Below are 56,393 nucleotides of genomic sequence, written 5' to 3' on the forward strand. Positions count from 1 at the left end.
TGTCCTCGTCCGAACGAGCTACCGCAGGAACAAGGGGGTTTCTGAGGTATGAATCTGATCCGAGTACGCCGTACTCGGACCCGCATTCTGGCAGGGGTCGCCCTCTCGGGGGCGGCCCTTTCCGTCTGGCTGGTCCGCCACATCCACTCCGGCATCACCACCTGGCAGGGCCAGGGGCAGCACTTCGCCACCGTTTACGCACTCGCCTTCCTCATGCTGATGTGGCAGTGCGTCCTGTACTTCTCCGAACGGCCGAAGAAGGTCACCCCGCGGCAGCAGAAGCAGCTCGAACAGCTGCGGGTCACCGTCCCCATCCCGGTCCGCAACGAGGGCCCCAACGCCTTCAGGGAATGCCTCGCTTCCATCCTGCGCCAGTCCCGCCTGCCGCAGTGCATCATCGTCATCGAGAACGACAACTCGGTGGACTACTCCGCTGTCGAAGCCTGGTTCGAGAAGCAGTGCTCAGCACTGGGGATCCCCCTCATCTGGGAGTCCACCCCCACACCGGGCAAGCGCCACGCCCAGGGTCTTGCTGTCACCGGCGCCCAGCAGGCCGGCGTCACCACGGACGTCTACGTGACGGTGGACTCGGACGCGAACCTGGACGAGCACGCCTTCGCGGAGATCCTCAAGCCGTTCGCGGACAAGGACATCCAGTCGGTAGCCGGGATCGTCCTCGCCTCGAACCTGCGCGGCAATGTCAACGGCCAAGGGAGGCAGCGCAGGTGGAGGGACATGCTCGTGCGCATGACGGATCTGTGGTTCGTCGTGGGCCAGTTGGTGGACCGATCCGCGCAGAGCGCCCTGGGTGGTGTCCTGGTGAACTCCGGCGTTCTTGCGGCCTACCGTGCGGGCATCCTGGACGACAATCTGGACGGCTACCTCAACGAGACCTTCCTGGGCCGCAAGGTCGAGTTCTCCGACGACTCCATGCTGACCATCTACGCCCTTCAGCGGGGCAAGGCGGTGCAGCAGCCCACCGCCTTCGCCACCACCTTGATGCCCGACAACTTCAGCCAGCTGTTCCGAATGTACACCCGGTGGATGCGAGGAGCCTTCATCCGCACCTTCTGGCGCTTCCGATACCTGCGCCTGGACAACTACGCGTACTGGGGACACCTGCTCGGCTGGATACAGATGGTGCTGTCCACCGTCATCTTCGTGGTGTTGTTCGTCTATCTGCCCGCTGTGGAGCAGGCGTGGATGTGGGAGCTGCTGCTCATCCCGGTGCTCATCGGGTACGGCCAGGCCCTCCGGTACCTCGGCTTCAAGCGCAGCGACGACCCGTTCTGGTCCCACTTCCTGACCTTCCTGGCCGCCCCCGTCGCCCAGATCTTCGCCTTCACCGTCTTCCGGGTCGTGCGCTGGTACGCCATGGCGACGTGCTACAAGACCGGCTGGGGCACCCGGCAGAAGGTTGAGCTCGACCTCGCCGGATAGGCGAGGGGGCAGGGCGGTGCGTCCCAGCGCAAGGCCCTCTCAGCCCGGTGGGTCCTCGCCCGTGAGGCCGTCGACCGACTCGCGGGTGAGGTCCGCGTGGCCGACGTGGCGGGCGTACTCCTCGATCAGGTCGATCAGGATGCGGCGAAGGCTGGGGCATTCGCCACGGGGCGTGGTGAAGCGGCCCAGTTGCTCGGGGCCCGCTGTGGTCAGCGCCTCCCGGACGAGGGAGCGCGAGCGGGACACGGCCTCCTGCCAGAGCGCGACGAGCTGCTCGGGGGTGTCCTCGGCGGCCGAGCGCCAGGCCCAGTCCGGGTCGGACTCCCAGTCCACCGCGTCCCACGGCGGTCCTGGGTGCTCCTTGCCGAGCAGCAGACGGGAGAAGTGCGCGTCCTCGACGTGGGCCACGTGTTTGAGCAGTCCGCCCAGCGTCATCGAGGACGCGCCGACCGTCGCCCGCATTCCGGCCGCGTCCAGCCCCGAGCACTTCCACAACAGGGTCGCGCGCCGGCGTTCCAGGGAGCCCAGGAGGGTGGCGGTCTCGTCGCCCGCGAGAGGCGGCTCGGCTGCCGGCATGGCCGGGAGTGTACTGGCCCTACCAGCACGTGAGTTGGGCCGCCGCCGCGCCGGCCGGTGCGGCGGCGGGGCGTGTGCGCCGGGGTTACGGCTTGCGGCCCACCCCGCAGTACGCGTCCACCGCCGGCGCATCGTCCTCGGTGTCGGACGGGCGCCACTGCGTGACCTGGACGACGCCCGGGGACGCCAGCTCCAGGCCGTCGAAGAAGCCGGTGATCTCCTCCACGCTGCGCACGTAGTAGGGGATCGCGCCGCTCTGGTTGTACGCGTTCGACGCCGCGATCATGCCGTCGCTCGTCGCGGTGCTGTCGCTGATCACCAGGTGACTGCCGGACGGCAGACCCGCCATGAGCCGCGCGACCAGGTCGCGCGCCTCGGCGTAGTCGGCGACATGGCCCAGTGTGTTGAGGATCATCAGCGCGACGGGCTCGGAGAAGTCGAGCGTGGACTCCGCCGCCTTCAGGATGTCGTCCGGCGCGTACAGGTTGGCGTCCAGGTACGCCGTGCGGCCCTCGGGCGTGCTCGTGAGGAGGGCGCGGGCGTGGGCGAGCACCATCGGGTCGTTGTCGACGTAGACGATGCGCGAGTCCGGCGCCACCCGCTGCGCCACCTCGTGGGTGTTGTCGGCGGTCGGCAGGCCGGTGCCGATGTCCAGGAACTGCCGGATGCCCTGCTCGCCCGCCAGGTGCGTCACCGCCCGCCCGAGGAAGTGCCGGCTCGTGCGCGCCACGTCGACCAGGCCGGGGAAGATCTGCTTGATGTGGTCGCCGGTCTGGCGGTCGACCTCGTAGTTGTCCTTGCCGCCGACGAAGTAGTTCCAGAAGCGGGCGGAGTGCGGCCTGCTCGTGTCGATCCGGGCGCGTATCTCCGCGGCAGCGTCAGACATGGGGTGGTGTTCCGACACGAGAAACCCTCCTGGGAAGCGGTCCGTGGGGCGGTACGGGGGCACTGACCAGCAAGTCCGGGGGTACGCCGGGCCCCGGACTGATGCAACCGGTCGCCAGCGTAAGGGATTTGGGCACCCGAGGGAGGGAAGAGGTGCTTCTCAGACCGTCGCCGGCCCCGCCCCGACACAGAATTCGTCGCCTTCCGGGTCCGCCATCAGGACGTGATGCCCGTCGAAGACCTCCAGGACGCTGCCGCCCGCCGCGACCAGCCGCTTTGACTCCGCCCGGATCCGCTCCCACCTCTGCTCGGGCGTGCCGTGCCCCGGGACGCGGACGTCCATGTGGAGCCGGTTCCTCGCCGTCTTGGGCTCGGGGACCTTGAGGATGGACAGCCGCGGGCCGACGCCGTCCGGGGCGCAGAGCCAGGCGCCGTCGTCCTCCGAGTCGTCGTCCGGCAGGTCGAACTGGGCGAGCCACTCTGGGGGCACCTCCCGGACCGGCCCTACTCGTCCGCCCCGTCCTCCAGGTCGCCCTCCGTCTCGAGGAACACCTGCCGCAGACCCTCCAGCACCGCCGGGTCCGGCTTCTCCCACATGCCACGGGACTCCGCCTCCAGGAGGCGTTCCGCGATGCCGTGCAGGGCCCAGGGGTTGGCCTCCTGGAGGAAGGCGCGGTTCACCGGGTCCAGGACGTACGTCTGGGTCAGCTTGTCGTACATCCAGTCCGCGACCACGCCCGTCGTCGCGTCGTAGCCGAAGAGGTAGTCGACGGTCGCCGCCAGTTCGAAGGCGCCCTTGTAGCCGTGGCGGCGCATCGCCTCGATCCAGCGGGGGTTGACCACGCGGGCGCGGAAGACGCGGGACGTCTCCTCGACCAGGGTGCGGGTGCGGACCGTCTCCGGGCGGGTGGAGTCGCCGATGTACGCCTCGGGGGCCGTGCCGCGCAGGGCGCGGACCGTGGCCACCATGCCGCCGTGGTACTGGAAGTAGTCGTCGGAGTCCGCGATGTCGTGCTCGCGCGTGTCCGTGTTCTTCGCCGCGACCGCGATCCGCTTGTACGCCGTCTCCATCTCGGCGCGCGCCGGGCGGCCCTCCAGACCGCGGCCGTACGCGTAGCCGCCCCACACCGTGTAGACCTCGGCCAGGTCCGCGTCCGTGCGCCAGTCGCGGGAGTCGATCAGCTGGAGGATGCCCGCGCCGTACGTGCCGGGGCGGGAGCCGAAGATACGGGTCGTGGCGCGGCGTTCGTCGCCGTGTTCGGCCAGGTCGGCCTGGGTGTGGGCGCGGACGTGGTTCTCGGTGGCCGGCTCGTCCAGGGACGCCGCCAGGCGCACCGCGTCGTCCAGCAGGCCGATCGTGTGCGGGAACGCGTCCCGGAAGAAGCCCGAGATGCGCAGGGTGACGTCCACGCGCGGACGGCCCAGCTCCGCGAGCGGGACGGGCTCCAGGCCCGTCACGCGGCGCGACGCGTCGTCCCACACCGGGCGGATGCCCAGCAGGGCGAGTGCTTCGGCGATGTCGTCGCCCGCCGTGCGCATCGCGCTCGTTCCCCACAGGGACAGGCCGACGGACGTGGGCCATTCGCCGTTGTCCGCGCGGTAGCGCTCCAGGAGGGAGTCGGCGAGCGCCTGGCCCGTCTCCCAGGCGAGGCGCGAGGGGACGGCCTTCGGGTCGACGCTGTAGAAGTTGCGGCCCGTCGGCAGGACGTTGACCAGGCCGCGCAGCGGCGAGCCGGACGGGCCCGCCGGGACGAAGCCGCCGTTCAGCGCGTGGACCGCGTGGGTGATCTCGTCCGTCGTACGGGACAGGCGCGGGACCACTTCGAGCGCCGCGAAGCGCAGGATCGCCGCGACCTGCTCGCCGTGGGAGGCGGGCACCGCGTCCGGGTCCCAGTCCGCCGCCTCCATCGCCTCGACCAGCGCGCGGGCCGTGGCCTCCGCCTCGTCGGCCGTCGTCCGGGTCGCCGCGGACTCGTCGAGGCCCAGCGCCTCCCGCAGGCCCGGCAGCGACGTCGTACCGCCCCAGATCTGACGGGCGCGCAGGATCGACAGGACCAGGTTGACCCGCTCCGGGCCGGTCGGCGCGCCGCCCAGGACGTGCAGACCGTCGCGGATCTGCGCGTCCTTCACCTCGCACAGCCAGCCGTCGACGTGCAGCAGGAAGTCGTCGAAGCCGTCGTCGTCCGGGCGGTCGTCCAGCCCGAGGTCGTGATCCAGCTTCGCCGCCTGGATCAGCGTCCAGATCTGCGCGCGGATCGCGGGCAGCTTGGACGGGTCCATGGAGGAGATCTGGGCGTACTCGTCCAGCAGTTGTTCGAGGCGTGCGATGTCGCCGTACGACTCCGCCCGTGCCATCGGCGGCACCAGGTGGTCGACCAGCGTGGCGTGCGCCCGGCGCTTGGCCTGGGTGCCCTCGCCCGGGTCGTTGACGAGGAACGGGTAGACGAGCGGGAGGTCGCCGAGCGCCGCGTCCGGGCCGCAGGCCGCGGACAGGCCCGCGTTCTTGCCCGGCAGCCACTCCAGGTTGCCGTGCTTGCCCAGGTGGATCATCGCGTCCGCGCCGAAACCGCCGTCGTCGGCCGACGCGGCGATCCAGCGGTAGGCGGCCAGGTAGTGGTGCGAGGGCGGCAGATCGGGGTCGTGGTAGATCGCGATCGGGTTCTCGCCGAAACCGCGCGGCGGCTGGATGAGGATCAGCAGGTTGCCGCGGCGCAGGGCCGCCAGCACGATGTCGCCCTCGGGGTTGCGGGACCGGTCCAGGAACATCTCGCCGGGCGCCGGGCCCCAGTGCTCCTCCACGGCCTCGCGCAGTTCGGCCGGGAGCTCGGCGTACCAGCGCTTGTAGTCGGCCGCCGGGATGCGGACCGGGTTGCGGGCGAGCTGCTCCTCGGTCAGCCAGTCCTGGTCGTGGCCGCCGGCCTCGATCAGCGCGTGGATCAGCTCGTCGCCGTCGCCGGAGACGAGGCCCGGGATGTCCGCCTCGGGCCCGAAGTCGTAGCCCTCGGCGCGCAGGCGCCTGAGGAGGGCGACGGCGGAGGCCGGGGTGTCCAGGCCGACCGCGTTGCCGATGCGGGAGTGCTTGGTCGGGTACGCGGACAGGACCAGCGCGATGCGCTTGCGCGCGTTCGGGATGTGGCGCAGCCGGGCGTGGCGTACGGCCGTCCCGGCGACGCGGGCGGCGCGCTCGGGGTCGGCGACGTACGCCGGGAGGCCGTCCTCGTCGATCTCCTTGAACGAGAACGGGACCGTGATCAGCCGGCCGTCGAACTCCGGCACCGCCACCTGGCTGGCCGCGTCCAGCGGGGACAGACCCTCGTCGCTGTCCTCCCACGCCGAGCGCGGGCCCGTCAGGCACAGCGCCTGGAGGATCGGCACGTCCAGGGCCGCGAGCGCGCCCGCGTCCCACGACTCGTCGTCGCCGCCCGCCGACGCCTCGGCCGGGCGCGTGCCGCCCGCCGCGAGCACCGTGGTCACCAGGGCGTCGGCGCTGCGCAGTTGCTCCAGCAGCTCCGGCTCGGGGGCGCGCAGAGACGCCACGTACAGGGGCAGGGCCCGGCCGCCGGCGTCCTCGATCGCACCGCACAGGGCGTCCACGAAGGCGGTGTTGCCGCTCATGTGGTGGGCGCGGTAGTAGAGCACGGCGATCAGGGGACCGTCGGCCTCCCGGCGCGGGGTGCGCGCCAGGCGGCCCCAGGTGGGCGCGGCCGCCGGGGGCTCGAAGCCGTGGCCGGTGAGCAGCACGGTGTCGGACAGGAAGCGGGCGAGCTGCTCCAGGTTGGCCGGGCCGCCGTGCGCGAGGTACGCGTGGGCCTCGGCCGCGATGCCGATCGGGACCGTGGAGGTCTCCATCAGCTGGGCGTCGGGGGCCTGTTCGCCGGTGAGGACGACGACCGGGCGGTCCTGGGCGAGGAGCAGGTCGATGCCCTCCTGCCAGGCGCGCAGCCCGCCGAGGAGGCGTACGACGACGAGGTCGGTGCCCTCCAGGAGGCCGGGGAGGTCCTCGACCGGGAGGCGGGAGGGGTTCGCGAAGCGGTACGCGACCGGTCCGGCTGCCGCGCGGGCGCTGAGCAGGTCGGTGTCGGACGTCGACAGAAGCAGGATGCGGGGCTGCGAGGGCAGTCCCTCGGAAGAGAGCGGCATGCGACGTCTGGCCTTCCTCGGGGTTTCCGCGCCCCGGGCGGTGGAAAACGGCGGGAGTTCCTGGCTCACCCGGTCGCGTGCGCGTGCTGCGCTGCTGCCGGGCTCACAGTGGCGGGACCGCGCCGGGATCTCACCGGGCTTCCTCCCCTGACGCCGTCTTCGGCGGTGACGGACCGTGTGGCCCGCCGTTCAGCATAGTAAGGGCCGTCACGTCTCCGGCAGCAGGTGGCCTGTGTGATGGTCGGTATGCTCGCCGCCATGCCCTCGGCCCCCTCGAACCGCCCGGACCGGGACGAAACTCCCGTACGGGACCGCGGTGATGCCTGCCCCGGCGCGCTGCGACTGCACACCGCGGACGACGGTGCGCTGGCGCGCGTCCGCGTGCCCGCGGGGGTGCTGAGCGCCCGGCAGGCGTACGCGCTGGCCGACGCGGCCGAGCGGCTCGGCGACGGCGCGCTCGACATCACATCCCGCGGCAACCTTCAGCTGAGGGGCCTCGACGGGGGCTGCGGAGGGGAGTTGGCGGCACTGCTGGACGCGGCGGGTCTGCTGCCCGCGCCCGCCCACGAGCGCGTGCGCAACGTCGTCGCCTCGCCGCTGTCCGGGCTGGACGGCCGCGGACACCTCGACGTGCAGCCGCTCGTACGCGAACTGGACGGGCTGCTGTGCGCGAGCGAGCGGGCCACGGCGCTGTCGGGCCGGTTCCTGTTCGCGCTGGACGACGGCCGCGGGGACATGGCGGGGCTCGGCGCGGATGTGATGTTGCTCGCAGAGCCGGGCGGGACGCGGGTGCGGGTCCTGCTCGGCGAGCAGACGCTGACGGTCGGCAGGCAGGACGGCGCGCGTGCGCTGCTGTTCGCGGCCGAGGCGTTCCTGGACGCGGCGGACGCCGGCGGCACGAGGGCGTGGCGGGTGCGGGAACTCCCTCCGGAGTACGCGGTGTCCCGCCAGGAACTCGCGCGCCGGCTGGGCGATGCGGGTATCGCGGCGGGTGCGGGTGCGGGTGCGGGTGCTGACGCGTCGCCCGGTGCGTCCGTGTTGTCCCGGTCCGGGCCGGGACCGGACGCCGGCCCGGCCGCGCGCGGCGGGGACGCCGACGCGGCCGCCCGGCCCGGACGGGGCGGCGAGCCCGCCACCCCCGTGCCCGGCGTCGTCCACGGCGCGCAAGGGGCCGCCTCACTCCACGTCGGCGTCGCCCTCGGACGGATGCGTGTCGCGCAGTGGCGGCTGCTCGCCCGGACCGCCGAGACGTACGGCACCGGCGAGTTGCGCGTCACGCCCTGGCGCGGCGTCGTCCTTCCCGGCGTTCCCGGCGCACTCCTGCCCGGCCTCGCCGACGCGGGCCTCGTCACCGGACCCGACTCCCCCTGGACCGGCGTCGGCGCCTGCACCGGACGGCCCGGCTGCGCCAAGTCCCTCGCCGACGTACGGGCCGACGCCACCGCGCGCATCGCCGCCGGCGCGGGCGGGCTGCCTGTGTACTGGTCCGGCTGCGAACGCCGTTGCGGGCACCCTCAGGGCGCCTGGGTGGACGTCGTCGCGACCGGCGACGGCCGCTACGACCTGACCGCACCCGGAGTACCGCGGCACACCGTCCCCCTGACCGAGCTCGCCGACGCCCTCGCGGCGGCGCGCACCAACCCCACCGACCCCACCGAACGACCGACGAAGTGAGCGAGAGCACAGTGTTCGACTACGAGAAGGACGGCGCGGAGATCTACCGCCAGTCCTTTGCCACGATCCGCGCGGAGGCGGACCTCGCCGGGCTGCCGGCCGAGGTCTCCCAGGTCGCGGTCCGCATGATTCACGCCTGCGGGATGGTCGACCTCGTCCGCGACCTCGCCCACTCCCCGGACGTCGTCCTGCACGCCCGCGCCGCCCTGCGCGCCGGCGCGCCGATCCTGTGCGACGCGCAGATGGTGGCGAGCGGCGTCACGCGCAAGCGGCTGCCCGCCGACAACGAGGTGATCTGCACGCTCTCCGACCCGTCCGTGCCCGCGCTCGCCGCCGAGATGGGCACCACGCGCAGCGCCGCCGCCCTCGAACTGTGGCGCGACCGGCTGGAGGGCTCCGTCGTCGCCGTCGGCAACGCCCCCACCGCGCTGTTCCGGCTCCTGGAGATGATCGAGCAGGGGGCGCCCCGCCCCGCCGCCGTCATAGGCGTTCCCGTCGGCTTCATCGGCGCCGCCGAGTCCAAGGACGCCCTGGCCGCCCACCCGCTGGGCCTCGAGCACCTCGTGGTGCGCGGCCGCCGCGGCGGCAGCGCCATGGCCGCCGCCGCCGTCAACGCGATCGCGAGCGAGGCGGAGTAGTGAGCGACGACCAGAAGACGACGGGGCGCCTCTACGGCGTCGGGCTCGGCCCCGGCGACCCGGAGCTGATGACCCTGCGCGCCGCGCGCATCATCGCCGAGGCGGACGTGATCGCGTATCACTGCGCGCGCCACGGCCGTTCCATCGCCCGCTCCATCGCCGCCCCGCATCTGCGCCCCGACCACATCGAGGAGCGCCTGATGTACCCGATCACGGTCGAGACGACCGACCATCCCGGCGGGTACCGCGGCGCGCTCGACGACTTCTACGAGGAGGCGGCGGCCCGGCTCGCCGAGCACCTCGACGCCGGGCGGACGGTGGCCGTCCTCGCCGAGGGCGACCCGTTCTTCTACGGCTCCTACCAGCACATGCACAAGCGGCTCGCGCACCGCTACCCGACCGAGGTCGTCCCCGGCGTCACCTCCATCAGTGCCGCCGCGGCCCGGCTCGGGACCCCGCTGTGCGAGGCGGAGGAGGTCCTCACGGTCATCCCCGGCACGCTGCCGGAAGAGGAGCTGACCGCCCGTCTCGCCGCGACCGACTCGGCCGTCGTGATGAAGCTCGGCCGTACCTTCCCCGCCGTGCGCCGCGCGATGGAGACCTCGGGCCGGCTGGACGAGGCCCGGTACGTGGAGCGGGCCACGATGAACGGCGAACGGACCGGGCGACTGGCCGGCATCGACCCGGCGTCGGTGCCGTACTTCTCCGTCGCCGTCGTGCCGAGCCGTATCGCCAACCCCCGGCCGGAGCCGGAGAGCGGCGAGGTCGTGGTCGTCGGCACGGGGCCCGCCGGCCCGTTGTGGCTGACGCCCGAGACGCGCCGCGCGCTCGCCGACGCCGACGAACTCGTCGGCTACACCACGTACCTGGACCGCGTCCCGCACCGCCCCGGCCAGATCCGGCACGGCTCCGACAACAAGGTGGAGTCCGAACGCGCCGAGTTCGCCCTGGACCTGGCGCGGCGCGGACGGCGGGTCGCCGTCGTCTCGGGCGGCGACCCGGGAGTCTTCGCCATGGCCACGGCGGTGCTGGAGGTCGCCTCCCAGGAGGAGTACCGGGACGTGCCCGTACGGGTGCTGCCGGGCGTGACCGCCGCGAACGCGGCGGCGGCCGCTGCGGGCGCCCCGCTCGGCCACGACTACGCCACGATCTCCCTGTCCGACCGGCTCAAGCCCTGGGAGGTCATCGCGGAGCGCCTGCGCGCGGCGGTCTCGGCGGACCTGGTCCTGGCGATCTACAACCCGGGCTCCCGCTCCCGTACCCATCAGGTCGCGGCCGCCCGTGACCTGCTGCTCGAACTCCGTTCGCCCGAGACCCCGGTGGTCGTGGCGCGGGACGTGGGCGGCCCGGAACAGTCGGTGCGGGTGGTGACCCTGAAGACGCTGGAGCCCTCCGAGGTCGACATGCGCACGCTGCTGCTGATCGGCTCGTCCCGGACCCAGGCGGTCGAGCGTGGCGACGGCCGCACGATCGCCTGGACGCCGCGCCGCTACGGGTGAACGCGCCGAGGCCGTCCGCGTCCGGGTGAGCGACGCGGACGGCCTTCCCGCGACGGCACCGGCTCCCGCGTGCCGGTTCGACGCCCGGACCGGCCGTGCCCTCGTACGGAGCGGAACAGGGCTGTACAGTCCTCCTCCGGCGGAACACCGGCCCCACCCGCACCGCCCCCCTCCCCCCGCGCATCGCTCCTTCATCTCGTGTTGAACAGCCCCGGCTTTGCGCCGCGTGGTCCGGAAAGGGCCCCAAACTCTGTGAACACTCGTACCCGGCTGAGCGCGCTGGCCACGACGGCCACCCTCGCCGCAGCGGGCGGTCTCCTCACCGCCACCCCGGCCTCCGCGGCTGTCACCTGCACCGCTCCGGTCTGGAAGGCGCAGTTCTTCGCCAACACCTCGTTCAGCGGCACGCCCAAGCTCACCAGCTGCGACGCCACCGTCAACGAGAACTACGGCACCGGAGACCCGGCCGGCGTGACCCTGCCGAGGGACAACTTCTCCGTCCGATGGTCCGTCACCCGCGACTTCGGCTCCGGCGGGCCGTTCACGTTCTCCGCCGCGACGCAGGACGGCGTCCGCGTGTACCTCGACGGGGTGCGCAAGATCGACCTGTGGCGGAACGTCTCCACCACGCAGAGCAAGACCGTCAACGTCACCGTCCCTGCCGGACGCCACACGATTCGCGTGGACTACGTGGCCTGGACGGGCGCCGCGAACGTCAAGTTCACCTACGCGCCCCGCACGTCGGCCACCGTCGACACGGTCCGGCCGCTCGCGCCCACCGGTACCTCGGTCGCGTACGACCGGACCGTCAACAAGGCCACGCTCCGCTGGTCGGCGAACAAGGAGATGGACCTCGCCGGTTACCGCGTCTACCGCCGGCTGAGCTCCACGTCCTGGGCGAAGGTCAGCGGCACGGCCCTCGTCACCGGCACCTCCTTCGTCAACTACCCGCCTGCCACCGGCGAATCGTTCCTCTACGAGGTCCGCGCCGTCGACAAGGCGGGCCGCGAGTCCTCGGGCAGCGCGGACGTGACCGTCACCAGTGTCGACCGGACCGCGCCGGCGGCACCGGGCGGGCTGACGGCGACGGACGGGCAGGGCGGGACGGCGCTGGCGTGGCAGCCGGTCACCGGCGCGACGAAGTACACCGTCTTCCGGCAGCAGCAGGGGCAGACCGACACCGGTGGCACCCACCCTGTGCTCCAGCTGGCCACGGTGACCTCGGCCTCCTGGACGGACACCACCGGCACCGAGCGGACGGGCTACACGTACGCCGTCTCCGCCACCGACGCGGCCGGCAACACGTCGGCGACACGGACCGTGGTCTCCGCAACGCGCGGCGACTACGCGCCCGTCGCGCCGACGGACGTGACGGCCCGTTTCGAGCCGCGCAACGGCATCGTCGTCAGCTGGACCCCCTCGTCCGGCGACGACGTCGACCATTACCGCCTGTACCGCTTCGGCTCCCTCTACAGGGAGGTCCGGGGCAGTACCTACACGGACATGACGGTCGACCACGGCACCACGTACACCTACACGGTGACCGCAGTGGACGAGGCGGGCAACGAGTCCCCCGTGTCCGCCTCCGCGTCCGCGACGACCGACGGCGACCTGGTCGCCCCGGCGCCCGTCACGGGCCTGAAGGCGACGGCCCGCGAGGACGGCGTGTTCCTGGAGTGGGCGCCGAGCACGGAGCCCGACCTCATGCGGTACGACGTCTACCGGGCCGACTGGTACCCGGACGGCGACGGTTCCGGCGATGGCGTGTGGCTGTACCGGCACGTCGCGTACGTCGGAGAGGCGGACACGTCGCTCCTGTACGGGGCGATCCCGGACGGCGAGACCGTGCGGTATGCCGTGGCCGCCCGCGACGACTGGGACAACTCGCTCGTCGAGTGGGACTTCGACGCCGTCTCCTGGGTCGAGGTGACGGAGCTCGGCGCTCCCGCCGCGAGCTGAGGCACCCGTGAACGAGGCCGCCGCGCCCCGCGAGGGGGCGGCGGCCTCAGCCGTGCACCCAGGCCGCCGCTTCCTCGACCGTCGCGGCCACCCGCACGCCCTCGGGCACCGGCGGTCTGCGCACGACCACCACCGGGATGCCCGCATCGCGGGCCGCGCGGAGCTTCGGGGCGGTCGCCGCGCCGCCGCTGTCCTTCGTCACCAGGACGTCGAGGCGGTGGGTGCGCAACAACTCTCTCTCGTCGTCGAGGGTGAAGGGGCCCCGGTCGAGAAGGATTTCGGTGCGGGCCGGCATCGGGGCCTCCGGCGCGTCCACCGACCGGACGAGGAACCACTGCGGGCAGTCCGCGAAGGCGGCGAGCCCCATGCGCCCGGTCGTCAGGAACACCCGCTCCCCGAGGCCGTCAAGTGCGCGGGCCGCCTCCGTCAGCGAGCCGACCGGGTGCCAGTCGTCGCCCTCGACCGGGACCCACCCGGGGCGGCGCAGTGCCAGCAGGGGAACATGGGCGGTGGCGGCCGCCCGGGCCGCGTTGAAGCTGATCCGCTCGGCGAAGGGATGGGTGGCGTCGATGACCGCGTCCACGTGGTGTGCGCGCACCCAGTCCACGAGCCCGTCCACACCGCCGAACCCGCCGACCCGTACCTCGCCCACCGGCAGCCGGGGGCTCGCGACGCGCCCGGCGAGTGAGCTGGTGACATGGACCTCGGGATGCAGGGTCGCGGCGAGGGCGCGGGCCTCGGTGGTCCCGCCGAGAATGAGTACGTGCACGGGAGTCCTTTCATGAGTTCAGGCGGCGGGCGGGACGCCCAACTCAAGCACACCGGTCTGCGGCCCGGATGGACGACCGGGGCGTGCGCCACGGCGGCGACCACGGCCGCGTACACGGCGCTGCTCACCGGGGAGTTCCCGGACCCGGTGACGATCACACTGCCGAAGGGCCAGACGCCCTCCTTCGCCCTGGCCGTCGAAGCCCTGACCGGCTCGTCGTCCGCCATGGCCGGGATCGTCAAGGACGCCGGCGACGACCCGGACGTGACGCACGGCGCGCTGGTCAGGGCGACGGTCCGCCTGCTGCCGGCCGGTTCCGGAGTCGTCTTCCGGGCCGGACCCGGCGTCGGCACGGTCACGCTGCCCGGCCTGCCCCTGGAGGTGGGCGAACCGGCGATCAACCCGGTTCCGCGCCAGATGATGCGCGACCACGTCGCGCTCGTGGCTCGCCGTCACGGCGGCACGGGGGACGTCGAGATCACCGTCTCCGTCGACGACGGCGAGGAGATCGCCCGCTCCACGTGGAACCCGCGGATCGGCATCCTCGGCGGCCTGTCCGTCCTCGGGACGACCGGCATCGTCGTCCCGTACTCCTGCTCGGCCTGGATCGACTCCATCCGCCGCGGTGTGGACGTGGCCCGCGCGGCGGGCCTGACGCACGTGGCGGGCTGTACGGGTTCGACCTCCGAGAAGACCGTGGCGACGCTCTACGACCTGCCGGAGATCGCCCTGCTCGACATGGGCGACTTCGCGGGCGCGGTGCTGAAGTACGTGCGGCGGCATCCGGTCGACCGGCTCACCGTCTGCGGCGGCTTCGCCAAGCTCTCCAAGCTGGCGGCCGGTCACCTGGACCTGCACTCGGCCCGCTCCCAGGTCGACAAGGGCTTCCTCGCCGCTCTGGCCCGCGCGGGCGGCGCGTCCGAGTCTCTCGCCGCGGAGATCGCCACGGCCAACACGGGCCTGGCGGCGCTGCGCCTGTGCGAGGCGGCGGGCGTCGCGCTCGGCGACCTCGTCGCGGCGAGGGCCCGCGACGAGGCCCTGTCGGTCCTGCGGGGGGCGCCGGTGGCGGTGGACGTGGTGTGCATCGACCGCGCGGGGACGGTGGTGGGCCGGTCGGCCCCGGCGGGGCCGTGAGCCGGTTTCCCGGCTGCGCCGTAGGCGGGTCTTGGGGCTGTGCCCCGAGGGCGCGGGTTGTGCCGCGTGGGGTGATTCCCCCGCCCCGCCCCTTCCCGAAACTCTGACGAGCCCCGGGGCTGCGCCCCGGCCCCGGCCGTGCGCGGGCTGCGCCGCGCGGGGCCTGTGGGGCTCCGCCCCGAACGCGCGCGGGACCTGTGGGGCTCCGCTCCTGCCCTCGCCCGTGGGCGGGCTTCGCCGCGGGAACCTGTGGGGACTCCGCCCCGAGGGCGCGGGTTGTGCCGCGTGGGGTGATTCCCCCGCCCCGCCCCTTCCCGAAACTCTGACGAGCCCCTGGGTCTCCGCCCCGGCCCCGGGCCGTGCGCGGGCTGCGCCGCGCGGGGCCTGTGGGGCTCCGCCCCGAACGCGCGCGGGACCTGTGGGGCTCCGCCCCTGCCCTCCGCCCGTGGGCGGGCTGCGCCGCGCGGGAACCTGCGGGGCTTCGCCCCGGCCTCGTCCGTGCGGGCTTCGCCGCGCGGGACCCGTGGGCCTCCGCCCCGGCCCCGTTCGGGCGGGCTTCGCCGCGCGGAATCCGGCCACCGTTGTGGGCAACTGTTCCGCTGGGCGATGGGGGCACCCCCGGACGGAGTCTGGGGGGCGCAACGCCACGGGGGCGTCGCACGGTTCGGGGCGCTCTCGGCCCGGGGGCCTGCGCCGCGCCCGTGCCGGGCGCACCCCGGGACGAGGGCCGCACCCGGGGGGCCTGCGCTGCCCCCCGTACCGGGCGCACCCCCGGGACCTGGGGCCGCGCCCCGTACCCGGGCGCATCCCGGGGCGGGTCCGTCAGCAGGTGTGGCGGTCGCGTTCCGGGGAGTACAGATGGCTGTCGCGGAACTGCGTCGCCGCCAGCGTGCGGCCCACCAGGATCACCGCCGTCCGCGTCACCCCCGCCGACGTCACCTGGTCCGCGATGTCCTCCAGCGTGCCCCGCAGGACCAGTTCGTCCGGGCGGCTCGCCATCGCCACGACCGCCGCCGGGCAGTCCTTGCCGTAGTGCGGGACCAGTTCGTCGACGACCCGGTCCACGTAGCGCGCCGCCAGGTGCAGCACCAGCAGCGCCCCGCTCCTGCCCAGCGTCGCCAGGTCCTCGCCCTCCGGCATCGGCGTCGCCTGCTGGGCGATACGCGTCAGGATCACCGTCTGGCCCACGGTCGGGACCGTGAGCTCCCGCTTCAGCGCCGCGGCCGCCGCCGCGAACGCCGGTACGCCCGGGACCACTTCGTACGGCACGCCCGCCGCGTCCAGCCGCCGCATCTGCTCGGCGACCGCGCTGAAGACCGACGGGTCGCCCGAGTGCAGCCGGGCGACGTCGTGGCCCTCCTCGTGGGCGCGGACCAGCTCGGCCGTGATGGCGTCCAGGTCCATCCGGGCCGTGTCCACCAGGCGCGCGTCCGGCGGGCATTCGGCCAGCAGCTCCGTGGGGACCAGGGAGCCGGCGTACAGGCAGACTCCGCACGACGCCAGCGTGCGCGCGCCGCGCACGGTGATCAGGTCGGCGGCTCCGGGGCCCGCACCGATGAAGTACACGGTCATGACAGTTCTCCGCTCTTGGTGACGGACCATTGGGTGACCGGCATCGCCTGGCGCCAGCCGGTGAACCCGCCGACGGGCACGGCGTGTGCGACCGCGAGCCGTACGAGCTCGCCGCCCAGCGCGCGGTACCGCTCGGCGAGCAGCGCCTCGGACTCCAGCGTCACGGTGTTGGCGACCAGCCGGCCGCCGGGCGCCAGCGCGTTCCAGCAGGCGTCCAGCAGGCCGGGGACGGTCAGCCCGCCACCGATGAACACGGCGTCGGGCGCGGGCAGCCCGGCCAGGGCCTCGGGCGCCGCTCCGCGCACGACGCGCAGGGCGGGCACGCCGAGGGTGTCGGCGTTGCGGGCGATGCGCTCGGCGCGCACGGCGTCGCGTTCGACGGTGACCGCGCGGCACGACGGATGCGTACGCATCCACTCGATCGCGATCGACCCCGACCCGCCGCCGATGTCCCACAGGAGTTCGCCGGGCGCGGGCGCGAGCGCCGCGAGGGTGGCGGCGCGGACATGGCGCTTGGTGAGCTGGCCGTCGTGCTCGTACGCCTCGTCCGGCAGACCCGGCGCGGCGGACAGCCGCAGGGCGCCGGGGGCGCGGCGGCAGTCGAGGGCGATGACGTTCAGCGGGTCGACGGCGCCGGCGGCGTCGGTGTCCCAGGTGTCGGCGGTGCCGTCGACGTGCCGCTCGGCGTCGGCGCCGAGCTGTGCGAGCACACGCATCCGCGTCGGGCCGTAGCCGCGGTCCCGCAACAGGGCGGCGACCTCGGCGGGCGTGTCCGCCCCCGTGCTGAGCACCAGCAGGCGGCGCCCGTCGTGCAGGGCGGCGGCGAGGCGGGCCGCCGGGCGGCCGACGAGTGTGACGACGCCGGTGTCCTCGACGGGCCAGCCGAGCCGGGCGCACGCGTACGAGACGGAGGACGGATGCGGCAGCACGCGCAGCGCGTGGGGCCCGAGCTCGTCGGCGAGGGCGCGCCCGATGCCGTGGAAGAAGGGGTCGCCGCTGGCGAGGACGGCGACGCGGCGCCCGGCGTGCGCGGCGAGGAGCCCGGGGACGGCGGGGCGCAGGGGGCTGGGCCACGGCACCCGTTCGCCGTCGCACTCGCCGGGCAGCAGCGCCAGCTGCCGCGTACCGCCGATGATCACCTCGGCTCCGCGCAGGGCGTCCTGGGAGGCGAGGGCGAGCCCCGGCCAGCCGTCCGCGCCGATCCCGACGACGGTCACTGCAGGTGGGCGCGGTGCGGGGGTCACGGAGTCGGGTACCTCGGGAAGCGGGGGAGGGGACGGAGCCGCACTCTACTGTCCGCCCGGGACCGGCCTGACGGGCCCCCGCCGCTTTTCCTCCCCGGGGCCCGACGCTCGCGGGCTGTCAGTGGCGCGCGGCACACTGGACGCATGTGCCGCAGCATCAAGACCCTTCGTCCGCCCGTGCTCCCCGAGGAGGCCACCGAGGAGGACATGCGCGCCGCCGCTCTGCAGTACGTGCGCAAGGTGTCCGGCTTCCGGGCGCCCGCCGCGCACAACCGGGAGGTGTTCGAGCAGGCCGTCGACGAGATCACCGAGGCCACCCGCAGGCTCCTCGAAGGGCTCGAGGTGCGCGGCGGGGCCGTCAGGCGACCGGCGTCGGACGCCGCATGACGTAGGCGGCCACCGACCCGGCCGCGAACAGCGCCAGCACCGACACCGCCGCGCCGACCCAGCTCGCGCCGAGCCACTGGCCGCCGAAGTAGCCGAGGCCGACGCTGTAGCCGGCCCAGGCCAGACCGGCCAGGGCCGACCACGGCAGGAACTCCCTCACCGTGCGTCGTGCGGCGCCCGCGCCCAGCGAGACGACCGACCGTCCGGCGGGCGCGAAGCGGGCGATGACGACGAGCGCTCCGCCGCCGCGGCTGAGCGCGGCGCCGAGACGTTCCTGCGCTCTGGTCAGGCGGCGGGAGCGGGCGATGGCCCGGTCGAAGCGGTCGCCGCCGCGCCAGGCGAGCCGGTAGGCGACCAGGTCGCCCAGCACGGACGCGGTCGCCGCGCAGAGCACGAGGACGAGCAGGGAGGGGACTTCGCGCTGCACCTGCCCCGCCGCGTCTGCGACGGTCGCCGTGGAGCCCGCGGCGGCAGCGGTCGCGGCCGTGATCACCAGCACACCGCTGGGCAGGACGGGCAGGAAGACGTCGAGGAGGACGGACAGGGCCACGACGGCGTAGATCCATGGGCTGCCGGTCAGCGACCCCACACTCTCCAGCACCTTGTTCTCTCCCCGGTTCCGGTGACAAGGCCGCTGTGTCGCGAGGGGCGCCAGGGGGCGGCTTGACAGCTGTACAGCGTACGCCCGGGTGACACGCGGAGATCGGGAGGGGGGCGGGAGGGGAGCCAGATGTCGTACACCGCGTGAACCCCCAGGGGGCGCGTACGACAGACGCGCGGAACGCGAAGCGCCCGGCCCCTCGTGACGAGGGACCGGGCGCCGCCGCACTCCGCGCGCGAGGCGCCAGGCTGGGAAACGGGCGGCCCAACGGCCGTGCGGAAAAGCGGGGTTGGGAGTCAGGCGGTCACGGCCGCCTTCTCCGCGCGGGCGCCCTCGCCCTCCCGCTCCGTGCCGCGTGCGCCGAACAGGCCGTCGAGCGCGAGCGCGCCGGGGCCGGTGAAGACCAGCAGCAGGAACGCCCAGCAGAACAGGGCGGACGCCTCGCCGCCGTTCTGGAGCGGGAACAGCGACTCCGGCTGGTGCACCGAGAAGTAGGCGTACGCCATCGAGCCGGACGCGAGGAACGCGGCGGTGCGCGTGCCGAGGCCGAGCAGCACCAGCGCGCCGGCGACGAGCTGGATGACCGCCGCGTACCAGTCGGGCCAGACGCCGGTCTCCACGGTGGTGCCGTTCATCCCGCCGAGCACGCCGAACAGCGAGGCGGCGCCGTGGCACAGGAACAGCAGGCCGACGACGATGCGGAACAGCCCGAGGGCGTACGGCTGCGCCTGATGCAGCCGACCGGAAAATGTGGGGGTTGCCATGGGACTCCTTCGGTCATGGGGGACGGAACCGATGAGGAGGTCCAGGTTAGGCGGACCTAATTCATACTTGCAAGTTCAACATTCGGCCGCCGTCCGAATTCCGCCCCGCTCTCGATGCCGGCCTCGATGTCCCTGCCCGGGCCGCGGCCCGCGCCCGCGAGCGGCGGGGCGAGCGAGCGCAGGGCCGCGCGCGCGACCGCGTCGGCATCCGACAGCGTCACCGAGTCCACGCCCGGCCGGGCGCCCGCCGCGGTCACCCAGTGCACGCCCTCGGTGGGCACGCCGAACGCGAACCGCCGTGGATGCGCCCGCCCCTGACGGTTGACCAGACGGTACGGGCGTGGTGTGACATCCAGACCTCCGGTTTCGTAACCGTCGATGGCGTGAGGGCGGCACTGGCCTGTCTTCAGCAGCCGGCCGAGCAGCTCGTCGCACGTCCTGCGCAGATCCGGCTCCGGCAGCCGCGCCTCGATGAGCGTGGTGAACGTCACGGCCGATCCCGGTACGTCCGGCGACTGCGCCGTGAACAGCCCGGCCTCGGTGCCCACCGACATCCGCGGCCCCACCACCTCCAGGACGCCCGCCTCGATCAGCGCCGTCATCTCCTCGATCCTGCGCCGGGGCGGGCCGATGGAGAGGAACGCGTTCAACGGCGTGTACCAGCGGTCGAGGTGGTCGCGGCGGGACGTACCGGTCAGACCTCCGTGGTCGACGATCAGGCGCAGCTCGTTGCGGACGTCGCGCAGCACGTCGAGAGCCGCCTTCACCGGGCCCTCGACATTGCCGAGCCCGGCGTGCGCGGCGTCCGCGCGCAGATACGCGAGCAGCCAGGCCCGGTGACCGGCGCGGGAGGTGAAGACCTCGCCCCGGTGCGGGCGTGCGAGGCGGTCCCACGACCAGCGGTCCGCCTCCGCCACGCCGAACGCCTCCAGCGTCTCGGCCTCCTCCGTACTGCCGTGCCCCGCCGCCAGGAACCGCTCACGGAAGGAGCCCGCGCCCGCGCCCCCGCCCGCGGTCTCACGCTCCCGGACCGCTGGCAGGGACGCGTAGTAGACGGTCTCCACCTCCTTGGCGACCAGCGGCCAGATCTCCGAGAGGAAGTCGGCCGGGTGCCCGGCCTCGGCCCGCGCACGGAAGCCGGCGATCACCTCCGGAGTCAGCACCAGCGGTTCGTGCCGTCCCGACGGGCCCTTGGCGTTGTCGCCGCGCGCCTGGTGGGGCACGCCCCGCCGCGAGCCCGCGTACAGCTTCGGCTCGCGCCCGGACGGACGGTAGACGAGTCCCCGCTCCCCGTCGCGGACGAACGAGCCGCCGCGGCCCGTCGTCAACAGGGCCAGATGGTCGAAGAAGCTGAGCCCCAGGCCGCGCAGCAGCACCCGCTCCCCGGCGGCGATGCCCGACAGGTCGAGGTCGGCCGGGTTGGCGGGCGGGAAGTGGCGCAGCCCCGGGCGGCGGGCCGCGTAGTCGGCGAGCTGCGCCGTGGACTGGCGCGAAACCACCGGCAGATGGCCCTGCGCGAGCACGACCGCGCTCAGCCCGGACAGCAGCGTGCCGTCGTCGAGCCGGAGCGACTGCAGGGGGTCCCGTACGTCGGCCGGGGCGTCCCGGTCGTCCTCCAGCCGTACGGCGAGGGCCCGGTGCACCCGTACCCGCACCGCCTCCGGCGCCGAGCCCACCGTGCGGGCGAAGGCCCACTCCAGGTAGCGCCCGTAGCAGGCGCGGGTGGGGTAGTCGTCGGGGGAGAGTCGCTCGCCGGGCCGGCCGGCGGCCCACTCGTACAGGCTCGGCCCCGGGCGTATCGGCCCCTCGCAGGCCACGCTGTCGTCCGTGAACACCGTCACCTGCGAGGCCACCGTGTTCATGAGCAGTTCGGCGTTCTGGTCGGTGCGCCACACGCGGCCGGCGCCGGGCGCGGCGGGGTCGACCACATGGACGGTCAGGGATGTGTCCGGGGCGAGGTCGGGGACGGAGGCGCAGAGCCGTTCGAGGAAACACGTGCCGCGGGGGCCTGCTCCGACGAGGGCTATCGCAAAGGGGCGGGGGGACTGCGCGGAACCTGCGGACAACACTGACTCCCGGGGCATGTGGGGTGCGCGACGGGCGCTGGAAGCGGATCGTCCGCCTCATCATGCCGGTGTCACGCCGCAGGCCGCCGGGCCGGGTCCGCGTCACCCGCCCCGCACGGCCGGAACGCGTCACCCGGTCAGGGCCGTCCGTCAGTCCGTCAGGGTCCGCTCCAGCACGGTCGTCAGCTGCCGCGCCGCTCCGCCCCGCACCTCCTCCCGGCCCTCCGCCCTCTGGAGCCGCAGCGCGGCGGAACGGCCCCGCAGCGTCAGGGTCATCAGCTGGTTGCCGAACCACGGACCGCCCGTACGCCGCCAGTTCACGGACGGCGCGCCCGTGCGGCCGTGCCGGGCCAGCGCGCGGCCCAGCAGCCTCCCGAACCGGCTCCAGCCGAACCGGAACCCGACCCGGATCGCCGCGGGCACCGAATTGTGCAGCGGCGAGCACGTCAGCTGGAGCACCCGTGCCGCGGGCCGCCCGGCCGCCGGCCACACCGGCTCCGCCACATACGCGTGGTGCACGTCGCCGGACAGCACGCACACCGTCGCGGGGGCGCCCTCACGGGCGCCCGCCTCCGCGATCATGCGCGTCAGCTTCTCGAACGACGCCGGGAACGCCGCCCAGTGCTCCAGGTCCGCGCCTCTGCGCACCCGCTCGCTCAGCCGCGCCCAGCGCGCGCCGCGCCCGCCCCGGCACAGCGCCGCGTTCCACTCCTCCACGTCGTGGATCAGGGGCGGCAGCAGCCACGGGAGCGAGCTGCCGACGAGCAGGTGGTCGAGCGAGCCCCGGCCGTCGAGCGCCTGGTCCCGCAGCCACGTGGCCTCCTGCGGGTCGAGCATCGCCCGGGCCTGCTCCTCCAGCACGCGGCCGGCCCGCGTGTCGACCATCAGCACCCGGGTGCGGCCGAAGTCGCGGCGATAGCTCCAGCGGACCGAGGCCGGGTCGGCATCCGCCCGCAGCGCGAACTTCCGCAGCGCGTCGGTCCCGTCCCCGGCGGCCCGCACCTGCCCGTACAGCTCGTCGGCGTCCAGCTCGGCGGGGGAGAGGTTGCCCAGGTGCTGGTACACCCAGTACGACATGAGTCCGCCGGTCACCCGCTCCTGCCACCACGGCTTCGCCCGCATGTCCGCGAGCCAGGACGCGCTGGTGTTCCAGTCGTCGACCAGGTCGTGGTCGTCGAAGATCATGCAGCTGGGGACCGTCGACAGCAGCCAGCGCAGCTCGGGGTCGAGCCAGGACTCGTCGTACAGGCGTGTGTACTCCTCGAAGTCCGCGACCTGCTCCGCCGGCGCCGTGGCGCCGGTGCCCGCCGCGGCCCGCCGCCCGGCGATCCACCGGCGGGTCGTGTCCGACGTCTCGTCCGCGTACACCTGGTCGCCGAGCAGAAGCAGCACGTCGGGCCGCCGGGCGGCGGGATCGGCGGCGAGCGCGGCGGCCAGGGTGTCCAGCGCGTCGGGGCCCACCGGGTCGTGCCCGCCGGCGGGCGGCGCGGCCCAGCGGCAGGAGCCGAAGGAGACGACGACGTCCGCCGAGTGCGCCTCGGGCGTACGGATCGTGCTGGGCGGGAAGCGCGAGTCGGGCAGCGGCCACACCCGCTCGCCGTCGAGCAGCACCTCGTACGCCGAGGTCGTGCCCGGCGTGAGACCGGTCACGACCACGAGCGCGTAGTGGTGGCCCGCGACGGCGAACGTGCGCGAGGAGCCGTGGCCGCCGCCTTCGCAGCGCACCTCGGCCGTGCACGGGCGGTCCGCCTCGACCCAGACGGTCGCGCTCGTGCCCGTGTCCCAGTCCACGTACCGCAGCAGCGGCCCCAGGCGCAGCCCGGCCATGTGTGCCCCTTCCGTCGCTCCGTACGGTACGGAACGACGGAAGGGGCGGCCTGGTTCCATCCGGCGTGCGGGGGCCCGGGGGCTGCGGTCAGCAGCCGTTGAGTATGGACTGGAGCGCGCTCTTCTCGGCGGAGTCGACCTTCAGGTTCCAGTAGTACTTGGTGTGCACCCACATCCGGGCGTACATGCAGCGGTACGAGGTGACCGAGGGCAGCCACTCGGCCGGGTCCTGGTCGCCCTTGGCCTGGTTGACGTTGTCGGTGACCGCGATCAGCTGCGGGCGTGTCAGGTCGTTGGCGAACTGCTGGCGCTTGGAGGTGGTCCAGCTGTTCGCGCCGGAGCGCCACGCCTCGGCGAGCGGGACGATGTGGTCGATGTCGACGTCGGAGGCCGCGTACCAGGTGGCGCCGTCGTACGGGGAGTACCAACTGCCGCTCACGGCCGCGCAGCCGGAGTCCTGGACGACGTTCGAGCCGTCGCGCTCGAGGACGACCTCGCGGGTGTTGCAGGCGCCCGACTGGGTGATCCAGTGCGGGAACAGGTCACGGCTGTAGCCGGTCGAGGAGCCCTCGGGGGCGACGGTCAGCTGGCTGAGGTAGCTGCGGGCGGTGGAGGCGCTGACAGGAGTGGGCGGCGCGGCCTGCGCGGCGGGAGCGGTCGCCAGCAGGCCGGTGGCCGCGACGGCGGAGGCTGCGGCGAGGACGGCCGCCCGGCGGGCGTGACGCGCGTAGACACCAAACATGCGAACTCCTTGGGTAGTGGGGGGATCGTGGCCGCCCCCGCGCCCTTCGGTGCGGGAGGGGCCCAGGCGTGGCCATGCTCGCGGCGCCAGGTTGCTCGGGGATGGGCGCCAGGTAACAGAGTGACGACATGAGCACGTCACATCAAGGGTTCTGACGCTCCGGCACCGTCCGTCCCACGGGCTAGGGTTGCCGCGTGCTGCTGCCGGTCAACCTCACCCTCGGGGCCGTACTGGCCGTCCTGCTCGCCGTCGCGGCGACCGTCGCCGCCCTCGCCCACCTGGGCCGTTCACGCGCGATCGCCGTCGCGGGCGTGCGCGCGGCGGCCCAACTCGCCGTCGTCTCCCTCGCGATCGGCTGGGTCGTCCGAGCCGTACCGCTGCTCCTCGCCTTCCTGCTGCTGATGTACGCCGTCGCCGTGCGCACCGCCGGGCGCCGTATCACCGTCAACTCCACCTGGTGGTGGGCAGCGCTCCCGATCGCCGCCGGCGTCCTCCCCGTGGTCGCGGCCCTCCTGCTGACCGGGCTCGTGCCCGTGAAGGGCATCACCCTCGTCCCCGTGACCGGCATCCTCATCGGCGGTGCGCTCACCGCGACCGTCCTCGGCGGCCGCCGGGCCCTGGACGAACTGGCCCAGCGCCGCGGCGAGGTGGAAGCGGGCCTCGCCCTCGGCCTGCCGGACCGGGACGCCCGCATGGAAGTGGCCCGCGAGCCCGCCTCCGACGCCCTGCTGCCCGGTCTCGACCAGACCAGGACCGTCGGACTCGTCACGCTGCCGGGTGCGTTCGTCGGCATGCTGCTCGGCGGCGCGTCACCGGTGGAGGCGGGCGCGGTGCAACTCTTCGTGCTCGTCGCCCTGATGGCGGTCCAGGCCGTCGCCGTCGCGGTGGTGCTGGAGCTCGTCGCCCGGGGCCGGCTGCACCGAGACGGCACGGACACTCCCTGACCGCGGCGGCGCGGCCCGTCGCCGGCCGGACCATCGGCTCGGTGACGGTCCCCTCCCGCCGACCCCGTGCACCGCGACGCCGCACGTGCCCGGTGTGACGTAGGCCCCGGAGGCCGGGACCAAGGTCCCTGACGGGGCCGGCCGGACGGTCGCGTATGCTGGGGGGACCGTAAGGGGAGTAGCTCTTCGCCGGAACGTCGACATACTGCCGGGCCTCGTGCCCGGCCGGCGCCCGGAGGCGGACTCGTCCGAGACCGCCAGCGAGACCTTCGGCCGCAGTGTCCATGTCATTCATGGCGCTGCCGTGCCGAAGCGACCCCTGAAACGCTCAGGACTCTCGGCAGGGCCGCGCCCGACCGATTGAGGTTTTCCCTCCATGATCAGCTTTACCGTCATGGCGATCACGTTCGGTGTCGTCTTCCTCGCCGAGCTGCCCGACAAGACCGCCCTGGCCGGTCTGATGCTCGGCACCCGGTACCGCGCCTCGTACGTCTTCGCCGGGGTGGCCTCCGCCTTCGCCGTCCATGTCGGGCTCGCCATCGCGGCCGGCAGCGTGCTCACCCTGCTGCCGCACCGGCTGGTGCAGGCCGTCGTCGGCCTGCTGTTCCTCGCCGGTGCGCTGATGCTGCTCCTGAAGAAGGACGACGGCGACGAGGAGAGCATCAAGGCGCCGGCGGACCAGTCCTTCTGGAAGGTCTCGGGGGCCGGGTTCATGCTCATCCTCGTCGCCGAGTTCGGTGACCTGACCCAGATCATGACCGCCAACCTCGCGGCCCGTTACGACAGCCCGCTCTCCGTCGGCCTCGGCGCCGTGCTGGCGCTGTGGGCCGTCGCCGCGATCGGGATCCTCGGCGGCCGGACGCTGATGAAGTACGTGCCGCTGCGGCTGATCACCAGGATCGCCGCCGCGCTGATGCTGGCCCTGGCCGCGTTCAGCCTGTACGAGGCCGTCGCGGCCTGACCGCCTCGGCGGTCGGCCCGGGGCGGGCCGGGCGGTTCGCCGGCCGTGACGCGCCGGACCTCGCCCCTGCGGGCGAGGTCCGGCGCGGGGAGGCGGACGCCGTCAGGCGCTGAGTTCGATCGTGCCGTCGGGGTGGGCGGTCACCGTGAGGTGCGTCAGGTCCGGCACGTACAGGTCGGGGGCGAAGGCGTCGGCCCTCGGGCCGACGCCGACGACGCGCATGCCCGCCGCGCGGGCCGCCGTGATCCCGGCCTCGGAGTCCTCGAACGCCACGCAGTCGGCGGGGCCGTACCCGAGCTCGGCCGCGCCCTTGAGGAAGCCCTCCGGGTCGGGCTTGCTCGCGCCCACGCACTCGGCGGTCACCCGCACCGCGGGCATCGGCAGTCCTGCCGCGTTCATGCGGGCCGTGGCCAGCGCCTCGTCGGCCGAGGTCACCAGGGCGTGCGGGAGGCCGGCGATCGCGGCCAGGAAGGCGGGCGCGCCCTCGACGGGCACGACGCCGTCCGTGTCGGCGGTCTCCTGGGCGAGCAGGACGCGGTTGTCCGCGTGGTTCTGCTCCATGGGCCGGTCGGGGAGGAGGACGGCCATGGTCGCGTAGCCCTGGCGCCCGTGGACGACCTTGAGCGCCTCGTCGGGGTCGAGCCCGTGCTCGACGGCCCAGGCGCGCCAGCAGCGTTCGACCACGGCGTCCGAGTTGACGATGGTGCCGTCCATGTCCAGGAGCAGGGCACGGGCGGTCAGGACGGGCGTGGTGGTGGCCGGCATCGGCGTGGCTCCAGGGCGCGGGGAAGGAGACAGAGCGGTTCCGCCCGCCGGTCAGGGAGTGCGGGCGGAACCACTTTGTTCCTACACGATACAAAAGAGGGGCGGGTGCGCGCCACCCCGCCTCCGCGCCGGCCTCGTCACGGCTCGCTCGTCTCCGCCTCCAGGGACCGGCGCGTCTTCTGCCCGTAGACGCCGAGGGGGTCGCTCTTGATGCCGCGTGCCCACTGGTACCGCGCCACGGCGTCCTCGACGCTCTCGCTGTACTGCCCGTCCGCGGGGCCCTCGTACAGCCCGATCTCCGCCAGCCGCAGCTGGAGCTCGGTCACGGCGGGTCCGCTGTCGCCCTTCTGCAGCGTTTTCGCCGAGGGCCGCCTCGGCTGCTCCTCCGACACGCTGCCGGTCCCCACGGCGGTCGACGGCGCGCTCGGGGCCGGGGCCGCGGGAGCGGACCCGGCGGGTGCCGTGCCGTCCGCCGAGGCCGGTGCGGAGGAGCGCCCCGATGAGGACGCCGACGCGGAAGGGGACGCCGACGCGGAGGAGGAGGCGGAGGGCGAACCGGTCACGGACGGGGGAGCGGACGGCGCGTCCGGGCCGACGTTGAGGCTGGGGCCGCTCGTGTCCCGGTCGGGCATCGACACGTGGTCCGGTTCGCGCTCCCCGGAGAACAGGCCGCCCGCGAACGCGACGGTCCCCGCGACGGCGAGAACGGCCGCGCCGACGACGACGGCGACGGCCGCGCGCCGCCGCGGCGCGCGCCCGGCAGGCGGGGCGGCGTCAGGGGCGTGGCCGTCGAGCGGAGGCAGCTCGTGCGCGTCGTCGTCCCACGCCGCGCCGGGCTCACCGGGGGCTCGTACGACCCCGAAAGCCATGGTGGCGGCGTCCTCGGGCCCGGCCTGCGGTACGGGAACGTGGTGCGCCCCGGGTCCACCCGGCGCAGGCCCCAGCCCGGCGGTCGCCTGCCCGACGGTCTCGGGCCCGACCACGCCGGGGGGCACAGCCCCGGCCGGACCGACCGGCCCGGTCGGCCAGGGCTCGCCGCGTGTCACGACCGCACCCACGCCGCCCGCGGCCCCCGCGTGCCCGGGGCCGACGACCCCGGCCCCCGCTCCGTCCGGCGCGATCGGGCCCGTCGGCCTGACGGCTGCGGACCCCGTCGCCCCCGGCGTCGTCCCGCCCGCAGGGCTGACGGCCCCCGCCGCTCCGGCCAGGGGCGGGAGCGGACCGGCGGGCGGGAGCGGGCCCGCCGACAGGACGGCCTCGGCTCCGGCCCCCGGCACAGTCCCGTCGACAGGGCGGACGGGCTGCGGTCGCGGTGCCTCGTGGGGGAGCGGGGGCGGCGGGGGCGGCGGAGCCGTGTCGGGGAAGTCCGGGTCCGGGAGCGCCACATAGGGGCGTATCCGAAGCGGATCGTAGTCCTCCGCCGCGGCGGCACGTGCCTGACGCTCCGCCCTCATCGCCTCCACCGCTCTCCGCGCGCAGTCGCATCCGGATCCGGCGCCGCCGTCCGCGCTCCGCGGTCTGCCGCACTCGGAACAGCTGTTTCCGGTCATGGCCGGTCCCTCCCCTAGGAATGCCGCCGATTATGCAGACGCCCGGTGCCCCGCCGCACGGCACCACCCCGCCTGTCCCGGCCCCAAAGCCGCTCGGCAGGCCATAACCGGACACACCCACCACGATGGAAGGGAACGCGAAGGAGATCCGCATGGCCCAGGAAGTGAGTACCGCGCACTCGCCCTCGGCCCCGGGAGGGGGCCGGAACCGCCGGACCGTACTCGTCGCCATCGGAGCCCTGCTGCTGGGCATGCTGCTCGCCGCACTCGACCAGACCATCGTCGCCACCGCGTTGCCGACCATCGTCAGCGAACTGGGCGGCATGGAGCACCTCTCGTGGGTGGTCACCGCCTACCTGCTGGCCTCCACCGCCGCCACCCCCCTGTGGGGCAAACTCGGCGACCAGTACGGCCGCAAGAAACTCTTCCAGGCCGCCATCGTCATCTTTCTCTTCGGCTCCGCCCTGTGTGGCATCGCGCAGAACATGCCCCAACTCATCGCCTTCCGCGCCCTCCAGGGCCTCGGCGGCGGCGGGCTCATGGTGCTGTCCATGGCGATCGTCGGCGACATCGTCGCGCCCCGCGAACGCGGCCGCTACCAGGGCCTGTTCGGCGCCGTCTTCGGCGCGACCAGCGTCCTCGGCCCGCTCCTCGGCGGATTCTTCACCGAACACCTCAGCTGGCGCTGGGTGTTCTACATCAACCTGCCCATCGGCGTCGTCGCGCTGCTCGTCATCGCCGCCGCCCTGCACATCCCGGCCCGCGCCACCCGGCACACGATCGACTACCTCGGCACGTTCCTCATCGCCTCCGTCGCCACCTGTTTCGTCCTCGTCGCCTCCCTCGGCGGCACCACCTGGGCGTGGGGCTCGGCACAGATCATTGCGCTCGCCGTGCTCGGGGCCGTCCTGCTCGTGGCGTTCGTCGCCGTCGAGCGGCGCGCCGCCGAACCGGTGCTGCCGCTGAAGCTGTTCCGCATCAGGACGTTCAGCCTCGTCGCCGTCATCAGCTTCGTCATCGGCTTCGCGATGTTCGGGGCGATGACGTACCTGCCGACGTTCCTCCAGGTCGTGCAGGGCGTGTCGCCCACCATGTCGGGTGTGCACATGCTGCCGATGGTCCTCGGCATGCTGATCACCTCCACGGCGTCCGGGCAGATCGTCAGCCACACCGGCCGCTGGAAGGTGTTCCCCGTCGCCGGAACGGCCGTCACCGCGCTCGGACTCGTCCTGCTGCACCAGCTGAAGGAGTCCAGTTCCCCCTGGCAGATGAGCGCGACCTTCTTCGTCTTCGGCGCCGGACTCGGCCTGGTCATGCAGGTGTTGGTGATCGTCGTGCAGAACGCGGTCAGTTACGAGGACCTGGGCGTCGCCACGTCCGGTGCGACGTTCTTCCGGTCCATCGGGGCGTCGTTCGGCGTCGCCGTCTTCGGCACGATCTTCACCAACCGGCTGGAGGACAAGCTCGCCGACGCCCTCGCCGGACGGCAGGTGCCGCCCGGCGCGGGCGCGTCCGAACTCGCCGCCGACCCGCGCGCCATCGCCGAACTCCCGCCGCCGCTGCGCCCGTCCGTACTCCACGCGTACGCCACGTCCATCACGGACGTCTTCCTGTACGCGGTGCCGGTCGTCCTCGTCGCGTTCCTCGTCTCCTGGTTCCTCAGGGAGGACAAGCTGCGCGGCTCGGTCACCGCGCCCGAGCCCAGCCAGACGCTCGCCTCCAACCCGGTCGAACGCTCCTCGCACGACGAGGTGGCCCGCGCGCTGTCCGTCCTGGGCTCCCGCGAGGGACGCCGGCACATCTACGAGAAGATCACCGCGCGCGCCGGGTACGACCTGCTGCCCGCGTCCAGCTGGCTCCTGTTGCGCATCAGGCGGCACGGCATGGTGGAACCGGCCCGCCTCGCCGAGACCACACCGGTGCCGCTGCGCGCCGTCACCGAGGCGGCCCGCGAGATCGAAGGGCGTGGGCTGGCCCGCCGCGAGGGCCTGGACCTCCTGCTCACGGACCGGGGCGCGGAGGTGGCGGCCCGGCTGTCGCAGGCCCGCGAGGAGTCGATGGCGGAGCTGCTGGGCGACTGGTGGGGGCCGGACCGGCCGACCGACCTGATCCAGCTGGTGCGCGAGCTCAACAGCGAGCTGTGCGGATCGGACGCGGAACGGCCCCGCAGCCCTGAGCCGCGCGGCGACCACGAGCGGCCTGCGGTGGAGTACCCCCACCGGCACTGAGCGCTAGAGCTTCTTGCCGTACCAGATCTCCATGTACGGGCCGGTGCAGTACGCCGGGATCTCCTCGTACCCGTGCCGTACGTACAGGGCCCGGGCGGCGAGCAGATCCAGCCGGGTGTTGAGCACCATGCGGCGGGCGCCCAGCGCGCGGGCCTCGTGCTCCAGCAGGTCCATGAGCAGCCCGGCGCCCCCGAGGCCGCGGAAGGCGGGGCGGACGAACACGCGGGTGAGCTCGGCCCGTTCCCCGTCCAGCATCAGCACGCCGCCGCAGGCGGCGGGCTCGCCACCGTACCGCCCGACGACGAACTGGCCCGTGGGCGGGACGAGTCGCTCGGCGCCGTCCCCGGTCAGGCCCTCGTCGATCTCGGCGTCGGTCGCCGGCCGCTTCCAGTAGCTGCCGGCGACGTCGCCGTAGTAGGCGCGGCGCAGGGCACAGGCGTCGTCGGTGTCGACGGCCTCCGGGGTGAGGGTCCACTCGGTCATACGGACCTCTGTATCCCCGGCGGGTCCTTCCGGCCAATGAATTACGTGCGCGGCGCCGCGGGTCAGGCCTTGGGGGCGGCCTGCTGGACGACCTCGAAGGACCACACGGTCGACCCGCTGGCGGCGGGCTTCGGCCGCTCGCCGCCGCCTTGGTGCGCGGCCTTCATGGGGCCCTCCATCCACGCCTGGAACGACTCCTCGTCGCGCCAGCGGGTGTACACGAGGTACTGGTCGGTGCCCTCGACGGGCCGCAGCAGCTCGAACCACTCGAACCCGTCGGACGACTCGACGGCGCCGGCGCGGGAGGCGAAGCGCTTCTCGAGGGTGTCGCGCTGGTCGGCGGGAACGGTGAGGACGTTGATCTTCACGATGCTCATCCCCCCATCCTGCCGCACGCCCCCGCCGGGGACGCGACGCGCTCGCGGGTCTCCGCCCCACGCCCCGCGCCTCAAACTCCCCTACGGCCTGGCGGCCGTGGGTGGGGGTCCCTCCGGCGAAGCCAGGGGGAGTGCCCCCGGCGAGGCTGGATTTCGCGCAGCGAAATCAGCCCGTCCGGCGTTTGAGGACACCGCGCGAAGCGCGGTACGGGGCGAAGCCCCGAATGGCGGCTGGGACGCCATCCTGCGCCCGCAGGGCGCGTGGCGTGGCCGGGGGGCAGGGGCGGAGCCGCGAAGCCGCACGGCCCGGGGCGGAGCCCGAGGCCCGCGCCCCGCAGGACGCGAGGCCCATGGGGCCTGGGGCGGAGCCCGCGGCCGCGCCCCGCATGGGGCAGGGCGCACGGGGCCGGGGCGCAGTCCACGGGCCTGGGCGAGGCGAGCCCGGAACGGCGGCTGGGACGCAGCCCGCGCCCGCGGTAACAGGGCGGAGCCGCGAAGCCGCAACTGGGCCTAGGGCGGAGCCCCGATGCCGCGCCCCGCGCCCCGCATGCGCAGGTGCACGGCCGCCGAGGGCGCGAGGCCATGGAGCCCGGGGCGGAGCCCTCAGGCCGTGGCACGGCCCGGAATCCGGGCCGGCGCGGCGCACGGGGGCTGGGGCGGAGCCCCGGTTCGGGAAGGGGCGGGGTGGGGAAAGGTCAGCTCACCACGCGCGCCACCAGCAGCCCGTCCCACCCCTTCACACCCACCGTCTGCACCACCGTCGCGTCCAGCCGCGGCTCCTCCGACACCAGCCGGTACATCTCCCGCGTGCCGACAATCGCCGGGTCCTCGCTCGACGGGTCCGTCACCCCGCCGCCGCGCACCACGTTGTCCACCACGATCACGCTTCCCGGGTGCGTCAGGCGCAGGGCCCATTCCACGTAGCGGGCGTTGTTCGCCTTGTCCGCGTCGATGAAGACCAAGTCGAACGGGCCGGCCCCCGGCTCCGCCGCCAGGCGGGGGAGCAGGTCCAGCGCCGCGCCCGTCCTGACCTCGGCGACCTTGTCGCAGCCCGCGCGGGCCAGGTTCGCGCGGGCCACGTCCGCGTGCGCCGGGTCGTATTCGAGCGAGATCAGCCGGCCGTCCTCGGGCAGCGCGCGGGCCAGCCAGATCGTGCTGTAGCCGCCCAGCGTGCCGATCTCCAGCGCCGTGCGCGCTCCCTGGATCCGGGCCAGCAGATGCAGCAGTTTGCCCTGGTTCGGGGCGACGTTGATCGCCGGGAGCCCCGCCTCCTCGCTCGCGGCCAGTGCCCCCGTGAGCGTCTCGTCCTCGGGCACGAGAAGCTCGCCGACGTAGCGGTCGACGGCGTTCCACCGGTCCTGCAGTCGGTCCTGCGCAGCGTCCTCAGTCATACGGGTCACGCTATTTCACGGCACGCGAGGCGGCACACGCATTTGGCACGGCGGCTCGACCGGTCGCCCGCGCCGCCGTGCCCGTACGCCCCGCAGCACCGCCGCCGACGCCCCGGCGGCGACCGCGACGAACGTCAGGAGCCACACCGGTACGCCCCCGAGCGTCAGCAGGTCGTCGTCCCACACCACCCGCCGAAAGGGTGTGTCTTCGGCGGCCGCCCGCAGCTCATGGTCCCCGCTGATCCGGGACGGGTCGGGAAACTCCTGGTCCAGGACGGTGAGGAAGCGTTCCTTCCCGCCCGTGAGACGGCCCAGCTCCCCACCCGGGGCCGTCACCCGCCCCGCGTACGTCACCTCCGGCTCGCTGCCGCCGATCGCCGAGCGCGGCTCCATGCGGTGGTCGGCGAGCACGAACAGGCCGAGGGACTGGGCGGTGTCCGCGCGCCGCGACAGCCGCATCGGATAGACGAGTTCGTCGCTCGCGAACCGCAGCCGCAGGGGGTCGAGCGTGCCCGTCAGCACCGCGCCCTCCTCTCGCGGCGCGAGCCGTACGGCGACGTACTCCCAGCCCCGATCGACGTACGGCTCCAGGTCGCCGGTGAGGCCGGCGGGCATCTCGAAGCCGTTCTCGTCCAGCCAGTCGCCCAGCGCGTCCGGGTCGGTCGCCGTCAGCCGGGCGACGTCGAAGTCACCCAGCCGTTCGCGGCCGACCACGCCGACCCCGTCGTCCCGGGCCGCCGCACCCGGCGGCGTGGCCCCCGCGCCGTCCGCGTCGTCGAACGGCCAGTCGCCGCCGCGCGGCCAGAAGTAGTGCCGCTCGCGGTACTCGGGCGCGGCGATGCGCACCAGTTCGTCGAAGAGCGCCCCGTCCGCCAGGTCGACCGTGGCCCGCCCCGGCACCGGCATGATCCATGCCGCCCGCGGCGTGTCGGACGTGACCGTGAAGCGCATGACGATCTGCTCGGTGCGGCCGTCCCAGTCGACCACCGACGTTTCCCGGCCCACCGAGATGCGCGCGTTCCGGTCGGGCACCATCGCGCCGCAGCCGCAGGCATGGGCCGGTGCGACAAGAGCCCCGAGCTGGAAGCCGAGCAGCAGCAACAGGACGACGAGCGCGCGCGGGCGCGGCCCGCGTTCTTGTATGTTCCCCCGCATGCCTCCTGTGACGGTGCCGGACGCCTCGGCGGTTCCGGCTGGTCAGGGCCTCCCGGGTGAGACCGGGTGGAAAAAATCGGACAGTGACGGGGTGACAGTCAGGCAAAGAGGGGGTTGCCTGGGTCTTTCCGACAGGGCAGTGCGACGCTCTGCCGACGCCCTGTGAGGCCGGAACCGGACGGCAGGACGGCAGGACCAGGACGACACGACGTACCAGGACGACACGACGGCGGCAACGGTGGGGAGGCACGGCGCGACGTGGCGAACGCGGAGGGCAGCGTGCGCGGCAGCACGGCGACGGACTCGAGGATCGGGGCGGCCAGGGCGGCGCTGTGGCTCGTCGCCGCCGTCCTCGCCGTACGCCAGACGGCGGCGGTGCTGCGGCAGCCGCCCGGTGAACGGCTCACCGACCTGGAGACCTGGATCGGCCCCAGCGGCGTGCTGCACGTGACGGGCGGCCTCTACGACGCCGGCCGGTTCACCGGCACCCCGTTCGCCGGGCTCGTACTCAAACCGTTCGCCGGCTCCGCCGAGCAGAGCCTCGGCGTCGCCTGGACGCTCGGCACCCTGCTGCTCGTGGTCGCCCTCGGCCTCGTCGTCTCGCGCGCCCTGCCCGTGCCCGTGTCGCGCCGCAGCACCCTGCTGGCCGCGCCGGTCGCCATCAGCCTGTTGATGCTGTCCCTGCCGGTGCGCAACAGCTTCCACCTCGGCCAGACCAGCATCATCCCCGTCCTGCTCGTCCTCCTCGGCTGCTTCGCCGCGCGCGGCGAGAGATCCTCCGGCCTGCTCATCGGTCTCGGCGCGGCCCTCCAGCCCACCGTTCTGCTCTTCGCGCCGCTGCTGTGGTTCACCGGCCGCAGGCAGGCCGCCGCGACCGCCACGGGCGCCTTCGCCGGACTCTCCGCCCTCGCCTGGGCCGCGCTGCCCGGCGACTCGTGGACGTACTGGGTCCACCATGTCGCCGGAGCCGGGCTCGGCGCCCGTCCCGACAGCCTCGCCAACCAGTCCCTGCACGGCGCCCTGCTCCGCCTCGGCCTCCAGGGCCCGCTGGAGGTCGCCCTCTACCTGGCCCTCGCCGCCGCCGTCGCGTTCCTCGGCCTGCGCCGCGCCGTCCACTACGCCCGCGACGGCCAGGTCCTCCTCGCCGTCGCGCTCACCGGCTGCGTCGCCGTCGCCGTCTCCCCGACGGCCTGGCAGCACCAGTTGCTGTGGGTGCTCCTCGCCGTCGCCGGCCGGGTCGGCAAGCGCGCCTGCGACCGCATGCTGTGGCCGGTCCTCGTCGTCCTGGTGACGACACTCCCGGGCAAGATGCTGCTGCCCAACATGGCGGTGCTGCACCCGATCCGCGACAACGCCCTGCTCATCGCCGCGCTCGCCGCGGCCTGCGCGGTGCCGTTCCTGTCGCTCGAATCGCCGTACTTCCGGCGTCCCGTCCCCACGCAGTACGCCCGGCTCCTGCCCGCGCGCTGGAGCCGCGTACCGCTGCTCCCGTTCTGGCGGCGCGTGCTCAGCCGCCCGAACCTGCTCCTCGAACTGCTGGTGATACGCGTCGGCTACTCGGTGTACTCGCACATCCGCGCCGCCGCGACCGGCAGCGTGGACGCGGCGGAGTCCCACGCCCGGCAGATCCTTTCCTTCGAGGGCGCGCTCGGCATCGACATCGAGCACTGGGTCAACCAGGCGGTGGTGCGGACGGACTGGGCGGAGGCATTCTTCGACTTCTACTACACGTCCTTCCACTTCGTGATCCCGCTGAGCATCCTCGGCGTCCTGTACGTCCGCCGCCCCTGCGACTACCGCTGGGCCCGCACCTCGCTGGCCTTCGCGACGCTGCTCGCGCTGCTCGGGTTCTGGCTGTACCCGCTCGCGCCGCCGCGCCTGATGCCGGGCATGGGCTTCGTCGACACGGTGCACGGACCGCAGGATCTGGCCAACCCGGATTACGGCGCGATGACGGCCGTCACCAACCAGTACGCGGCCATGCCGTCGCTGCACTTCGGCTGGTCGCTGTGGTGCGGACTGGTCGTGCTCGTGCTCGCACCCAAGCTGTGGATGAAGCTCGTCGCGCTCCTGCACCCGCTGTTCACGGTGTGTGCGATCGTCGCCACCGCGAACCACTGGGTGCTCGACGCGGTCGGCGGCGCGGCCGTGGTCGGCGCGGGCTTCGGCCTCACGTACGTCCTGGCCGGACGCCGTCAACTCCAGGTCCCGGCTCATGCCGTGCCGGCCGCCAGGGCGGCCGAGGCCAGGGAAGTCGCCGTCACGCGTGCGTGAGCCCCGGGAGGTACGGGACGTGCGTCCCGCACCCTCCGGGGTGGATCGTCGCGTTCAGCCATCCTCCGACAGTTCGGCCGGTTCCGCCACTTGAGCGACGGCCGGGGCGACCTCGAACCAGACGGTCTTGCCGACGCCGCCCCGGCCGCTCTCCACGCCCCATTTGTCGACGACGGCGTCGAGCAGCGCCAGTCCCCGTCCGTTTTCGTCGTCGTCGCCGGCGTGCCGCAGCACCGGCAGCCGTTCGTCGCTGTCCGACACCTCGACGCGTACGCCGTCGGGATGCCGCAGGATGAGCAACCCGCAGTGTCCGCCGGGCACATGGCGCACGACGTTGGCCAGCAGCTCGGTGACCGCGAGTTCGACGGAGTCGATGAGCTCGCGCAGTCTCCACAGCGTCAGGTAGCAGCGGACGATCCGCCGGACGTGTCGCGCGGAGTGGGCGCCTGCGGTGAGGCGCATACCGTACTGGGGAATGTCTTCGTTCACGGTACGAGCCTGGCCTGCGGTGACTACGCTGGGCTACCGAACGTACGCAACATGCTTGGCCGTTGCGGGAGTTGAGCGAGTCGAGCAGGGGGTCCCGCCATGTCCGTCGTCCGCCACATCAACGCCCTCGATCCGAGCGCGTCGCCGCTCGACTACTACGGCTACGAACTGCGCCGTCACCGCGAGACGGCGGGCCTGACGCAGAAGCAGCTCGGCGCGATCGTCAATTACACGGGTTCGCTGGTGGGCCAGGTGGAAACGGCCCGGAAGCTGCCGACGGCGGAGTTCAGCGAACGCGTGGACGCGGCGCTGGGAACGGGCGGGCTGCTGTCGCGGCTGCTGGGGCTGGTGCTGCGCAGCCAGCTCCCGGCGTGGTTCCAGCAGGTGGCGGAGCTGGAGGCGCGCGCGACGGAGATCTGTACGTTCCAGACGCACATGGTGCACGGCCTGCTCCAGACGGAGGGCTACGCCCGCGCGGTGCTCGGCACGATGGACCCGACGAACCTCGACGACCGCACGACGGTCAGGCTCGCGCGCCAGCGCATCCTGGAGAAGGAGGAGCCGCCGGTCCTCTGGGCGATCTTGGGGGAGGCGGCGCTGCGGCAGGAGATCGGCGGCGCGGAGGTGATGCGCGGTCAACTGGAGCGGCTGTTGTCGTACGAGGGCAATCCCCGGGTCAACGTGCAGGTGCTGCCGTACACGGCGGGCGCGCATGCCGGACTGACTGGCTCCTTCAACCTCTACCGCTTCCCCGCCGACCCTACGATCCTCTACACCGAGGGCTACGGGACGGGCCATCCGACGGCCAACCCGACCACGGTCAAGGACTGTTCGCTCCGTTACGATCACCTGCAGGCCGCAGCCCTCTCGATCAAGGACTCGGCGCAGCTGATCCGAGACGTCCGGGAGGAGCGCTATGCAGAGCAGCACGACACAGTGGCGTAAGTCGAGCTACAGCAGCGACCAGGGCGGCGACTGCGTCGAATGCGCGCCCCTCGGCGGCGCCGCCTGGCGCAAGTCGAGCTACAGCGGCGACCAGGGCGGCGAATGCGTCGAGTGCGCGCCGCTCACCCACGCCGTCGCCGTCCGCGACTCCAAGGACACCACTCGCCCGGCCCTTCACCTCTCGCGCGCGGCGTTCGCCGCGTTCGTCGATTCCTTGCGGTGATACGGGAGCAGTAGCGGATCGGTTATTCACCGTCATCGCCAGGACAGCGGCCTCCTTCCCTCGGCGGGAAGGAGGCCGCACTGTTTGTGATCGCACCAATTCGCCTGGTGAAAAAGGAAGTTGACGGGCATTCAAAAATGCGCCGATCCATATTTCGATCAGATTACGACATCCTTAAATGGGACTAGACCACGAGGGGTCGACGCGCGTAACTCCCTTGCGCAGAAGGCGAGTTGACTGATCATCAATTCAAGAGCGTTGATAACAGAACGACTTCGGAAAAGTCGATCCCATTTGTCTGAATTTTCCGATCATTTGGTCTGGCAAGCTTTCGCGCACCCATCCCCTGACCAAGGAAGAGGTGCAGTTTGTCCGGACGCAGAAGACTCAAGAAGCCTCCGCGTCGTAAGTCCCGCGGGCTCATACTCGGCACGGCCGCGGTCGCCGTCATGGCGGTCGTGGCCGGAGTGGCCTACCAGGCGATCCAGCCGGGGTCGGACACAACCCGACCGCTGTCGATCGCCCAGGGGGAGGCGCTCGCGGCGACCCCGGAGCCGGCCAAGGAGCCGGCTCGCGACAAGGACCCCGAGCCGCTCAAGGAAGTGCCCAGGAGCGAGCCCGAGCGGGGCATGATCTACGAAGGGCTGAAGCCCGCGCACGAGGGGGATCCGTGCGCGGGGGTGTACCGCACGGCCGGCGGTCACTGCACTCATGGCCCTGACGCCCCTCCGAAGGGCGTCGACATCAAGAAGGACACCCCGCCCGCGGTGAAGGCCGCCGCACCCGCGGAGGATCCGACCAGGACGGGGAGCGCGAAGCCTTCCGGGGGGGAGCTTCCGCGCAAGGCACCCGCACTCGACGCCGCGGCCGGCAAGGCGAGCAGCCCTCCGGCTGCCGGGGGTTCCGCCTCGCAGGCCCCCGCGGCCAACGGGCCCGCCGGGCAGACCGTGCGCTGCGACGGCGACGGCAACAGCGGCAACCGTGTCCAGGTGGTGTACGTGCACGCCCCCGGCCGGGACCGGTACGCGGAGTACTTCCCGTCGTTCCGCAAGTGGGCCGCCGACGCCGACCTCATCTACTCGGAGAGTGCCAAGGACACCGGCGGTGTGCGGAACATCCGCTATGTGACGGCCGCCGACTGCACGCCGACCGTGCTCAACATCGAGCTCCCGGCCTCCGCGCTGTCCGAGTTCAGCGCCACGAACAGGGCGCTCGCGGCCAAGGGCCTCGACCGCCGTGACCGCAAGTACATGATCTTCGCGGACACGCAGGTCTACTGCGGCATCGGCAGCTTCGCCGGGGACGAGCGTCCCGGTCAGAACAACCTCAGCAACTTCGGCCCGTCCTACGGCCGTACCGACACCGGTTGCTGGGGCGGACACACCGCGGCGCACGAGCTGGGCCACAACCTCGGCGCGGTGAACAACAGCGCGCCCAACACCAGCCGGGGTGCGCACTGCACGGACGAGTACGACGTCATGTGCTACTCGGACACCCCGTACTACCCGAGGATGCGCTACGTCTGCCAGGGCCAGGACTACGAGAACCGTCTGGACTGCAACCACGACGACTACTTCCACACCAACCCCAGGCAGGGCAGCTATCTCGCCACGCACTGGAACATCGCGGACAACCAGTTCCTGATCAAGGGCAACATCGGGACCGACCCGAACCCCAGTCCCACGCCGACGACCCCGACGCCCAAGCCCACACCGACGAACGGCTCCGGCACCGGGCCCGCCGTCACCGTCGGGCAGATCGGCCCGGACTCCGCAGTCGCCGGCTGGAACGCGGTCAGCGGTGCCGCCTGGTACCAGATCTTCCTGAACGACCAGGCCATCGGCTGGGTGCAGGCGACCAGCGCCCGTATCTACAACCTGAAGCCGGGAACGAACTACACCGTTTCCGTCTCGGTGCGTGACTCCTCGGGCCGCGACAGCGGTCGGGGCAAGGCGGCCTCGTTCCGCACCTCCGGCGGTGGTGACGGCGGTGGTACGACGCCCACGCCCGACACGCGCTATCTGCTCACCAACGGCGCGACCGGGAACGCCGCCGAGATCTGGGGTGGCAGGAGCGGCGACGGCACCGTCCTCGTCGGCTCGCAGCACAACGGATACGCCCAGCAGCAGTGGTACTTCGACAGCGCGGGCAACGGCTACACCCGTCTCCGTTCCGCCGTCTCCGGCAAGTGCCTCCAGGTCGGCGGCGCCCCCTCCGCCGGCATGTATGTGGCGCAGCAGCCCTGCGCCGACACCGCTGCCCAGCGGTGGAGGATCGCCCGGAGCGGCAACGGCGTGACGGTGACGGCCGGTGACAGCCGCTACGTACTCGGCGTCAGCAACCGCCCGTACTACGGGTCGTGGCTGATCGAGCTGCAGAACGCGGCGGGCGCGCCGGCTCAGGTGTGGACGGTCCAGAAGGCCGCCTGAGCCTGAGGGCCCCGCATCGGTTCCCATGACGGCCGGCGGGCCTGTGGCCCGCCGGCCGTTCCCGTTCCACCCCCCACATCTCATCCATGGAGGACATCGTCATGCGCCGAGCCCTCGTCCCGGCCGTCGCCACCGCGTTGGCGGGCGCGGCCCTGTCCCTGACCACCGCCACCGGCGCCCTGGCCCACGGCGACACCCTGAAGGTGGAGATCACCGGACACGACTTCGGTCGCGTGCGGACGACCGTCACCTGGGAGAACGACAACGACCCGGTCGACGAGCGGGTCGCTGCCACGGTGAACGCGGTCAGCGCCGACGGGAGCGGGGCCCTCGGCCCCTGGAAGCTCGTCCGCGACCCCGCCTCGGCGACCGGTTACACCACCGCGGAGGCGCTGCCCCCCGGGCGCTGGAGGGTCACCGTGGAGGCGGGCCATCCAGGGCTCGGCCGGGACGAGGAGGAGATCACGGTCTCTCCTGGGACCCCTGCCTCGCCCACGGCCGGGCCGGGCACGGTACGGCCCACGGCCGGACCCGGCACGGAGCGGCCCACGGCCGGAGAAGGTACGGCAGAGCCCGCGTCCGCCACGCCCGCCGAGTCCGGGGGAGGCGACGGCAAGGGGCGGACCACCGCGGCTGCCGCCCCCGACACAGCTGCCCGTTCCGGTACGGGGGGAACGGGCACCCTCCTGGTGGCAGGGGGAGTCCTGTTGGCGTGTGCGGCCGGTGCCGGCGTCGTCCGGCGCATCCGCCGCGCCGGGGCGCGGGGAGCCCGCTGACCTGAGGGCCCGGCGGGGGACGGGGGCGGGGCGTAGGGGATGCCCCCGTCCTCCCTGTCCGGGTACGGCGCGTGCGGCTCAGCCGCCCACGCCGACCTGGAGTTCCTTGATGCCGTTCAGCCACGCCGAGCGCAGGCGGCGGGGGGCGCCCGCCAGGTGGAGACCGGGGAGGGTGTCGGCTATCGCGTGGAAGATCAGGTCGATCTCCATCACCGCCAGTGACTTGCCCAGGCAGAAGTGCGGGCCTCCGCCGCCGAAGCCGAGGTGCGGGTTGGGGTCGCGGGTGATGTCGAAGACCTCGGGACGGTCGAAGACCTCCGGGTCGTTGTTGGCGGAGGAGTAGAACAGGCCGACCCGGTCACCCTTCTTGACGCGGGCGCCGCCCAGGTCGACGTCCTGGGTCGCCGTGCGCTGGAAGGAGACCACCGGGGTCGCCCAGCGGACGATCTCCTCGGCCGCCGTCGACGGGCGCTCGCGCTTGTACAGCTCCCACTGGTCCGGGTGGGTCAGGAACGCGTGCATCCCGTGGCTGATCGCGTTGCGCGTCGTCTCGTTCCCGGCCACCGCCAGCAGGATCACGAAGAAGCCGAACTCGTCGGAGGACAGGTTCCCTTCGCCCTCCGCGGCGACGAGTCGGCTCACGATGTCCTTCGCCGGACACTCCTTCCGGGCGGCCGCCAGGTTCATCGCGTACGAGACGATCTCCATCGCCGCCTCGGTGCCGACCTCCTCCGTGATCGCGTACTCGGGGTCGTCGTAGGCGGCCATCTTGTTGGACCAGTCGAAGATCTTGGAGCGGTCCTCCTGGGGAACGCCGATGAGTTCGGCGATCGCCTGGAGCGGGAGTTCGACGGCGATGTTCGTGACGAAGTCGAAGCTGCCGTCGTCCCCGGCGCGGGCGAGCGCCGTCTCGACGATCGAGCGCGCCCGGCGGCGCAGCGCGTCCTCCAGGGAGCGCACCGCGCGCGGGGTGAAGCCGCGCTGGACGATCTGGCGTACGCGGGTGTGCTCCGGCGGGTCCATGTTCAGCATGATCAGCTTCTGGACCTCGATCTGGTCACGGCTGATCGACTCGTTGAAGCGGATGACCGCCGTGTTGGTGTTCGACGAGAACAGCTCCGGGTGCGTGGAGACGTGCTTGACGTCCGCGTGCCGCGTGACGACCCAGTAGCCCTCGTCGTCGAATCCGGAGACGCCAGCCGGCTGCGCGCACCACCACACCGGGGCCGTGCGCCGCATCTCGGCGAACTCCGGGTGGGGGACGCGTGCCTGGAGGAGGTCGGGGTCGGTGAAGTCGAACCCGTCGGGCAGATGGGGGCAGGACATCGGCAGCTCCGCGTTCGGGTCGGACGGTCTGACGGCCCATCAGAAGGTGTCCGAAAGGTAGTAACGAGTTCTACAAGTGGCAAGGGTCACGGCTGCAGCAGTTGCCCGGAAAGGGTGCACCGGGGGCGTGCAGGAGTCTTGCGTACCGGCGGTAGCACTTACGACACTTCACGTGGAACTAGAACGCGTACCAGTTCGCGAGTGTGAGGCGCAGGCACAGACAGAGGCACAGGCCCAGGGCGCCGGGACGCCCGGAGGCCGCGCGAGGAGAGGACGAGCTCATGGCCGCGGAACCCGTCATCGTCGAAGCCGTACGCACCCCCATCGGCAAGCGGGGAGGACTCCTCGCCAACCTCCACCCCGCCTACCTGCTCGGCGAGACCTACCGCGAACTCCTCGGCCGCACCGGCATCCCCGCCGACTGCGTCGAGCAGATCGTCGGCGGCACCGTCACGCACGCCGGCGAGCAGTCCATGAACCCCGCCCGCACCGCCTGGCTCGCCATGGGCCTGCCGTACGAGACGGCCGCGACGACCGTCGACTGCCAGTGCGGCTCCTCGCAGCAGGCGAGCCACATGGTCGCCAACATGGTCGCCTCCGGCGTCATCGACATCGGCATCGGCTGCGGCGTGGAGGCGATGTCGCGGGTGCCGCTCGGCAGCGGGTCCAAGCACGGGCCCGGCAAGCCCTTCCCGGACGAGTGGAACGTGGACCTGCCCAACCAGTTCCACGCCGCCGAGCGGATCGCGCGGCGCCGCGGGCTGACCCGCGAGCGCGTGGACGCCCTCGGGCTCGTCTCGCAGGAGCGGGCCGCGATCGCCTGGAGCGAGGAGCGGTTCAAACGCGAGACGTTCGCCGTGCAGGTGCCGACGACCGAGGAGGAGCAGGCCGCCGGCCAGGGCATGTGGCGGCTCGTCGACCGCGACGAAGGGCTGCGGGACACCTCGGTGGAGGCGCTGGCACGGCTGAAACCGGTCATGCCGAACGCCGTGCACACCGCCGGGAACTCCTCGCAGATCTCCGACGGGGCCTCCGCCGTCCTGTGGGCGTCCAAGCGGATGGCGCGGGCACTGAAACTCAAGCCCCGCGCGCGGATCGTCGCGCAGGCCCTCGTCGGGGCCGACCCGCACTTCCACCTCGACGGCCCGATCGACGCCACGCGCGCGGTGCTCGGCAAGGCGGGCATGTCACTGAAGGACATCGACCTGGTCGAGGTCAACGAGGCGTTCGCGGCCGTGGTGCTGAGCTGGGCCCAGGTCTTCGACCAGGACCTGGACAAGCTGAACGTCAACGGCGGCGGCATCGCCCTCGGCCACCCGGTCGGCGCGACGGGCGCGCGGCTGATCACCACCGCCCTTCACGAACTCGAGCGCTCGGACAAGGAGTTCGCGCTGATCACGATGTGCGCGGGCGGCGCGCAGGCGACCGGCACGATCATTCAGCGGCTGTGAAACGGCCTCCCGTGATCCCGTGATCCCGTGATCCCGTCCGCGTGTTGACCTCAAGTGCGGTTGAGGCAGCACGCTTGCCGTCATGACCGCACAGAGGGATCACCACGACATCAGCACGCTCGTCAGCCGCCTCTTCAGGGCCCTGGACGCCCGCGAGTTCGCGGAGGGATGGGCCGACGGCTGCTTCACGGACGACGTGCGCACCACGACCCCGGTCGGCGACGCCGGAGGCGCCGACGCCGTATGCCACGCCGAGGTCGCCGTCGGCCGGTTCGCCCGCACCCAGCACATCGCCTCCGACGTCCTGGTGGACGTCGGAGGCGACGGGGAGACGGCGACCGCCTCGTGGAACGCGCTGATGGTGCACGTCCACCACGACTCGACCCTGCGGGAGCGCGGCGAAGGGGCGAACCCGCTGTTCACCGTGGGCGGTGTCTACGAGACGGAGCTGCGGCGCACGCCCGGCGGCTGGCGGATCAGCCGTATGGACGTGCGGGCCCTGTGGACCACGGGCGAGCCGCCCGTGGTCACCGCGTAAGGAGGGACGGTTCGCCGAGCACGAAGCCGAGGCCCGGCCCGGGGACGCGGCTCACACCGCGACGTACCGTGCGGGCGCGCTGCCGGGCACCTCCTCCGCCCGGCCCAGCTTCACCAGCCGCCGCAGATGCGACTCGGCCTCGGAGACCGCGATGGTGCGGGAGCCGTACGGGATCTCGGCCCAGGGCCTGTTCCACTCCATCAGCTCCGCGACCTGCCAGGGCGTGAGCGGCGTCGACAGCAGGCGCAGCAGCCCGGCGAGCCGCTCCTCGTGGTGGGCGAGCAGCTCCCGCACACGGCCCGTCGCGTCGGCGAAGGCGTGCTGGTGGGCGGGGAGCACCTCGGCGACGCCGAGCCGGCCGACGCGTTCGAGGGAGTCGAGGTAGTCGCCGAGGGGGTCGGTGACGGTGTCGTCGTCCGGGTCCTCGTACAGCCCGATGTGCGGGGTGATGCCGGGCAGCAGGTGGTCCCCGGAGAACAGCCGGCCGTGCCCGGGGCGCTGTGCCGGGTGGTCCTCCTCCAGGTGCAGGCAGACGTGGCCGGGGGTGTGGCCGGGTGTCCACACGGCGCGCAGCCGGCGGCCCGCGAGGTCGAGCAGCTCGCCGGGGACGATCTCGCGGTCGGGCAGGGCGGCGCGCAGTCCGGGCAGCCGTCCGCCGCCGGTGGCCCGCGCGGCGCGCAGCGGGGCCAGGTGGTCCTCGGGCGCCCCGGCCCGCTCCAGTTTGTCGGTCAGATAGGCGAGCCACACGCCCGGTTCGGCCTCGCGGGTGCGGCGGACGACGGCGGCGTCGGCGGCGTGCATCGCGATCCACGCACCGGACGCCTCACGGATGCGTCCGGACAGGCCGTGGTGGTCGGGGTGGTGGTGGGTGACGATCACGCCGTGGATCTCGGCGGCCGAGGTTCCGCAGGCTTCGAGTCCGGCGGTGAGGGTGTGCCAGGAGCGGGGGTCGTCCCAGCCCGTGTCGATGAGCACCGGGCCCCGGTCGGTGTCGAGGAGGTGGACCACGGTGTGGCCGAGGGGATTGTCGGGAATCGGGACGCGGAGGGAGCGTACGCCGCCTCCGTGGTCGGTCACCTGCGTCATGGAGTGCTCATCTCCCGTCCACCCAAGGGCCGTTGCCCGTCCGTCGACTATAACGAGAACCGGTTCTCATGGTTGCCCTGGTCTCCTGCCTGCGGGGGGTTGGGTGCCGGTCGGCGTCGCGCCCGGTGACCGGTCGCCACCCGTGGACTCCTGGAACAGGAACTGGTATCAGTTCTGAAACACCGTCAGATAGGGTGAGGGTCACGGCGCCGGACACGGCCGGCCCAGCGGGAGGCAGCGGTCATGACCGACTTCCAGGAGTACCGACAACTGTTCATCGGCGGCCGGCCGGCCGATCCGCTCGGGAGCGACACCATCGACGTCGTCTCCCCGCACACCGAAGAGGTCATCGGCCGCGTCCCGCACGCCTCGCGCGCGGACGTCGACCGGGCCGTCGCCGCGGCGCGCCGCGCCTTCGACGACGGGCCCTGGCCCCGGATGTCCCTCGCCGAACGCATCGAGGTCGTCTCCCGGATCAAGGACGCGATCGCCGTACGCCACGAGGAGATCGCCCGCTGCATCAGCGCGCAGAACGGCTCCCCGTACTCCTGGAGCGTCCTCGCCCAGGCCCTCGGCGCGATGATGGTGTGGGACGCGGCCATAGCGGTCGCCCGCGGCTTCGTGCACGAGGAGCACCGCGACGGCGTCCTCGGCCCGGTGCTCGTGCGCCGCGAGCCCGTCGGTGTCGTCGCCGCCGTCGTCCCGTGGAACGTCCCGCAGTTCACCGCCGCCGCCAAACTCGGCCCGGCGCTCCTCGCGGGCTGCACCGCGGTCCTCAAGCCGTCGCCCGAGTCGCCGCTCGACGCCTACCTCCTCGGCGAGATCGCGCAGGAGGCCGGGCTGCCGGAGGGAGTGCTGTCGATCCTGCCCGCGGACCGGGAGGTGAGCGAGTACCTGGTCGGCCACCCCGGGGTCGACAAGGTGTCCTTCACCGGCTCGGTCGCGGCCGGCAAGCGTGTCATGGAGGTCGCCTCCCGCAACCTGACCCGCGTCACCCTGGAGCTCGGCGGCAAGTCGGCGGCCGTGATCCTGCCCGACGCGGATCTCGCGGGCGCCGTCGCCGGGATCGTCCCGGCCGCCTGGATGAACAACGGACAGGCGTGCGTGGCCCAGACCCGTATCCTCGCGCCGCGCAGCCGGTACGACGAGATCGCCGAGGCGTTCGCCGCGGCGGCCTCCGAGCTGGTCGTCGGCGACCCGCTGGACGCGGCCACCCAGGTCGGGCCGCTGGTCGCCGAACGCCAGCAGCGGCGCTCGCTCGACTACATCCGCGTCGGCCAGGAAGAAGGCGCCAAGATCCTCAGCGGCGGCGGCCGTCCGGCCCACCTGGACCGCGGCTGGTACGTGGAGCCGACCCTCTTCGGCGGCGTCGACAACTCCATGCGCATCGCCCGCGAGGAGATCTTCGGCCCGGTGATCTGCCTGCTGCCCTACGGGGACGAGGACGAGGCCGCCGCGATCGCGAACGACTCCGACTACGGGCTCAGCGGCAGCGTGTGGACCTCCGACGTCGAGCACGGCATCGACTTCGCGCGTCGCGTCAGGACGGGCACGTACAACGTCAACACCTTCAGCCTCGACATGCTCGGACCGTTCGGCGGCTACAAGAACTCCGGTCTCGGGCGCGAGTTCGGGCCCGAGGGGTACGGGGCGTACCTGGAGCACAAGATGATCCACCTGCCCGCCGGATGGCAGGCGCGGGCCGATGGGTGACCGCTGGCGCGTCGAGGTGGACCGGGGCGTGTGCATCGGCTCGGGCATGTGCGTGGGCCACGCCCCGGACGGCTTCCGGCTCGACACCGCGCGGCAGTCGCATCCGCGCGCCGAGGCGGCGGACGCGAGCGAGGAGGTGCTGGCCGCGGCGGAGAACTGCCCCGTCGAGGCGATCACGATCACGTTGCTGGACAGCGGCGAGACGGTCTTCCCGCCGGAGGACTGAGTGCCGCGTCCGGGGGTGTCCGGCGGATCATGGCAGGCACCCGGCCCGCTTCCCGGAGTCCGCCCGCGAAGTTTTCCCACCGGGCCGTCCGGCCCCGCTCCGCCGGAATCCCGCTGGGTAGGGTGGGCGCGACACCACACCGTGAACCGGAACGAGGAGCAGACGTGAGCGAGCCGGCGTCCATCGCCCTGCAGCAGGAGATCGCCCGGGAACTCGAGGTCGCCGAGACCTTCGAGGCCGAGCGGGAGATCGAACGCCGGGTGGCCTTCCTCGCCGAGCGGCTGACCTCCACCGGTCTGCGCTCCCTCGTGCTCGGCATCAGCGGCGGCGTCGATTCCACCACCACCGGCCGGCTGTGCCAGCTCGCCGTCGAGCGGGCCCGGGCGGCCGGCCACGAGGCGCGGTTCTACGCGATGCGCCTGCCCTACGGGGTCCAGGCCGACGAGCACGACGCCCAGCTCGCGCTCTCCTTCATCCGGGCCGACCACGTGCTGACCGTGGACATCAAGCCGGCGAGCGACGCCGCGCTCGAAGCCACGCTGGCCGCCGGGGTGAGCTTCCGCGACGCCCACCACCAGGACTTCGTGCACGGCAACATCAAGGCACGCCAGCGCATGATCGCCCAGTACGCGGTGGCCGGCGCGCACGACGGCCTGGTCGTCGGCACCGACCACGCCGCCGAGGCGGTCTCCGGCTTCTTCACCAAGTTCGGCGACGGCGCGGCCGACCTGGTCCCGCTGACCGGCCTGACCAAGCGCCGGGTGCGCGCCGTCGCGGACGCGCTGGGCGCGCCCGCCGAGCTGGTGTGGAAGACCCCGACGGCCGACCTGGAGACCCTCGACCCGGGCAAGGCCGACGAGGACGCGCTCGGGGTCACCTACGACGACATCGACGACTTCCTGGAGGGCAAGCCGGTGGACGAGCGGGCCTTCGGGACGATCGTCGGCCGCTACCGCCTCACCGACCACAAGCGCCGGCTGCCCATCGCCCCCTGAGGGCGTCGCGAGGCTTCGCGCCCGCCACCGTGCGAAACTTCTGATCCATGATCACGGGGGCAACAGGCCCCCGTTCACGTCGGATCGGGAGAACTGTGCGCAAGGCGAGGTGGGCGGCCGCGGCTGCCGGTGTGGTGCTCGTGGTGACCGGCTGCGGCAGCGAGGGCGGCTCGGACGAGGGCAAGGGCGGCGCGTCCGGCTCCTCGTCGCAGGCCCCGGCGGAGGCGGGTGGCAGCCTCGACGCCGCCACGGTGACCAAGGAGATCGCGGACGCGGCCACGGCGGCCGGTTTCACCGAGAAGCCGTCGGACGACGTCCCGCCGGCCCTCAAGAGCTGCATGGTCTCGTGGCAGCCCGACGACAAGAAGGCCGCCGACCCGAAGACGTCCTACGACGCGACCGTCGCGGCCCTCGGCAAGGGAGGCTGGAAGGAGTCGCAGAACTTCGACCAGCAGGGCTCGGTCATCAAGTCGCTGGACAAGAGCGGCTGGACCGTGAAGGCGAGCTACCAGGGCCAGAAGGACACGTTCCTGCTGATCACCTTCATCGCCACGGACAACGGCCCCGCGTGCGAGAAGCTCTTCCGGGAGGACCTGGAGAAGAACAAGGACTCCTGACAGCCGCCCGGCGCACTGGCGCACTGGCGCGAGCGGCTAGAGCGCCGCCCGGCCGCGTCCCTTCGGGGGCGCGGCCGCCGCGTCCGGCGCCGTCAGGTCGATCAGCCGGCACACCGTCTCGATGTCGATCTTCACCTGCGCGATCGACGCCCGCCCCGACAGCCACGTGATCAGTGCCGAGTGCCACGTGTGCTCGATCACCCGCACCGCGGACAGCTGCTCCGGCGTCGGATGCTCCAACCCCATCGCGTCCAGGATGATCGCCGTGGTCTGCCGCGAGACGGTGTCCACCTCCGGGCTCACGCTGCGGTCGGCGAACGTCAGCGCCCGCACCATCGCGTCCGCGAGATGCGGTTCGCGCTGGAGCGCCCGGAACGCCCGCATCAGGGTCTCCGCCACCCGCTCGGCCGCGCCCTCGCCGCCCGGCGGGCGCTTGCGCAAGGTGGTGTGCAGACGCTCCAGCTGGTCCTGCATCGTCGCGACCAGCAGATGGATCTTGGAGGGGAAGTAGCGGTAGAGCGTGCCGAGGGCGACTCCGGCCGCCTCCGCGACCTCCCGCATCTGCACGGCGTCGAAGCCGCCTCTGCAGGCCAGCTGGGCGCTGGCGTGCAGGATGCGACGGCGGCGCGCCTCCTGGCGCTCGGTCAGGGGCGGTGACACAGGCACCGCCGGCTTGGCTTCCGCTGTCATAGGTCCCGTTCCCCGCACGCGTCCGGATCGTCCGGCACGGCCCGCACGCCGTGGCGCGAATCACCTGATCCGCCGGTCACAGTTGCGCTACCTGCCGGTAGATTCGAAGCTCCTCGAACGATCAAGTCTGTAACTTGTTCTAGATTAGCGCGACCGATTACGCTCCGGCGAAACGCAGTGAGAAGGGGGCCGTGGGTGACCGCAGAGGCCATAGAGATCGGCCCCCGTGCGGGCGCGTCCGGCGACGGCGACTCCCCGCTGCGCATCGCGCTCCTGACCTACAAGGGGAACCCGTTCTGCGGCGGCCAGGGCGTCTACGTGCGCCATCTGTCGCGCGAGCTCGCCCGCCTCGGCCACCGCGTCGAGGTCATCGGCGCCCAGCCCTACCCGGTCCTCGACGAGGGCGTACCGCTCACCGAGCTGGCGAGCCTCGACCTGTACCGCCAGCCCGACCCGTTCCGCACCCCGAGGCGCGGCGAGTACCGCGACTGGATCGACGGCCTCGAGGTCGCCACCATGTGGACCGGCGGTTTCCCCGAGCCCCTGACCTTCTCCCTGCGCGCCCGCCGCCATCTGCGGGCCCGGCGCGGCGAGTTCGACGTCGTCCACGACAACCAGACTCTCGGCTACGGGCTCCTCGGCGACCTCGGCGCCCCCCTCGTCACGACGATCCACCACCCGATCACCGTCGACCGGCAGCTCGACCTGGACGCCGCCGCCGACTGGAAGCGCCGCGCCTCCGTACGCCGCTGGTACGCCTTCACCCGCATGCAGAAACGCGTCGCCCGCCGCCTGCCGTCCGTGCTCACGGTCTCCGGTTCCTCGCGGCAGGAGATCACCGACCACCTCGGCGTACGCGGCGACCGCATCCACGTCGTCCACATCGGCGCCGACACCGACCTGTTCTCGCCGGATCCCTCGGTCTCCGAGGTCCCCGGCCGGATCGTCACCACCTCCAGCGCCGACGTGCCCCTCAAGGGACTCGTCCACCTCGTCGAGGCCCTGGCGAAACTGCGCACCGAGAACCCGGACGCCCACCTCGTCGTCGTCGGCAAGCGCGCCGAGGACGGCCCCGTCGCCCAGCTCATCGAACGGTACGGACTCGCGGACGCCGTCCGGTTCGTCAAGGGCATCACCGACGCCGAACTCGTCGATCTCGTGCGCAGTGCCCAGATCGCCTGCGTGCCGTCCCTGTACGAGGGCTTCTCGCTGCCCGCCGCCGAGGCCATGGCCACCGGCACCCCACTCGTCGCCACCACGGGCGGTGCGATCCCCGAGGTCGCGGGCCCCGACGGCGAGACGTGCCTGGCCGTGCCGCCCGGCGACGCCGAGGCCCTGGCCGCCGCCCTGCGCCGCCTCCTCGGCGAGCCGGACCTGCGGGCCAGGCTCGGCGCGGCGGGCCGGGCCCGGGTGCTCGCCCGCTTCACGTGGAAGCAGGCCGCGATCGGCACGGCCGAGCGCTACCGGGAGGCCATCGCCGCCTCGCCGGCACCCGTCCGTACCCGTACCTCCTGACCCCCCGCACCCCAGCTCCGCCCCCAGGAAGGCAGACCCCCGTGCTGACCGTCGACTTCTCCCGCTTCCCGCTCGCCCCGGGCGACCGCGTGCTCGACCTGGGCTGCGGCGCAGGCCGGCACGCGTTCGAGTGTTACCGGCGCGGCGCGCAGGTCGTGGCGCTGGACCAGAACGGCGAGGAGATCCGCGAGGTCGCCAAGTGGTTCGCCGCGATGAAGGAGGCGGGCGAGGCGCCCGAGGGCGCCACGGCCACCGCGATGGAGGGTGACGCGCTCAACCTGCCGTTCCCCGACGAGTCCTTCGACGTCGTGATCATCTCCGAGGTGATGGAGCACATCCCCGACGACAAGGGCGTGCTCGCCGAGATGGTCCGGGTGCTGCGGCCCGGCGGCCGTATCGCCGTCACCGTGCCGCGTTACGGCCCCGAGAAGGTCTGCTGGGCGCTGAGCGACGCGTACCACGAGGTCGAGGGCGGCCACATCCGCATCTACAAGGCCGACGAACTACTCGCCAAGATCCGGGAAGCCGGCCTCAAGCCGTACGGCACCCACCACGCGCACGCGCTGCACTCGCCGTACTGGTGGCTCAAGTGCGCCTTCGGAGTGGGCAGGGACGGTGACGACGCAGCACTGCCCGTGCGGGCGTACCACAAGCTGCTGGTCTGGGACATCATGAAGAAGCCGCTCGCGACCCGGCTCGCGGAGCAGCTCCTCAACCCGGTCGTCGGCAAGAGCTTCGTGGCGTACGCGACCAAGCCGCATCTGCCCAAGGCCGAGGCGTGACGACCTCGCGCCACCCGGGCGCCACTCCGAGGAAACCACCCACCGGCCAGCAACCTCCAACGTCCCCGGCCTGGCCGGGCACGGACCCGGCCAAGACGGACCAACTCGTCCTGCCCGGCGTCCTGACGGCCGAGCAGGCCGCGCAGACCGTCGCGGGCATCCTCGCCGCGCAGCGCGAGGACGGCGCGATCCCGTGGTTCCGGGGCCACCACCTCGACCCGTGGGACCACACCGAGGCCGCGATGGCGCTGGACGCGGCGGGCGAGCACGAGGCGGCGGCCCGTGCCTACGCGTGGCTGGCCCGCCACCAGAACGACGACGGTTCCTGGTACGCCGCCTACCACGACGGCGACGCGGACGACGTGACCGACCACGGCCGCGAGTCCAACTTCTGCGCGTACATAGCGGTCGGCGTCTGGCACCACTACCTGGCCACGGGCGACGAGGCGTTCCTCGACCGCATGTGGCCTGCGGTGTTCGCGGCGGTCGAGTTCGTGCTCGGCCTCCAGCAGCCGGGCGGCCAGATCGGCTGGAAGCGCGAGCCGGACGGCACGGCGGTGAACGACGCGCTGCTGACCGGGAGTTCGTCGATCCACCACGCGCTGCGGTGCGCTCTCGCGATCGCGGAGGAGCGGGAGGAGCCCCAGCCGGACTGGGAACTCGCCACCGGCGCGCTGGCCCATGCGATCCGCCACCACCCCGAGCGCTTCCTCGACAAGGGCCGCTACTCGATGGACTGGTACTACCCGGTCCTCGGCGGCGCGGTCACGGGCGCGGAGGCCAAGGCGCGGATCGAGTCCCGCTGGGACGACTTCGTGGTCCCGGCCCTGGGCGTGCGCTGCGTCCTGCCGAACCCGTGGGTCACGGGCGGCGAGAGCTGCGAACTGGCGCTGGCGCTGTGGGCGATGGGCGAATCCGACCGCGCGCTGGAGATCCTCCAGTCCATCCGGCACCTGCGCGCCGAGGACGGCATGTACTGGACGGGCTACGTCTTCGAGGGCGACCGCGCGATGTGGCCGGAGGAACTGACCACGTGGACGGCGGGCTCCCTGCTGCTGGCGGTGGCGGCGCTGGGGGGCGACGAGGCGACGACGGCGGTGTTCGGGGGGGAGCGGTTGCCGAGGGGGTTGGCGGGGGACTGCTGCGGGTTGCTGTGACCGGGGGTTTGCCCCCACCCCGCTCCTCCCCGAAACCGGGGCAACCACCCCGCCCAGCGCGCGGCGCGGGTTCCGGGGGCTCCGCCCCCGCACCCCCGCGCCTCAATCGCCGGCGGGGCTGAGTATGCGCTGCGTGCCCCTCGGGGCTCTGCCCCAGGCCCCGTGCCTCAATCTCCCCCTACGGCCTGGCGGCCGTGGGAGGTGGCTCCAGCGGGGCTGGATGTGCCCCTGCCGGGCTGGAAGTGCCCGGCGGCGGGGCTGAGTGTGCGCGGCGCGCTCTCGGGGCTCAGCCGCAGGCCTCGTGCCTGAATCTCCCCCACGGCCTGGCGGCCGTGAGAGGTGCGCCCGGCGGAGCTGGACTTCGCGGAGCGAAATCCAGCCCGTCCGGCGATTGAGGACACCGCGCGGAGCGCGGTACGGGGGCCGGGGCGGAGCCCCGGTTTCGGGGAGGGGCGGGGTGGGGGAAAACGCGCCCCCGCAAGGCGCTACCGCTTGCGCAACTGGCCCGCCACGCCGTGCCCCACGAACAGGTACACCAGCGCCGCCAGGCCGTAGCCCGCCACCACCCTCGCCCATTCCTTGTCGAAGGTGAACAGGTCGTGCGACCAGCCGGAAAGCCACCGTGCCACCCCGCGGATGAACTCCACGAGGTCGTTCGCGCGGTTGGCCTCCAGCAGGTACATCAGGATCCACAGGCCGATCACGAAGGCCATCACGTCCGCGACGACGACAACGATCCGCGCCGCCATCGCGGTGTTTCTCGCGTGTGTTGTCATGACCAGCGTCTTGCCGCTCGTGCGTGCGTGAAACCCCTTCGGGCCAACCCGGTTGGCAACCGGGGCTCTCGCAGGGAGACGGCTACGCGTTCAGTTCCGCGAGCACCCGCAGCGTATGCGGGTCCGGAGCCGTCACCAGCAGGTCCGTCACCGGCCCCTTGCGCCACAGCTCCAGCCGCTCCGCGATCCGTTCCCGCGGCCCGGTGAGCGAGATCTCGTCCGCGAACGCGTCCGGCACGGCCAGCACCGCCTCCTCGCGGCGTCCCGCGAGGAACAGCTCCTGCACCCGGCGCGCCTCCTCCTCGAAGCCCATCCGTGCCATCAGGTCCGCGTGGAAGTTGCGCGCCGCGTGCCCCATGCCGCCGATGTAGAAGCCGAGCATCGCCTTCACGGGCAGCAGCCCCTCGGCGACGTCGTCGCAGACGCGGGCGCGGGCCATCGGCGCGACGACGAAGCCCTCGGGCAGAGAGGTGAGTGACGCGGCGTGGACGTCCGTCCGCAGCGGCGACCAGTACAGCGGCAGCCAGCCGTCGGCGATGCGCGTCGTCTGCGCGATGTTCTTCGGCCCCTCCGCGCCCAGCAGCACCGGCAGGTCCGCCCGCAGCGGATGCGTGATCGGCTTCAGGGGCTTGCCCGTGCCGGTGCCGTCCCCGCCCGCGTACGGATGCGAGTGGAACCGTCCCGCGAGCTCCACGGGCCCCTCGCGCGCGAGGACTTGGCGGACGACGTCCACGTACTCGCGCGTCGCGGTCAGCGGGCTCGACGGGAACGGGCGCCCGTACCAGCCCTCCACCACCTGAGGCCCCGACAGGCCGAGCCCCAGCATCATCCGCCCGCCCGACAGGTGGTCGAGGGTGAGCGCGTGCATCGCCGTCGCCGTCGGGGTGCGCGCGGCCATCTGCGCGACGGCCGTGCCCAGCCGGATACGGCACGTGTGCGCGGCGATCCAGGTCAGCGGCGTGAACGCGTCCGACCCCCACGCCTCGGCCGTCCACACGGAGTCGTAGCCGAGCCGCTCGGCCTCACGGGCCAGGGCGAGATGGGCGGGGTCGGGGCCGCGGCCCCAGTAGCCGAGGGCGAGTCCCAGTCGCATGTGCGCCGCCTCCACTGCTTTCTGGCGGAACGTCAGGTAGGGCAGCGGTCAGAGTACGGCAGCGGCCCCCCGCCCGGAAGGGCGAGGGGCCGCGAAGGCGTGCGCGACGTCAGCCGCGCTGGATGCCGGAGGTGTCCTGCAGGACGCCGCGACGGCCGTCCTGGGTCTGGGCCACCAGGCCGGGGCCGCGCTGCTCGACCGCGAGGTACCAGGTACCGGGCGCGAGTTCGGCGATCGGCGTCGGCGAACCGTCCTCGCCGTACAGCGGCCGGGCGACGGGCACGGCGAACCAGAAGGGCGAGAAGTCGGACGGCGCACCGCCGTGCGAGGCGTCGGCCGGGGCCGGAGCGGCCTGCTGACCGGCCTGCGGAGCGCCGGTCTGGGCGCCGTACGGCTGCGGCTGACCCGGCTGCGCGCCGTAGGGCTGCTGCTGGGCGCCCGGGTATCCGTAACCACCCTGCGGCTGCATGCCGTACGGCTGCGGGGCGGCCGGGCGGGGGGCGCCGATGAGCGGGGCCTTGAGAGCGGGAACCAGCAGGGAGCAGACGGCGCCGGCGGCGAGCGCGAGCGCCGCGATGAAGCCGAGGATGAGCCCGGTGCCGGAATCGGGGCTGAAGCCCTCGGCGTTGAGCGAACCGGCCGGGTCGAAGATCGCGCCGAGCGCGGACCAGGCCGTGAAGAGCGTCAGTGCGACACCGAGCTGGCCGAGGTCGAGCCCGATGACCTTCGGGGGCTGCGGCAGCGCGCGGGCCAGGACGATCAGGGCCGCACCGATGATGCCGGCGAGGTAGAAGCCCAGGAGCAGGGATCCGTTGTCCCAGGCGGTCGGCACGTCGTCGCATTCACTGCCGGAGCAGTCGAACGTGTCGAGGAACGAGGCGATGAACAGCAACACCGCTGCTCCGATCACCACGCCATCGCCTCGAGTGAGGGAGCGGATGTTCACGTGTCAGTCCTTCGTAGGTCGTCTCATCGGGGCGGTCGTCGCTGCCGCCTGGTCGGGCGGGTACACGGACGCGGAGCTCGGGGGTGACTCCCCATCGTAGAGGCGAATCTATCGTCCGCCGGTTCCGGCCGTCCTCCCGGTATCGCAGTTGTCCGGGTTACTTCCCGAGGTAGCTGCCGATCCCGTCCGCCATTCCCTGGGCTGCCTTCTGGCGCCAGCCCGGACTGGTCAGCAGAGCGGCGTCCTTGGGATCACGCATATTGCCGCATTCGATGAACACCTTGGGAACGGTGGACAGGTTGAGCCCGCCGAGATCCTTGCGCTCGTCCAGTCCCGTACCGCCGCCCACATAGTTGGACGGCGCGCTTCCGGTCGCCCGCAGGAAGTGGCCCGCGAGGCGTTCCCCCAGGTCACGGGAGGGCCCAACGATTTTCGACGTGTCCGCGGCACCGCCCTTGACGAGCGCGGGCAGGATGACGTGGAATCCGCGGTTGCCGGTCGCCGATCCGTCCGCGTGCACGGAGATCACGGCGTCGGCCTTCGCTTCGTTGCCGAACCGTGCCCGTTCGTCGATA

Annotated in this window: 50 protein-coding genes, 1 pseudogene and 1 riboswitch (2 of these 52 only partly in view); of the genes and pseudogenes, 25 read left to right on the forward strand and 26 right to left on the reverse strand. The window is 72.9% G+C overall.

What is annotated here, in order from left to right; translation table 11 throughout:
• Positions 1–52, forward strand: partial view of a hypothetical protein gene (locus tag ACWD0A_RS18320; RefSeq protein ID WP_177150028.1) — the end only. Its footprint begins 125 nt before the window's first position; the window shows 52 of its 177 coding nt (coding positions 126–177); the start codon falls outside the window, past its left edge; the stop codon is at positions 50–52.
• Positions 49–1,440 (forward strand): glycosyltransferase, encoded by a 1,392-nt coding sequence (locus ACWD0A_RS18325; RefSeq protein WP_451299265.1) that lies wholly within the window; start codon positions 49–51, stop codon positions 1,438–1,440. Before ACWD0A_RS18320 ends, ACWD0A_RS18325 begins: the two co-directional genes overlap by 4 nt.
• 39 nt (positions 1,441–1,479) lie before the next feature.
• Here ACWD0A_RS18325 and ACWD0A_RS18330 read toward each other — a convergent pair whose 3' ends face one another.
• From ACWD0A_RS18330 to cobN, 4 genes and pseudogenes are all read right to left on the reverse strand, one after another.
• Positions 1,480–2,016, reverse strand: coding sequence for a DinB family protein (locus ACWD0A_RS18330; protein ID WP_451299267.1), 537 nt, complete (start codon positions 2,014–2,016; stop codon positions 1,480–1,482).
• An 85-nt stretch (positions 2,017–2,101) separates the two neighbouring features.
• A complete protein-coding gene (locus ACWD0A_RS18335; protein WP_451299269.1) occupies positions 2,102–2,902 on the reverse strand; it encodes an SAM-dependent methyltransferase in 801 nt (266 codons plus the stop codon).
• Between the two features lie 159 nt (positions 2,903–3,061).
• Positions 3,062–3,409 (reverse strand): annotated as a pseudogene (locus ACWD0A_RS18340) (VOC family protein); the annotation flags it as partial.
• Positions 3,406–7,041, reverse strand: a complete 3,636-nt coding sequence (cobN, locus tag ACWD0A_RS18345; protein WP_451299271.1) for a cobaltochelatase subunit CobN — start codon at positions 7,039–7,041, stop codon at positions 3,406–3,408. The pseudogene ACWD0A_RS18340 and the gene cobN, both read right to left, overlap by 4 nt.
• Before the next feature lie 45 nt (positions 7,042–7,086).
• A riboswitch (cobalamin riboswitch) is annotated at positions 7,087–7,220 on the reverse strand.
• 79 nt (positions 7,221–7,299) lie between these two features.
• On the opposite strand from cobN, the gene cobG reads away from it, so the two are divergent.
• The 4 genes from cobG (at position 7,300) to ACWD0A_RS18365 (ending at position 12,811) form a co-directional block, all read left to right on the forward strand.
• Positions 7,300–8,715, forward strand: coding sequence for a precorrin-3B synthase (cobG, locus tag ACWD0A_RS18350; protein WP_451299273.1), 1,416 nt, complete (start codon positions 7,300–7,302; stop codon positions 8,713–8,715).
• An 11-nt stretch (positions 8,716–8,726) separates the two neighbouring features.
• Entirely contained in the window at positions 8,727–9,353 is a 627-nt protein-coding gene (locus ACWD0A_RS18355; protein WP_177150061.1) for a precorrin-8X methylmutase, read from the forward strand.
• A gap of 68 nt (positions 9,354–9,421) precedes the next feature.
• Positions 9,422–10,852, forward strand: a complete 1,431-nt coding sequence (gene cobJ, locus ACWD0A_RS18360; protein WP_451299410.1) for a precorrin-3B C(17)-methyltransferase — start codon at positions 9,422–9,424, stop codon at positions 10,850–10,852.
• Positions 10,853–11,104: 252 nt separating this feature from the next.
• Complete coding sequence (locus tag ACWD0A_RS18365; RefSeq protein WP_451299275.1) at positions 11,105–12,811, forward strand: fibronectin type III domain-containing protein; 1,707 nt, start codon at positions 11,105–11,107, stop codon at positions 12,809–12,811.
• Between the two features lie 46 nt (positions 12,812–12,857).
• Here the strand turns inward: ACWD0A_RS18365 and ACWD0A_RS18370 are convergent, their stop codons facing one another.
• Positions 12,858–13,580: a cobalt-precorrin-6A reductase gene (locus tag ACWD0A_RS18370; protein WP_451299277.1), complete on the reverse strand. Its 723-nt coding sequence runs from the start codon at positions 13,578–13,580 to the stop codon at positions 12,858–12,860.
• 12 nt (positions 13,581–13,592) lie between these two features.
• Here ACWD0A_RS18370 and ACWD0A_RS18375 point away from each other — a divergent pair, with 12 nt between their 5' ends.
• The gene (locus ACWD0A_RS18375) at positions 13,593–14,714 is read left to right on the forward strand and encodes a cobalt-precorrin-5B (C(1))-methyltransferase (RefSeq protein WP_451299279.1); all 1,122 of its coding nucleotides are present in this window, start codon (positions 13,593–13,595) and stop codon (positions 14,712–14,714) included.
• Between the two features lie 822 nt (positions 14,715–15,536).
• On the opposite strand, the gene cobM is transcribed toward ACWD0A_RS18375, so the two are convergent.
• Positions 15,537–16,286 carry a precorrin-4 C(11)-methyltransferase gene (gene cobM / locus ACWD0A_RS18380; RefSeq protein ID WP_451299281.1) on the reverse strand — a complete coding sequence of 250 codons (750 nt, stop codon included), beginning with the start codon at positions 16,284–16,286 and terminating at the stop codon, positions 15,537–15,539.
• Positions 16,283–17,530 carry a precorrin-6y C5,15-methyltransferase (decarboxylating) subunit CbiE gene (gene cbiE / locus ACWD0A_RS18385; protein ID WP_451299283.1) on the reverse strand — a complete coding sequence of 416 codons (1,248 nt, stop codon included), beginning with the start codon at positions 17,528–17,530 and terminating at the stop codon, positions 16,283–16,285. The genes cobM and cbiE overlap by 4 nt, the downstream gene beginning before the upstream one ends.
• A gap of 144 nt (positions 17,531–17,674) precedes the next feature.
• Between cbiE and ACWD0A_RS18390 the strand changes: the two genes are divergently transcribed.
• Positions 17,675–17,917: a DUF2277 domain-containing protein gene (locus ACWD0A_RS18390; protein WP_451299285.1), complete on the forward strand. Its 243-nt coding sequence runs from the start codon at positions 17,675–17,677 to the stop codon at positions 17,915–17,917.
• Here the strand turns inward: ACWD0A_RS18390 and ACWD0A_RS18395 are convergent.
• From ACWD0A_RS18395 to ACWD0A_RS18415, 5 genes are all read right to left on the reverse strand, one after another.
• Positions 17,889–18,518: a DedA family protein gene (locus ACWD0A_RS18395; protein WP_451299287.1), complete on the reverse strand. Its 630-nt coding sequence runs from the start codon at positions 18,516–18,518 to the stop codon at positions 17,889–17,891. The genes ACWD0A_RS18390 and ACWD0A_RS18395 overlap by 29 nt on opposite strands.
• Before the next feature lie 296 nt (positions 18,519–18,814).
• On the reverse strand, positions 18,815–19,282 hold the full coding sequence (locus ACWD0A_RS18400) for a DoxX family protein (protein WP_451299289.1): 468 nt from the start codon (positions 19,280–19,282) through the stop codon (positions 18,815–18,817).
• A gap of 56 nt (positions 19,283–19,338) precedes the next feature.
• Complete coding sequence (locus ACWD0A_RS18405) at positions 19,339–21,366, reverse strand: FAD/NAD(P)-binding protein (RefSeq protein ID WP_451299291.1); 2,028 nt, start codon at positions 21,364–21,366, stop codon at positions 19,339–19,341.
• Between the two features lie 132 nt (positions 21,367–21,498).
• Positions 21,499–23,175: an alkaline phosphatase D family protein gene (locus ACWD0A_RS18410; RefSeq protein ID WP_451299293.1), complete on the reverse strand. Its 1,677-nt coding sequence runs from the start codon at positions 23,173–23,175 to the stop codon at positions 21,499–21,501.
• 88 nt (positions 23,176–23,263) lie between these two features.
• Positions 23,264–23,917, reverse strand: a complete 654-nt coding sequence (locus ACWD0A_RS18415; RefSeq protein WP_451299295.1) for an HNH endonuclease family protein — start codon at positions 23,915–23,917, stop codon at positions 23,264–23,266.
• 194 nt (positions 23,918–24,111) lie between these two features.
• Here ACWD0A_RS18415 and ACWD0A_RS18420 point away from each other — a divergent pair, with 194 nt between their 5' ends.
• A complete protein-coding gene (locus tag ACWD0A_RS18420; protein WP_451299297.1) occupies positions 24,112–24,861 on the forward strand; it encodes an ABC transporter permease in 750 nt (249 codons plus the stop codon).
• 376 nt (positions 24,862–25,237) lie between these two features.
• Entirely contained in the window at positions 25,238–25,822 is a 585-nt protein-coding gene (locus ACWD0A_RS18425; RefSeq protein WP_451299299.1) for a TMEM165/GDT1 family protein, read from the forward strand.
• A gap of 102 nt (positions 25,823–25,924) precedes the next feature.
• Here the strand turns inward: ACWD0A_RS18425 and ACWD0A_RS18430 are convergent, their stop codons facing one another.
• Together ACWD0A_RS18430 and ACWD0A_RS18435 are read right to left on the reverse strand one after the other, a co-directional pair.
• Complete coding sequence (locus tag ACWD0A_RS18430) at positions 25,925–26,587, reverse strand: HAD-IA family hydrolase (protein WP_451299301.1); 663 nt, start codon at positions 26,585–26,587, stop codon at positions 25,925–25,927.
• A 137-nt stretch (positions 26,588–26,724) separates the two neighbouring features.
• Complete coding sequence (locus ACWD0A_RS18435; protein WP_451299303.1) at positions 26,725–27,456, reverse strand: peptidoglycan-binding domain-containing protein; 732 nt, start codon at positions 27,454–27,456, stop codon at positions 26,725–26,727.
• A gap of 833 nt (positions 27,457–28,289) precedes the next feature.
• On the opposite strand from ACWD0A_RS18435, the gene ACWD0A_RS18440 reads away from it, so the two are divergent.
• On the forward strand, positions 28,290–30,365 hold the full coding sequence (locus ACWD0A_RS18440; RefSeq protein ID WP_451299305.1) for a DHA2 family efflux MFS transporter permease subunit: 2,076 nt from the start codon (positions 28,290–28,292) through the stop codon (positions 30,363–30,365).
• A gap of 3 nt (positions 30,366–30,368) precedes the next feature.
• On the opposite strand, the gene ACWD0A_RS18445 is transcribed toward ACWD0A_RS18440, so the two are convergent.
• The 4 genes from ACWD0A_RS18445 to ACWD0A_RS18460 form a co-directional block, all read right to left on the reverse strand.
• A complete protein-coding gene (locus ACWD0A_RS18445; protein ID WP_451299307.1) occupies positions 30,369–30,848 on the reverse strand; it encodes a GNAT family N-acetyltransferase in 480 nt (159 codons plus the stop codon).
• Between the two features lie 62 nt (positions 30,849–30,910).
• Positions 30,911–31,225 (reverse strand): antibiotic biosynthesis monooxygenase family protein, encoded by a 315-nt coding sequence (locus ACWD0A_RS18450; protein ID WP_451299309.1) that lies wholly within the window; start codon positions 31,223–31,225, stop codon positions 30,911–30,913.
• 695 nt (positions 31,226–31,920) lie between these two features.
• Positions 31,921–32,616 (reverse strand): O-methyltransferase, encoded by a 696-nt coding sequence (locus ACWD0A_RS18455; RefSeq protein ID WP_451299311.1) that lies wholly within the window; start codon positions 32,614–32,616, stop codon positions 31,921–31,923.
• Positions 32,617–32,631: 15 nt separating this feature from the next.
• Positions 32,632–33,771, reverse strand: a complete 1,140-nt coding sequence (locus ACWD0A_RS18460) for a DUF2330 domain-containing protein (RefSeq protein WP_451299313.1) — start codon at positions 33,769–33,771, stop codon at positions 32,632–32,634.
• 258 nt (positions 33,772–34,029) lie between these two features.
• Here ACWD0A_RS18460 and ACWD0A_RS18465 point away from each other — a divergent pair, with 258 nt between their 5' ends.
• Positions 34,030–36,045, forward strand: a complete 2,016-nt coding sequence (locus ACWD0A_RS18465; RefSeq protein WP_451299315.1) for a bifunctional glycosyltransferase 87/phosphatase PAP2 family protein — start codon at positions 34,030–34,032, stop codon at positions 36,043–36,045.
• Positions 36,046–36,099: 54 nt separating this feature from the next.
• Here the strand turns inward: ACWD0A_RS18465 and ACWD0A_RS18470 are convergent, their stop codons facing one another.
• Positions 36,100–36,534: an ATP-binding protein gene (locus ACWD0A_RS18470; RefSeq protein WP_451299317.1), complete on the reverse strand. Its 435-nt coding sequence runs from the start codon at positions 36,532–36,534 to the stop codon at positions 36,100–36,102.
• Positions 36,535–36,633: 99 nt separating this feature from the next.
• Here ACWD0A_RS18470 and ACWD0A_RS18475 point away from each other — a divergent pair, with 99 nt between their 5' ends.
• The 4 genes from ACWD0A_RS18475 to ACWD0A_RS18490 all read left to right on the forward strand — a co-directional run bounded on the left by ACWD0A_RS18475 (position 36,634) and on the right by ACWD0A_RS18490 (position 40,907).
• Positions 36,634–37,479 carry a helix-turn-helix domain-containing protein gene (locus ACWD0A_RS18475; RefSeq protein ID WP_451299319.1) on the forward strand — a complete coding sequence of 282 codons (846 nt, stop codon included), beginning with the start codon at positions 36,634–36,636 and terminating at the stop codon, positions 37,477–37,479.
• On the forward strand, positions 37,451–37,702 hold the full coding sequence (locus ACWD0A_RS18480) for a DUF397 domain-containing protein (protein ID WP_451299321.1): 252 nt from the start codon (positions 37,451–37,453) through the stop codon (positions 37,700–37,702). The genes ACWD0A_RS18475 and ACWD0A_RS18480 overlap by 29 nt, the downstream gene beginning before the upstream one ends.
• Positions 37,703–38,070: 368 nt before the next feature.
• Entirely contained in the window at positions 38,071–40,131 is a 2,061-nt protein-coding gene (locus ACWD0A_RS18485; RefSeq protein ID WP_451299323.1) for an RICIN domain-containing protein, read from the forward strand.
• Between the two features lie 86 nt (positions 40,132–40,217).
• On the forward strand, positions 40,218–40,907 hold the full coding sequence (locus ACWD0A_RS18490) for a hypothetical protein (protein WP_451299325.1): 690 nt from the start codon (positions 40,218–40,220) through the stop codon (positions 40,905–40,907).
• 78 nt (positions 40,908–40,985) lie between these two features.
• On the opposite strand, the gene ACWD0A_RS18495 is transcribed toward ACWD0A_RS18490, so the two are convergent.
• Positions 40,986–42,233, reverse strand: a complete 1,248-nt coding sequence (locus ACWD0A_RS18495) for a cytochrome P450 (protein WP_451299327.1) — start codon at positions 42,231–42,233, stop codon at positions 40,986–40,988.
• A gap of 281 nt (positions 42,234–42,514) precedes the next feature.
• Between ACWD0A_RS18495 and ACWD0A_RS18500 the strand changes: the two genes are divergently transcribed.
• Both ACWD0A_RS18500 and ACWD0A_RS18505 read left to right on the forward strand, forming a co-directional pair.
• Positions 42,515–43,684 carry a steroid 3-ketoacyl-CoA thiolase gene (locus ACWD0A_RS18500; RefSeq protein WP_451299329.1) on the forward strand — a complete coding sequence of 390 codons (1,170 nt, stop codon included), beginning with the start codon at positions 42,515–42,517 and terminating at the stop codon, positions 43,682–43,684.
• An 82-nt stretch (positions 43,685–43,766) separates the two neighbouring features.
• A complete protein-coding gene (locus tag ACWD0A_RS18505; protein ID WP_451299331.1) occupies positions 43,767–44,222 on the forward strand; it encodes a nuclear transport factor 2 family protein in 456 nt (151 codons plus the stop codon).
• Positions 44,223–44,273: 51 nt separating this feature from the next.
• Here ACWD0A_RS18505 and ACWD0A_RS18510 read toward each other — a convergent pair whose 3' ends face one another.
• Positions 44,274–45,308 (reverse strand): MBL fold metallo-hydrolase, encoded by a 1,035-nt coding sequence (locus tag ACWD0A_RS18510; protein ID WP_451299333.1) that lies wholly within the window; start codon positions 45,306–45,308, stop codon positions 44,274–44,276.
• Positions 45,309–45,551: 243 nt separating this feature from the next.
• On the opposite strand from ACWD0A_RS18510, the gene ACWD0A_RS18515 reads away from it, so the two are divergent.
• The 4 genes from ACWD0A_RS18515 to ACWD0A_RS18530 all read left to right on the forward strand — a co-directional run bounded on the left by ACWD0A_RS18515 (position 45,552) and on the right by ACWD0A_RS18530 (position 48,859).
• Positions 45,552–47,021: an aldehyde dehydrogenase gene (locus tag ACWD0A_RS18515; RefSeq protein WP_451299335.1), complete on the forward strand. Its 1,470-nt coding sequence runs from the start codon at positions 45,552–45,554 to the stop codon at positions 47,019–47,021.
• Entirely contained in the window at positions 47,014–47,247 is a 234-nt protein-coding gene (locus ACWD0A_RS18520; RefSeq protein WP_307715749.1) for a ferredoxin, read from the forward strand. Before ACWD0A_RS18515 ends, ACWD0A_RS18520 begins: the two co-directional genes overlap by 8 nt.
• A gap of 164 nt (positions 47,248–47,411) precedes the next feature.
• The gene (gene nadE / locus ACWD0A_RS18525; RefSeq protein ID WP_309140446.1) at positions 47,412–48,242 is read left to right on the forward strand and encodes an ammonia-dependent NAD(+) synthetase; all 831 of its coding nucleotides are present in this window, start codon (positions 47,412–47,414) and stop codon (positions 48,240–48,242) included.
• A 95-nt stretch (positions 48,243–48,337) separates the two neighbouring features.
• Complete coding sequence (locus ACWD0A_RS18530) at positions 48,338–48,859, forward strand: hypothetical protein (RefSeq protein WP_451299338.1); 522 nt, start codon at positions 48,338–48,340, stop codon at positions 48,857–48,859.
• A gap of 36 nt (positions 48,860–48,895) precedes the next feature.
• Here ACWD0A_RS18530 and ACWD0A_RS18535 read toward each other — a convergent pair whose 3' ends face one another.
• Complete coding sequence (locus ACWD0A_RS18535; protein ID WP_451299340.1) at positions 48,896–49,549, reverse strand: TetR family transcriptional regulator; 654 nt, start codon at positions 49,547–49,549, stop codon at positions 48,896–48,898.
• Between the two features lie 195 nt (positions 49,550–49,744).
• Here ACWD0A_RS18535 and ACWD0A_RS18540 point away from each other — a divergent pair, with 195 nt between their 5' ends.
• From ACWD0A_RS18540 to ACWD0A_RS18550, 3 genes are all read left to right on the forward strand, one after another.
• Positions 49,745–51,064 carry a glycosyltransferase family 4 protein gene (locus ACWD0A_RS18540; RefSeq protein ID WP_451299342.1) on the forward strand — a complete coding sequence of 440 codons (1,320 nt, stop codon included), beginning with the start codon at positions 49,745–49,747 and terminating at the stop codon, positions 51,062–51,064.
• A gap of 41 nt (positions 51,065–51,105) precedes the next feature.
• Positions 51,106–51,846 (forward strand): class I SAM-dependent methyltransferase, encoded by a 741-nt coding sequence (locus ACWD0A_RS18545; RefSeq protein WP_451299344.1) that lies wholly within the window; start codon positions 51,106–51,108, stop codon positions 51,844–51,846.
• 110 nt (positions 51,847–51,956) lie between these two features.
• Positions 51,957–53,003 carry a prenyltransferase gene (locus ACWD0A_RS18550; RefSeq protein WP_451299412.1) on the forward strand — a complete coding sequence of 349 codons (1,047 nt, stop codon included), beginning with the start codon at positions 51,957–51,959 and terminating at the stop codon, positions 53,001–53,003.
• Between the two features lie 485 nt (positions 53,004–53,488).
• Here the strand turns inward: ACWD0A_RS18550 and ACWD0A_RS18555 are convergent, their stop codons facing one another.
• The 4 genes from ACWD0A_RS18555 to ACWD0A_RS18570 all read right to left on the reverse strand — a co-directional run.
• Entirely contained in the window at positions 53,489–53,779 is a 291-nt protein-coding gene (locus tag ACWD0A_RS18555) for a hypothetical protein (RefSeq protein WP_451299346.1), read from the reverse strand.
• An 82-nt stretch (positions 53,780–53,861) separates the two neighbouring features.
• Positions 53,862–54,872 (reverse strand): LLM class F420-dependent oxidoreductase, encoded by a 1,011-nt coding sequence (locus ACWD0A_RS18560; RefSeq protein WP_451299348.1) that lies wholly within the window; start codon positions 54,870–54,872, stop codon positions 53,862–53,864.
• A 109-nt stretch (positions 54,873–54,981) separates the two neighbouring features.
• The gene (locus ACWD0A_RS18565; RefSeq protein WP_451299350.1) at positions 54,982–55,818 is read right to left on the reverse strand and encodes a hypothetical protein; all 837 of its coding nucleotides are present in this window, start codon (positions 55,816–55,818) and stop codon (positions 54,982–54,984) included.
• Between the two features lie 157 nt (positions 55,819–55,975).
• Positions 55,976–56,393, reverse strand: the final stretch of a protein-coding gene (locus ACWD0A_RS18570; protein ID WP_451299352.1) for an N-acetylmuramoyl-L-alanine amidase. Its footprint extends 542 nt past the window's final position; the window shows 418 of its 960 coding nt (coding positions 543–960); the start codon falls outside the window, past its right edge; the stop codon is at positions 55,976–55,978.

It is taken from the genome of Streptomyces sp. NPDC002867 (assembly GCF_053591895.1).

What these genes read in the sequence shown, in the direction of transcription:
- ACWD0A_RS18510 (WP_451299333.1), bottom strand. Translation starts at nt 45,308, where the DNA reads ATGACGCAGGTGACCGACCACGGAGGCGGCGTACGCTCCCTCCGCGTC.
- ACWD0A_RS18455 (WP_451299311.1), bottom strand. Translation starts at nt 32,616, where the DNA reads ATGACTGAGGACGCTGCGCAGGACCGACTGCAGGACCGGTGGAACGCC.
- cobJ (WP_451299410.1), top strand. Translation starts at nt 9,422, where the DNA reads ATGACCCTGCGCGCCGCGCGCATCATCGCCGAGGCGGACGTGATCGCG.
- ACWD0A_RS18425 (WP_451299299.1), top strand. Translation starts at nt 25,238, where the DNA reads ATGATCAGCTTTACCGTCATGGCGATCACGTTCGGTGTCGTCTTCCTC.
- ACWD0A_RS18445 (WP_451299307.1), bottom strand. Translation starts at nt 30,848, where the DNA reads ATGACCGAGTGGACCCTCACCCCGGAGGCCGTCGACACCGACGACGCC.
- ACWD0A_RS18325 (WP_451299265.1), top strand. Translation starts at nt 49, where the DNA reads ATGAATCTGATCCGAGTACGCCGTACTCGGACCCGCATTCTGGCAGGG.
- ACWD0A_RS18505 (WP_451299331.1), top strand. Translation starts at nt 43,767, where the DNA reads ATGACCGCACAGAGGGATCACCACGACATCAGCACGCTCGTCAGCCGC.
- ACWD0A_RS18335 (WP_451299269.1), bottom strand. Translation starts at nt 2,902, where the DNA reads ATGTCTGACGCTGCCGCGGAGATACGCGCCCGGATCGACACGAGCAGG.
- ACWD0A_RS18375 (WP_451299279.1), top strand. Translation starts at nt 13,593, where the DNA reads ATGAGTTCAGGCGGCGGGCGGGACGCCCAACTCAAGCACACCGGTCTG.
- ACWD0A_RS18410 (WP_451299293.1), bottom strand. Translation starts at nt 23,175, where the DNA reads ATGGCCGGGCTGCGCCTGGGGCCGCTGCTGCGGTACGTGGACTGGGAC.
- ACWD0A_RS18495 (WP_451299327.1), bottom strand. Translation starts at nt 42,233, where the DNA reads ATGTCCTGCCCCCATCTGCCCGACGGGTTCGACTTCACCGACCCCGAC.
- ACWD0A_RS18535 (WP_451299340.1), bottom strand. Translation starts at nt 49,549, where the DNA reads ATGACAGCGGAAGCCAAGCCGGCGGTGCCTGTGTCACCGCCCCTGACC.
- ACWD0A_RS18460 (WP_451299313.1), bottom strand. Translation starts at nt 33,771, where the DNA reads ATGCGGGGGAACATACAAGAACGCGGGCCGCGCCCGCGCGCGCTCGTC.
- cobG (WP_451299273.1), top strand. Translation starts at nt 7,300, where the DNA reads ATGCCCTCGGCCCCCTCGAACCGCCCGGACCGGGACGAAACTCCCGTA.
- ACWD0A_RS18520 (WP_307715749.1), top strand. Translation starts at nt 47,014, where the DNA reads ATGGGTGACCGCTGGCGCGTCGAGGTGGACCGGGGCGTGTGCATCGGC.
- ACWD0A_RS18555 (WP_451299346.1), bottom strand. Translation starts at nt 53,779, where the DNA reads ATGACAACACACGCGAGAAACACCGCGATGGCGGCGCGGATCGTTGTC.
- ACWD0A_RS18430 (WP_451299301.1), bottom strand. Translation starts at nt 26,587, where the DNA reads ATGCCGGCCACCACCACGCCCGTCCTGACCGCCCGTGCCCTGCTCCTG.
- ACWD0A_RS18450 (WP_451299309.1), bottom strand. Translation starts at nt 31,225, where the DNA reads ATGAGCATCGTGAAGATCAACGTCCTCACCGTTCCCGCCGACCAGCGC.
- ACWD0A_RS18515 (WP_451299335.1), top strand. Translation starts at nt 45,552, where the DNA reads ATGACCGACTTCCAGGAGTACCGACAACTGTTCATCGGCGGCCGGCCG.
- ACWD0A_RS18415 (WP_451299295.1), bottom strand. Translation starts at nt 23,917, where the DNA reads ATGTTTGGTGTCTACGCGCGTCACGCCCGCCGGGCGGCCGTCCTCGCC.
- ACWD0A_RS18490 (WP_451299325.1), top strand. Translation starts at nt 40,218, where the DNA reads ATGGAGGACATCGTCATGCGCCGAGCCCTCGTCCCGGCCGTCGCCACC.
- ACWD0A_RS18560 (WP_451299348.1), bottom strand. Translation starts at nt 54,872, where the DNA reads ATGCGACTGGGACTCGCCCTCGGCTACTGGGGCCGCGGCCCCGACCCC.
- ACWD0A_RS18440 (WP_451299305.1), top strand. Translation starts at nt 28,290, where the DNA reads ATGGCCCAGGAAGTGAGTACCGCGCACTCGCCCTCGGCCCCGGGAGGG.
- ACWD0A_RS18400 (WP_451299289.1), bottom strand. Translation starts at nt 19,282, where the DNA reads ATGGCAACCCCCACATTTTCCGGTCGGCTGCATCAGGCGCAGCCGTAC.
- ACWD0A_RS18500 (WP_451299329.1), top strand. Translation starts at nt 42,515, where the DNA reads ATGGCCGCGGAACCCGTCATCGTCGAAGCCGTACGCACCCCCATCGGC.
- ACWD0A_RS18435 (WP_451299303.1), bottom strand. Translation starts at nt 27,456, where the DNA reads ATGGCTTTCGGGGTCGTACGAGCCCCCGGTGAGCCCGGCGCGGCGTGG.
- ACWD0A_RS18405 (WP_451299291.1), bottom strand. Translation starts at nt 21,366, where the DNA reads ATGCCCCGGGAGTCAGTGTTGTCCGCAGGTTCCGCGCAGTCCCCCCGC.
- cobN (WP_451299271.1), bottom strand. Translation starts at nt 7,041, where the DNA reads ATGCCGCTCTCTTCCGAGGGACTGCCCTCGCAGCCCCGCATCCTGCTT.
- ACWD0A_RS18480 (WP_451299321.1), top strand. Translation starts at nt 37,451, where the DNA reads ATGCAGAGCAGCACGACACAGTGGCGTAAGTCGAGCTACAGCAGCGAC.
- ACWD0A_RS18330 (WP_451299267.1), bottom strand. Translation starts at nt 2,016, where the DNA reads ATGCCGGCAGCCGAGCCGCCTCTCGCGGGCGACGAGACCGCCACCCTC.
- ACWD0A_RS18390 (WP_451299285.1), top strand. Translation starts at nt 17,675, where the DNA reads ATGTGCCGCAGCATCAAGACCCTTCGTCCGCCCGTGCTCCCCGAGGAG.
- cobM (WP_451299281.1), bottom strand. Translation starts at nt 16,286, where the DNA reads ATGACCGTGTACTTCATCGGTGCGGGCCCCGGAGCCGCCGACCTGATC.
- ACWD0A_RS18475 (WP_451299319.1), top strand. Translation starts at nt 36,634, where the DNA reads ATGTCCGTCGTCCGCCACATCAACGCCCTCGATCCGAGCGCGTCGCCG.